This is a genomic window from Flavobacterium frigidum, from assembly GCF_048286795.2.
In genome coordinates this window covers 1-57671 of the sequence record NZ_JBLVPT020000011.1, presented here as the reverse complement: position 1 = coordinate 57671, position 57671 = coordinate 1, and the positions used below count along the sequence as shown (strand labels likewise).

The 57671-nt window shown below is 34.0% G+C and carries 51 protein-coding genes, 1 tRNA gene and 1 rRNA gene (1 of these 53 running past the window's edge); 33 read left to right on the top strand and 20 right to left on the bottom strand.

The annotated features are described in order from the left end of the window. The 4 genes in view from ACNQGB_RS11585 to ACNQGB_RS11570 are tightly spaced (each overlapping or abutting the next) and all read left to right on the top strand, a layout consistent with a single transcriptional unit that may run on beyond the window. Nucleotides 1-141, top strand: partial view of a YqjF family protein gene (locus tag ACNQGB_RS11585; protein ID WP_417943976.1) — the final stretch only. 570 nt of this gene lie to the left of the window's left edge; the window shows 141 of its 711 coding nt (coding positions 571-711); the start codon falls outside the window, past its left edge; the stop codon is at nucleotides 139-141. Further along, on the top strand, nucleotides 138-962 hold the full coding sequence (locus ACNQGB_RS11580) for a DCC1-like thiol-disulfide oxidoreductase family protein (RefSeq protein WP_417943975.1): 825 nt from the start codon (nucleotides 138-140) through the stop codon (nucleotides 960-962). The genes ACNQGB_RS11585 and ACNQGB_RS11580 overlap by 4 nt, the downstream gene beginning before the upstream one ends. Further along, the gene (locus ACNQGB_RS11575; RefSeq protein WP_417943974.1) at nucleotides 962-1873 is read left to right on the top strand and encodes a TIGR01777 family oxidoreductase; all 912 of its coding nucleotides are present in this window, start codon (nucleotides 962-964) and stop codon (nucleotides 1871-1873) included. The genes ACNQGB_RS11580 and ACNQGB_RS11575 overlap by 1 nt, the downstream gene beginning before the upstream one ends. Continuing rightward, complete coding sequence (locus tag ACNQGB_RS11570) at nucleotides 1870-2328, top strand: SRPBCC family protein (RefSeq protein WP_417943973.1); 459 nt, start codon at nucleotides 1870-1872, stop codon at nucleotides 2326-2328. The genes ACNQGB_RS11575 and ACNQGB_RS11570 overlap by 4 nt, the downstream gene beginning before the upstream one ends. On the opposite strand, the gene ACNQGB_RS11565 is transcribed toward ACNQGB_RS11570, so the two are convergent. Next, complete coding sequence (locus ACNQGB_RS11565) at nucleotides 2305-3120, bottom strand: UbiA prenyltransferase family protein (RefSeq protein WP_417943972.1); 816 nt, start codon at nucleotides 3118-3120, stop codon at nucleotides 2305-2307. The genes ACNQGB_RS11570 and ACNQGB_RS11565 overlap by 24 nt on opposite strands. A 146-nt stretch (nucleotides 3121-3266) precedes the next feature. Between ACNQGB_RS11565 and gcvP the strand changes: the two genes are divergently transcribed. The 6 genes from gcvP to ACNQGB_RS11535 all read left to right on the top strand — a co-directional run bounded on the left by gcvP (nucleotide 3267) and on the right by ACNQGB_RS11535 (nucleotide 10796). Beyond that, on the top strand, nucleotides 3267-6116 hold the full coding sequence (gcvP, locus tag ACNQGB_RS11560; RefSeq protein ID WP_417943971.1) for an aminomethyl-transferring glycine dehydrogenase: 2850 nt from the start codon (nucleotides 3267-3269) through the stop codon (nucleotides 6114-6116). 287 nt (nucleotides 6117-6403) lie between these two features. Next, nucleotides 6404-7462: a 3-oxoacyl-ACP synthase III family protein gene (locus ACNQGB_RS11555; RefSeq protein WP_417943970.1), complete on the top strand. Its 1059-nt coding sequence runs from the start codon at nucleotides 6404-6406 to the stop codon at nucleotides 7460-7462. A 290-nt stretch (nucleotides 7463-7752) separates the two neighbouring features. Continuing rightward, on the top strand, nucleotides 7753-8277 hold the full coding sequence (locus ACNQGB_RS11550) for a methyltransferase (RefSeq protein ID WP_417944015.1): 525 nt from the start codon (nucleotides 7753-7755) through the stop codon (nucleotides 8275-8277). A gap of 95 nt (nucleotides 8278-8372) precedes the next feature. After that, the gene (locus tag ACNQGB_RS11545; protein ID WP_417943969.1) at nucleotides 8373-9221 is read left to right on the top strand and encodes a glycosyltransferase family 2 protein; all 849 of its coding nucleotides are present in this window, start codon (nucleotides 8373-8375) and stop codon (nucleotides 9219-9221) included. Nucleotides 9222-9288: 67 nt separating this feature from the next. Then, nucleotides 9289-10038: an MlaE family ABC transporter permease gene (locus tag ACNQGB_RS11540; protein ID WP_417943968.1), complete on the top strand. Its 750-nt coding sequence runs from the start codon at nucleotides 9289-9291 to the stop codon at nucleotides 10036-10038. Then, complete coding sequence (locus ACNQGB_RS11535; protein ID WP_417943967.1) at nucleotides 10035-10796, top strand: ABC transporter ATP-binding protein; 762 nt, start codon at nucleotides 10035-10037, stop codon at nucleotides 10794-10796. The genes ACNQGB_RS11540 and ACNQGB_RS11535 overlap by 4 nt, the downstream gene beginning before the upstream one ends. Nucleotides 10797-10798: 2 nt before the next feature. Here the strand turns inward: ACNQGB_RS11535 and ACNQGB_RS11530 are convergent, their stop codons facing one another. Then, a complete protein-coding gene (locus ACNQGB_RS11530) occupies nucleotides 10799-11401 on the bottom strand; it encodes a SprT-like domain-containing protein (protein WP_417943966.1) in 603 nt (200 codons plus the stop codon). A 12-nt stretch (nucleotides 11402-11413) separates the two neighbouring features. Next, nucleotides 11414-12091: an SDR family NAD(P)-dependent oxidoreductase gene (locus ACNQGB_RS11525; RefSeq protein WP_417943965.1), complete on the bottom strand. Its 678-nt coding sequence runs from the start codon at nucleotides 12089-12091 to the stop codon at nucleotides 11414-11416. Nucleotides 12092-12221: 130 nt separating this feature from the next. On the opposite strand from ACNQGB_RS11525, the gene ACNQGB_RS11520 reads away from it, so the two are divergent. Next, nucleotides 12222-12791 (top strand): GNAT family acetyltransferase, encoded by a 570-nt coding sequence (locus tag ACNQGB_RS11520; protein ID WP_417943964.1) that lies wholly within the window; start codon nucleotides 12222-12224, stop codon nucleotides 12789-12791. Between the two features lie 206 nt (nucleotides 12792-12997). Here ACNQGB_RS11520 and ACNQGB_RS11515 read toward each other — a convergent pair whose 3' ends face one another. The 9 genes from ACNQGB_RS11515 to ACNQGB_RS11475 all read right to left on the bottom strand — a co-directional run bounded on the left by ACNQGB_RS11515 (nucleotide 12998) and on the right by ACNQGB_RS11475 (nucleotide 19329). After that, entirely contained in the window at nucleotides 12998-13651 is a 654-nt protein-coding gene (locus ACNQGB_RS11515; protein WP_417943963.1) for a hypothetical protein, read from the bottom strand. 4 nt (nucleotides 13652-13655) lie between these two features. Next, entirely contained in the window at nucleotides 13656-14690 is a 1035-nt protein-coding gene (locus ACNQGB_RS11510) for a D-alanine--D-alanine ligase (protein WP_417943962.1), read from the bottom strand. Nucleotides 14691-14700: 10 nt separating this feature from the next. Next, complete coding sequence (locus ACNQGB_RS11505; RefSeq protein WP_417943961.1) at nucleotides 14701-15411, bottom strand: NRDE family protein; 711 nt, start codon at nucleotides 15409-15411, stop codon at nucleotides 14701-14703. Beyond that, nucleotides 15399-15887, bottom strand: coding sequence for a DinB family protein (locus ACNQGB_RS11500; RefSeq protein ID WP_417943960.1), 489 nt, complete (start codon nucleotides 15885-15887; stop codon nucleotides 15399-15401). The genes ACNQGB_RS11505 and ACNQGB_RS11500 overlap by 13 nt, the downstream gene beginning before the upstream one ends. Nucleotides 15888-15896: 9 nt before the next feature. Beyond that, entirely contained in the window at nucleotides 15897-16277 is a 381-nt protein-coding gene (locus ACNQGB_RS11495; protein WP_417943958.1) for a DoxX family protein, read from the bottom strand. Between the two features lie 10 nt (nucleotides 16278-16287). Next, nucleotides 16288-16746 carry a YHS domain-containing (seleno)protein gene (locus ACNQGB_RS11490; protein WP_417943957.1) on the bottom strand — a complete coding sequence of 153 codons (459 nt, stop codon included), beginning with the start codon at nucleotides 16744-16746 and terminating at the stop codon, nucleotides 16288-16290. A 2-nt stretch (nucleotides 16747-16748) separates the two neighbouring features. After that, nucleotides 16749-17348 carry a peroxiredoxin-like family protein gene (locus ACNQGB_RS11485; protein WP_417943956.1) on the bottom strand — a complete coding sequence of 200 codons (600 nt, stop codon included), beginning with the start codon at nucleotides 17346-17348 and terminating at the stop codon, nucleotides 16749-16751. An 80-nt stretch (nucleotides 17349-17428) separates the two neighbouring features. Then, complete coding sequence (locus tag ACNQGB_RS11480; RefSeq protein ID WP_417943955.1) at nucleotides 17429-18106, bottom strand: Crp/Fnr family transcriptional regulator; 678 nt, start codon at nucleotides 18104-18106, stop codon at nucleotides 17429-17431. Nucleotides 18107-18189: 83 nt separating this feature from the next. Continuing rightward, entirely contained in the window at nucleotides 18190-19329 is a 1140-nt protein-coding gene (locus ACNQGB_RS11475) for an acyl-CoA dehydrogenase family protein (RefSeq protein ID WP_417943954.1), read from the bottom strand. Nucleotides 19330-19417: 88 nt separating this feature from the next. Between ACNQGB_RS11475 and ACNQGB_RS11470 the strand changes: the two genes are divergently transcribed. From ACNQGB_RS11470 to ACNQGB_RS11455, 4 genes are all read left to right on the top strand, one after another. Continuing rightward, nucleotides 19418-20500, top strand: a complete 1083-nt coding sequence (locus ACNQGB_RS11470) for an anhydro-N-acetylmuramic acid kinase (protein WP_417943953.1) — start codon at nucleotides 19418-19420, stop codon at nucleotides 20498-20500. Between the two features lie 129 nt (nucleotides 20501-20629). After that, entirely contained in the window at nucleotides 20630-21211 is a 582-nt protein-coding gene (locus tag ACNQGB_RS11465; protein WP_417943952.1) for a chalcone isomerase family protein, read from the top strand. 94 nt (nucleotides 21212-21305) lie between these two features. Continuing rightward, nucleotides 21306-22532, top strand: a complete 1227-nt coding sequence (locus ACNQGB_RS11460; RefSeq protein WP_417943951.1) for a Glu/Leu/Phe/Val dehydrogenase dimerization domain-containing protein — start codon at nucleotides 21306-21308, stop codon at nucleotides 22530-22532. Between the two features lie 193 nt (nucleotides 22533-22725). After that, a complete protein-coding gene (locus ACNQGB_RS11455) occupies nucleotides 22726-23625 on the top strand; it encodes an energy transducer TonB (RefSeq protein ID WP_417943950.1) in 900 nt (299 codons plus the stop codon). Between the two features lie 203 nt (nucleotides 23626-23828). Here ACNQGB_RS11455 and ACNQGB_RS11450 read toward each other — a convergent pair whose 3' ends face one another. Next, nucleotides 23829-24224: an ExbD/TolR family protein gene (locus tag ACNQGB_RS11450; protein WP_196853583.1), complete on the bottom strand. Its 396-nt coding sequence runs from the start codon at nucleotides 24222-24224 to the stop codon at nucleotides 23829-23831. 1 nt (nucleotide 24225) lies between these two features. After that, a complete protein-coding gene (locus ACNQGB_RS11445) occupies nucleotides 24226-24921 on the bottom strand; it encodes a MotA/TolQ/ExbB proton channel family protein (protein WP_417943949.1) in 696 nt (231 codons plus the stop codon). A gap of 128 nt (nucleotides 24922-25049) precedes the next feature. On the opposite strand from ACNQGB_RS11445, the gene ACNQGB_RS11440 reads away from it, so the two are divergent. Further along, nucleotides 25050-26270 (top strand): bifunctional folylpolyglutamate synthase/dihydrofolate synthase, encoded by a 1221-nt coding sequence (locus ACNQGB_RS11440; RefSeq protein ID WP_417943948.1) that lies wholly within the window; start codon nucleotides 25050-25052, stop codon nucleotides 26268-26270. Nucleotides 26271-26355: 85 nt separating this feature from the next. After that, nucleotides 26356-26430: transfer RNA gene (locus ACNQGB_RS11435), tRNA-Val, on the top strand. Nucleotides 26431-26624: 194 nt separating this feature from the next. Here ACNQGB_RS11435 and ACNQGB_RS11430 read toward each other — a convergent pair. Further along, nucleotides 26625-27809 carry a sensor histidine kinase gene (locus ACNQGB_RS11430; protein WP_472777116.1) on the bottom strand — a complete coding sequence of 395 codons (1185 nt, stop codon included), beginning with the start codon at nucleotides 27807-27809 and terminating at the stop codon, nucleotides 26625-26627. Nucleotides 27810-27960: 151 nt separating this feature from the next. After that, nucleotides 27961-29304, bottom strand: a complete 1344-nt coding sequence (locus ACNQGB_RS11425; RefSeq protein ID WP_417943945.1) for a sigma-54-dependent transcriptional regulator — start codon at nucleotides 29302-29304, stop codon at nucleotides 27961-27963. Between the two features lie 181 nt (nucleotides 29305-29485). On the opposite strand from ACNQGB_RS11425, the gene ACNQGB_RS11420 reads away from it, so the two are divergent. From ACNQGB_RS11420 to ACNQGB_RS11395, 6 genes are all read left to right on the top strand, one after another. Continuing rightward, entirely contained in the window at nucleotides 29486-30724 is a 1239-nt protein-coding gene (locus ACNQGB_RS11420; protein ID WP_472777115.1) for an efflux RND transporter periplasmic adaptor subunit, read from the top strand. Between the two features lie 57 nt (nucleotides 30725-30781). After that, a complete protein-coding gene (locus tag ACNQGB_RS11415) occupies nucleotides 30782-31483 on the top strand; it encodes an ABC transporter ATP-binding protein (protein ID WP_417943943.1) in 702 nt (233 codons plus the stop codon). Nucleotides 31484-31602: 119 nt separating this feature from the next. Continuing rightward, nucleotides 31603-34026, top strand: a complete 2424-nt coding sequence (locus tag ACNQGB_RS11410) for an ABC transporter permease (protein WP_417943942.1) — start codon at nucleotides 31603-31605, stop codon at nucleotides 34024-34026. A gap of 2 nt (nucleotides 34027-34028) precedes the next feature. Further along, nucleotides 34029-36470 carry an ABC transporter permease gene (locus tag ACNQGB_RS11405; RefSeq protein WP_417943941.1) on the top strand — a complete coding sequence of 814 codons (2442 nt, stop codon included), beginning with the start codon at nucleotides 34029-34031 and terminating at the stop codon, nucleotides 36468-36470. A gap of 45 nt (nucleotides 36471-36515) precedes the next feature. Beyond that, nucleotides 36516-38858 carry an ABC transporter permease gene (locus ACNQGB_RS11400; protein WP_417943940.1) on the top strand — a complete coding sequence of 781 codons (2343 nt, stop codon included), beginning with the start codon at nucleotides 36516-36518 and terminating at the stop codon, nucleotides 38856-38858. Between the two features lie 66 nt (nucleotides 38859-38924). Next, nucleotides 38925-40229, top strand: a complete 1305-nt coding sequence (locus tag ACNQGB_RS11395) for a TolC family protein (RefSeq protein WP_417943939.1) — start codon at nucleotides 38925-38927, stop codon at nucleotides 40227-40229. A gap of 127 nt (nucleotides 40230-40356) precedes the next feature. On the opposite strand, the gene ACNQGB_RS11390 is transcribed toward ACNQGB_RS11395, so the two are convergent. Then, on the bottom strand, nucleotides 40357-41646 hold the full coding sequence (locus tag ACNQGB_RS11390) for a UDP-N-acetylmuramoyl-tripeptide--D-alanyl-D-alanine ligase (protein ID WP_417943938.1): 1290 nt from the start codon (nucleotides 41644-41646) through the stop codon (nucleotides 40357-40359). A gap of 64 nt (nucleotides 41647-41710) precedes the next feature. Beyond that, complete coding sequence (gene gldJ, locus ACNQGB_RS11385) at nucleotides 41711-43396, bottom strand: gliding motility lipoprotein GldJ (protein ID WP_417943937.1); 1686 nt, start codon at nucleotides 43394-43396, stop codon at nucleotides 41711-41713. 209 nt (nucleotides 43397-43605) lie between these two features. Here gldJ and porU point away from each other — a divergent pair, with 209 nt between their 5' ends. The 6 genes from porU to ACNQGB_RS11355 all read left to right on the top strand — a co-directional run bounded on the left by porU (nucleotide 43606) and on the right by ACNQGB_RS11355 (nucleotide 52841). Further along, nucleotides 43606-47442: a type IX secretion system sortase PorU gene (porU, locus tag ACNQGB_RS11380; RefSeq protein ID WP_417943936.1), complete on the top strand. Its 3837-nt coding sequence runs from the start codon at nucleotides 43606-43608 to the stop codon at nucleotides 47440-47442. A gap of 39 nt (nucleotides 47443-47481) precedes the next feature. Continuing rightward, nucleotides 47482-48681 carry a type IX secretion system outer membrane channel protein PorV gene (gene porV / locus ACNQGB_RS11375; RefSeq protein WP_417943935.1) on the top strand — a complete coding sequence of 400 codons (1200 nt, stop codon included), beginning with the start codon at nucleotides 47482-47484 and terminating at the stop codon, nucleotides 48679-48681. An 83-nt stretch (nucleotides 48682-48764) separates the two neighbouring features. After that, a complete protein-coding gene (cdd, locus tag ACNQGB_RS11370) occupies nucleotides 48765-49247 on the top strand; it encodes a cytidine deaminase (RefSeq protein ID WP_417943934.1) in 483 nt (160 codons plus the stop codon). A gap of 156 nt (nucleotides 49248-49403) precedes the next feature. Further along, a complete protein-coding gene (gene pdhA, locus ACNQGB_RS11365) occupies nucleotides 49404-50402 on the top strand; it encodes a pyruvate dehydrogenase (acetyl-transferring) E1 component subunit alpha (RefSeq protein ID WP_417943933.1) in 999 nt (332 codons plus the stop codon). A 7-nt stretch (nucleotides 50403-50409) separates the two neighbouring features. Beyond that, a complete protein-coding gene (locus ACNQGB_RS11360; protein WP_417943932.1) occupies nucleotides 50410-52065 on the top strand; it encodes a pyruvate dehydrogenase complex dihydrolipoamide acetyltransferase in 1656 nt (551 codons plus the stop codon). A 404-nt stretch (nucleotides 52066-52469) separates the two neighbouring features. Next, on the top strand, nucleotides 52470-52841 hold the full coding sequence (locus ACNQGB_RS11355; RefSeq protein WP_417943931.1) for a RidA family protein: 372 nt from the start codon (nucleotides 52470-52472) through the stop codon (nucleotides 52839-52841). A gap of 51 nt (nucleotides 52842-52892) precedes the next feature. Here the strand turns inward: ACNQGB_RS11355 and ACNQGB_RS11350 are convergent, their stop codons facing one another. Beyond that, nucleotides 52893-54128 carry a glycosyltransferase gene (locus ACNQGB_RS11350; RefSeq protein ID WP_417943930.1) on the bottom strand — a complete coding sequence of 412 codons (1236 nt, stop codon included), beginning with the start codon at nucleotides 54126-54128 and terminating at the stop codon, nucleotides 52893-52895. Between the two features lie 315 nt (nucleotides 54129-54443). Between ACNQGB_RS11350 and ACNQGB_RS11345 the strand changes: the two genes are divergently transcribed. The 4 genes from ACNQGB_RS11345 (at nucleotide 54444) to ACNQGB_RS11330 (ending at nucleotide 57476) form a co-directional block, all read left to right on the top strand. Continuing rightward, nucleotides 54444-55025 carry a MiaE family protein gene (locus tag ACNQGB_RS11345; protein WP_417943929.1) on the top strand — a complete coding sequence of 194 codons (582 nt, stop codon included), beginning with the start codon at nucleotides 54444-54446 and terminating at the stop codon, nucleotides 55023-55025. Between the two features lie 480 nt (nucleotides 55026-55505). Next, nucleotides 55506-56039: a transposase gene (locus ACNQGB_RS11340; RefSeq protein WP_417944014.1), complete on the top strand. Its 534-nt coding sequence runs from the start codon at nucleotides 55506-55508 to the stop codon at nucleotides 56037-56039. 200 nt (nucleotides 56040-56239) lie between these two features. After that, on the top strand, nucleotides 56240-56509 hold the full coding sequence (locus tag ACNQGB_RS11335) for an ISAon1 family transposase N-terminal region protein (RefSeq protein WP_472777117.1): 270 nt from the start codon (nucleotides 56240-56242) through the stop codon (nucleotides 56507-56509). Then, nucleotides 56493-57476: an ISAon1 family transposase gene (locus ACNQGB_RS11330; protein ID WP_417944013.1), complete on the top strand. Its 984-nt coding sequence runs from the start codon at nucleotides 56493-56495 to the stop codon at nucleotides 57474-57476. The genes ACNQGB_RS11335 and ACNQGB_RS11330 overlap by 17 nt, the downstream gene beginning before the upstream one ends. 101 nt (nucleotides 57477-57577) lie before the next feature. Here the strand turns inward: ACNQGB_RS11330 and rrf are convergent. Further along, a 5S ribosomal RNA gene (gene rrf, locus ACNQGB_RS11325) occupies nucleotides 57578-57671 on the bottom strand; the annotation flags it as partial.

Here is a 57671-nt window from a genome sequence, read left to right as displayed (position 1 = left end):
GTAATTGAATCGAAAATTGACGTTGATTTTGAAAGTATTTACGGCAAGGATTTTAAGTTTTTACAAGATTTAAAACCTACCTCTGAATTTCTTGCTATTGGTTCAAAAATAGCGATTGAAGGTAAAAAAACGATACGATGAAAACCTTAATTAACCAAACCTTACTATATGACGAAGATTGTCCGCTTTGTCGCGTTTATACTTCTGGATTTATAAAAGTTGGAATGTTAGACGAAAATGGCAAGAAACCATACTGTCAATTATCCGATGAGGAACAAAACTTTATTGATGTCAATCGCGCCTCAAACGAAATTGCATTAGTTAATAACGAAAACAAAACTGTAATTTATGGAATTGACAGTTTGCTAAAAGTAATCGCATTTTCATTTCCGTGGATAGAGACAATCGGAAATCTAAAACCAATAAAGTTTTTTCTGAAAAAATTATACTCCTTCATTTCTTATAATCGCAAAGTAATCATTCCGAGTAAGATTAAAAAAGAAATCAAGTTGCAATGTATTCCTGATTTTAATTATCAGTATCGAATTTTGTACATTTTCTTTGCAACGACAATAACAACAATTGTTTTGTATAAATTTTCAGATTCTGTAAGTGTTTTGCCAAAATCTACTATTGCAAGAGAACTTATTCTTGCATTAGGTCAAATAGTTTTTCAAGGTTTATTTTTGATAAAATTGGACAAGAAAACAATTTTGAATTACATCGGAAACTTAATGACTGTTTCACTAGTAGGTTCTTTATTATTACTGTCGATATTGATATTAAATTTAGTTGATAATATCCCAGAATTCGTCACCTTAGGCTGGTTTGGAATAACAGTTTTACTAATGTTAGTAGAACATTCAAGAAGAATTAAACTATTAGAACTACCTTTCTACTTATCTATAACTTGGGTGATTTATCGAATAATTGCCTTGATAATCATCTTAAATTTAAACTAATGAAAAAGCTAATAATTGCAGCAGGAACAGGGTTTTTAGGTCAAGTTTTAGTAACACATTTTAAAGATAAATTTGATGAAATTGTAATTCTAACTCGAGGAAAATCTAAAAGTATTGATTCGGTAAAATATGTAAATTGGGATGCTAAAACGCTTTCTGGTTGGGAGAATGAACTAGAAAACGCTTCGGTTTTAATAAATCTTGCGGGAAAATCTGTCGATTGCAGATATACCGCAGCCAACAAAAAAGAGATTTACGATTCTAGAATTGACAGTACCAAAATATTAAATGAAGCGGTTTTAAATTGTAAAAATCCGCCAAAACACTGGCTTAATTCCTCAACATCTACAATTTATAGATTTTCATTGGATAAACAAATGGATGAAGTTACTGGTGAAACTGGCGATGATTTTTCCATGAATATCGCAAAAAGTTGGGAGAAAGTATTTTTTGAAACAGATACACCAAAAACTTTAAAAACTGCTTTGCGAACTTCGATAGTTTTAGGAAAAAATGGAGGTGCTTTTGTTCCTATAAAAACCCTTACTAAATTTGGACTTGGTGGAAAACAAGGAAAAGGAAATCAATTTATAAGTTGGATTCACGAAAAAGATTTTGCACGAGCAATTGAATTTGTAATAGAAAAAGAGCTGACAGAAGTTGTTAATATTGTTTCACCAAATCCAGTCCGAAATTATGATTTTATGAAAACTCTTCGTTGTATAATTGGCGTTCCATTTGGCATACCGACAAATAAACTATTGCTAGAAATTGGATCGTTTTTCATCAGAACGGAAACAGAATTGGTATTGAAAAGCCGCAATGTAATTCCGAAAAAGTTACAAGAAAACGGATTTGCATTTGAGTATGATACTTTAGAAAAAACATTTAAAAATTTAACATCTAAATGACAACCATACAATTATCCACTGCAATAAACGCCCCAATAGAAATCATTTTTGATCTATCAAGAAACATAGATGTTCATCAACAGTCCACTGCAAAATCAAATGAAACCGCAATTGATGGAATAACTTCGGGTTTGATAAATGTAAACGAAACCGTTACTTGGCGTGGCAAACATTTTGGTGTTTACTTAACACACAAAAGTATAATATCAGCAATGGTTATCCCAACGTACTTTGTAGATGAAATGCTCGAAGGAAAGTTTAAATCCTTCAAACACCAGCATATTTTTATTCAAAAAAATGGATTTGTAATCATGGAAGATAAAATTCAATACGAAACACCCTATGGTATTTTTGGAAAACTATTTGACCATTTTCTACTCAAAAAACACTTAACTACTTTCATTCTTGAAAGGAATTTGTTTATTAAAGCATTAGCTGAAAACCATCAAAAATAACCACCAAAAAACAGGAATACTTTCTACCCAAAAAGAAGCATAATATCTGGAACGGTTCTCATTTGCATACACTAAAAATAGGACTGCCGTGATTGCAAATCCCATTTTTAAAGCTAAAAATTCTATCCTAAAATCATTGGATAAAAATTCTAATAGTACAAATAAAACCATCAGAACCACTCCTACTCTCTTTGTCTGTGGAACTCCAATTTGTTGCGGAACAGTTTTTAAATGTGGGTCATCCCATTTTAAATCAACTATTTCAAAAATTAAAATCAAAACAAAAATCAGTATGTAACGTTGTATTGCAACTAAAAAAACAAAACTTGTTATTTCTGCATTACTGTTAACTATGGGTAAAAAAAGCGTCACACCTACCCAACATAAAGCCACTATATAAATTTTTATACCAGCCCAGTTTCTAGCATTTTTTTTATTCGGAAAGAAAGGCAACGTATACAGCAAAACGATGATTAGAAAAACAAGACCAATAATTTGTGTGACTCTTTCTAAATGAAAAAAATAATAGCTCGTGGCGATCAATGATAGAAAACTGAGCAAAGCAATCCATTGGAGCTGAACACTAAATTTGATTTTTTTAGTCCTAACCAAAGCATCGTACTTCACAAAATTATACCCCACTATTGTTCCAAAAAAAACAAAATACCCTAGAGCCGATTGATAAGAAATGTGGAAGAGTTGTTCAGTCATTCGCAGCAAGGCATAACATGACAAACCCACGTGAATACTGCTATTAATGTAAAAATCAAAAATTTGTTTTAAAACCCTCATTAGACAAAATTAATCAAAGTGTTAATAAGAACGCCTTTTAGTTGAAAAATTCACAGAAAATCAAGTTAAAAAAGACAATTTATAGCATATTAATATTTAATTTTACAGCCTTAAAAACAAGAAACACACAACCCATTTTATATACAATGAAAACAGACGCATTTGCATTAAGACACATTGGCCCAAGAGAAGATGATGTAGCACACATGTTAAAGACAATTGGCGCAGCGACGCTGGATCAATTAATTGACGAAACGATTCCAAGTGACATTCGATTAAAATCTGATTTGGATTTGGAACCAGCTATGACTGAATATGAATTTGCAAATCACATTCAAAAACTGGGAAATAAAAATAAAGTTTTCCAATCTTACATTGGTTTAGGATATAATGCAGCGATTATTCCAGCAGTAATTCAAAGAAATATTTTTGAAAACCCAGGATGGTACACCGCCTATACACCGTACCAAGCCGAAATTGCTCAAGGCCGCTTAGAAGCAATATTAAATTTCCAAACAATGGTTATTGAATTGACCGGAATGGAAATTGCAAATGCCTCCTTACTGGATGAAAGTACCGCTGCTGCTGAAGCAATGGCATTACTTTTTGATGTAAGAACTCGCGATCAAAAGAAAAACAACACCAATAAATTCTTCGTTTCAGAAGAAATATTGCCACAAACTTTATCTGTTTTGCAAACACGTTCCACACCAATTGGAGTTGAACTAGTAGTTGGAAATCATGAATCATTTGATTTTTCAGCAGAATATTTTGGAGCAATACTTCAATATCCTGGAAAGTTCGGACAAGTTCATGACTACGCAGAATTTATAGCTAAAGCTGCTGAAAACGAAATCAAAGTAGCAGTTGCTGCTGATATTTTGAGTTTGGTAAAACTAACTCCTCCAGGAGAAATGGGTGCAGCAGTTGTTCTTGGAACTACACAACGTTTTGGTATTCCTCTAGGATATGGTGGTCCGCACGCAGCTTTTTTCGCCACTAAAGAAGAGTATAAAAGAAGTATGCCAGGAAGAATCATTGGTGTAACTGTAGACACTGATGGAAACCGCGCCTTGCGTATGGCGTTGCAAACTCGTGAGCAACACATAAAACGTGATAAAGCAACTTCAAATATCTGTACCGCTCAGGTATTATTGTCAGTTATGGCAGGAATGTATTCTGTATATCATGGTCCTAAAGGCCTACAATATATCGCTAATAAAGTGCATGCCTCTGCAGCTACATTAGCAAATGCGTTGACACAATCGGGTTACGAGCAAACCAATACAGCTTACTTTGACACGATAGTAATAAAAGCAGATTCCAAAAAAGTAAAGGCAATAGCAGAAGAAAATGAAATTAATTTTTACTACATCGATGAAAATACTGTTTCAATTTCCTTAAATGAAACTACAAGTATTACCGACTTAAACAAGATAATAACTGTTTTTGCTGATGCAAAAGGGACTAAGGCAACAACTATTGAAAGTTTATCTACAACGAATCATTTTCCAGAAAATATACTTCGAACCTCAACGTTCTTGCAACACGATGTTTTCAATAAATACCATTCGGAAACCGCATTAATGCGTTACATCAAAATGCTAGAGAGAAAAGATCTAGCATTGAATCACTCTATGATTTCTCTAGGTTCTTGTACTATGAAATTGAATGCTGCTTCAGAGATGTTACCACTAAGCACCGCTCAATGGAACAACATTCACCCATTTGCACCTTTAGATCAAGCTCAAGGGTACCAAGAAATGTTGACTAAATTAGAACAACAATTAAATATAATTACTGGTTTTGCTGGAACTACTTTGCAACCAAATTCAGGTGCGCAAGGAGAATATGCTGGATTAATGGTAATTCGAGCATACCACCTTTCACGTGGAGATCACCACCGAAACATTGCCTTAATTCCATCGTCAGCACACGGAACAAATCCTGCGTCTGCTGCTATGGCTGGAATGAAAGTAGTAGTTACAAAAACATTAGAAAACGGTAATATCGATATTGACGATCTACGTGAAAAAGCACTTTTACACAAAGACAATCTTTCTTGCTTGATGGTTACTTATCCGTCTACTCACGGTGTTTTTGAAAGTGCTATCAAAGAAATCACTCAATTAATTCACGATAACGGTGGACAGGTTTATATGGATGGTGCCAATATGAATGCCCAAGTTGGATTGACAAATCCTGCTACAATTGGCGCTGATGTTTGCCATCTAAACTTGCATAAAACATTTGCTATTCCGCACGGAGGTGGTGGACCAGGTGTAGGCCCTATTTGTGTAGCACCACAGTTGGTTCCATTTTTACCCACAAATCCATTAATCCCAACTGGCGGCGATCAAGCCATTACAGCAATTTCTGCAGCACCTTGGGGTTCCGCACTAGTTTGCTTGATTTCATACGGTTACATCTGTATGCTTGGCGCCGAAGGTTTGAAACAATCAACTGAATATGCCATTCTGAATGCCAACTATATCAAAGAGAAATTAAACGGACACTACGATACGTTGTATTCTGGAGAAATGGGTCGCGCAGCACACGAAATGATTTTAGAGTGTCGTCCGTTTAAAGAAAAAGGAATTGAAGTAACTGATATTGCAAAACGTTTGATGGATTATGGTTTCCACGCTCCTACCGTTTCGTTCCCGGTTGCAGGAACCTTAATGATCGAACCTACTGAAAGTGAAAACTTAGAAGAATTGGATCGTTTTTGTGACGCCATGATTGCAATCCGAAAAGAAATTGAATCCGCTACTATCGAAAATCCAAATAACGTATTAAAAAATGCGCCGCATACTTTAATGATGGTTACCGCTAATGACTGGGTTTTTCCATACACCCGCGAAAAAGCAGCATTCCCACTAGAATATGTCTCTGAAAATAAATTTTGGCCTACCGTTCGTAGAGCAGATGAAGCATATGGTGACAGAAACTTAGTTTGTTCCTGTGCGCCAATTGAGGCCTATATGGAAAGTTAGTTTTGATCCCAATTATAAGACAAAAATGCCTCGAAAAATTTCGAGGCATTTTTTTATATAAAAATTTAGACCTATTATAAAATCTGTAAAGCTCCTCAAAATACTTATTTTAGTTATTGATCGTTAAAGAAAATAAATATCACAGCAATAGTAGAAAAACATAATAAAATTATCAATAATATTGCCAATAAATTAATATTTCATAATTATATGCACGCATAGTAAATTTTGTGAGTGTTATAATTTAATATTGATTAAATTAGCCTCAAATTTGGAAAATTAACGCAATGAAAATAAAAATAGCTGGAATAGGAAGCTATATTCCTAAGAAAAAAGTAAGCAATACTGACTTTGGCGAACATGTTTTTTTAAATGAAGATGGAACAGCTTTTGGCTATCCTAACGAAGTTGTAATTAAAAAATTTAAAAGCATTACTGGAATAGAACACAGACGCTATGCTGAAGATCATTTAACATCATCTGACTTGGCATTTTTTGCAGCTGAGAAAGCAATAGAAAATGCAGCAATCGATCCAGAGACTATTGACTACATCATCTTTGCCCATAATTTTGGCGATGTAAAATACGGTACTACTCAATCGGATATGATTCCGAGTTTAGCTACACGCGTCAAAAATAAACTTCAAATTAAAAATCCAAAATGTGTCGCATACGATATTCTTTTTGGTTGTCCGGGTTGGATTGAAGGTGTACTTCAAGCCAATGCTTTCATCAAATCAGGAATGGCAAAACGTTGCTTGGTAATTGGGTCCGAAACACTTTCAAGAGTAGTCGATGCACATGATAGAGATTCCATGATTTACTCCGATGGCGCAGGTGCTTCCATCATCGAAGCTTCAGAGGATGAAACTGGAATGTTATCCTACGAAAGTGCAACTTACGCTATCGACGAAGCACACTATTTGTTTTTTGGAAAATCCTATAATTCAGATTTAGATCCAGACACTCGTTACATCAAAATGTACGGCCGAAAAATATATGAGTTTGCCTTGAGCCAAGTTCCCGCAGCAATGAAAAGTTGCTTGGATGCCAGCGGAATTGGTATTGACGACGTGAAAAAAATCCTGATCCACCAAGCAAATGAAAAAATGGATGAGGCAATCATACACCGTTTTTACAAATTATACAACAGATCAGTTCCTAAAGACATTATGCCCATGAGCATCCACGAACTAGGAAATAGCAGTGTAGCAACGGTTCCTACCCTTTTTGACTTACTAATTCGGGGCGAAATAGAAAATCAGTCCATCAAAAAAGGAGATATTTTGCTCTTTGCATCCGTTGGCGCTGGAATGAACATCAACGCATTCGTTTACAGATATTAATAGGCTGCAGCAGGGTATTATCAGGAGCTAATCCGGCTATTCACTGCAATTCCTCACTACAAAACTTGTTTTTTTAAGGCGCAAGAAAGCTTCTTTTAGTCGCTTTTTGCGCCTTAAAAAACTATGTTTTTTACTTCCGGGATTTTCGTTGCTATCCGGGCTAAAAAACTATCTTCAAAAACACATTTATTACTATCTTTGTGGGCGCAAATGGAGGAAAACAACATTGTTGTCTCTATAAAAATAACCCCGAAAGTGAGCAAGAGATTGCTCCATTACTAGCAGTAATTATGTACGAAAAAACATTTCCTAATAAAAGATTCAAACATACTTTAGACTTTTTAAAAAAACACATTCCTACATCTGAAATACTATTTGATTTAGGAGTTCCAAATCCATTTTCAAAAATAATGGAAGAGAATGGCTATGTGGTAAAGAATACAAATGGAGAAGATTTAGACAATAATCAAACTGCACTTCAAACAGAAAGCTACACCGTATTTACCGCTTTTGAAATTTTTGAACATTTATTAAATCCTTATACTATTTTAGAAAACATAAAGTGCGACAAATTACTTATTTCTATTCCGCTCCGTTTGTGGTTTTCTCCAGCTTATCGCAGTAAAACAGATATGTGGGATCGGCATTACCACGAATTTGAAGATTGGCAATTGGATTGGTTATTAGAAAAAACCGGATGGAAAATTACCGTTCGGGAAAAATTTACACATCCTGTAAAAAAAATTGGTTTTAGACCCTTACTACGCTATTTCACACCAAGGTATTATATCGTTTACGCAGAAAGAATTTCATAGAACTTCCTTTTAGCTCTGAAATAACAAAGACAGCTTTACCAAAGTTTTAAACTTTCACAATACTCGTTAAGGCTTACAAGCAAAACATACAACTAATGGATTATTACATAGTTATACCCGCTCATAATGAAGAGCAATTTATTGCATTAACTTTGGATTCTTTGATATCTCAGACGCTTTTGCCTAAAAAAGTGGTGATTGTCAATGATAATTCTACAGATAAAACAGCCGAAATAGTTTTGGCTTATGCCAAAAATTATCCTTTTATCACTTTAGTTGAAAAAAAATCAAGCGCCATACATTTGCCAGGAAGCAAAGTCATTCAAGCTTTTAACACAGGACTTGAATCAGTAGATGCAAACTATGATATAATCATGAAGGCAGATGCCGATTTAATTTTCCCCCTAAATTATCTGGAAACTATCAACAAGCATTTTCAATCAGATGTTCGCATTGGTATGGCAGGTGGATTTTGTTATATCGAAAAAAATGGCGAGTGGATTCTTGAAAACTTAACCGACAAAGACCATATTCGTGGCGCCTTAAAAGCATACCGAAAAGAAACATTCCAACAAATAGGTGGCTTAAAAGCTCAAATGGGCTGGGATACCGTTGACGAACTACTCTGTAAATTCTATAATTGGAAAGTGGTAACCGATGCTACTTTGCAAGTAAAGCACTTGAAACCTACAGGAGCAAATTACAACAAAACAGCGCGTTACAAACAAGGCGAAGCGTTTTACACTTTGGGATACGGATTTATAATCACAGCTATTGCTTCGGCAAAATTAGCCTTAATGAAGAAAAAACCTTTGCTTTTTTTAGACTACATCAACGGTTTTTGGAAAGCGAAAGCCGCCAGAACTCCATTGTTGGTAACTGAAGAACAAGCTAAATTTATTCGAAATTACCGTCTGAAGAAAATGAAAGAAAAAATTTTCTAACTAAACTAATAACACAAGAAGCCTAACTCCTAACTAATTTTGTAAATTAGCCCATAATCACGACACTATGATGCTCATTCGATATATTACGCAAATAGGAAGATACTTCCTCATGCTAAAAGAAATTTTCAACAAACAGACCAAATGGTCCGTTATGAGAAATCTAATTTTTAAAGAAATTGATGATTTGGTGATTGGTTCCCTAGGTATTGTAGCCTTCATTTCGTTCTTTGTTGGCGGTGTTGTCGCCATACAAACTGCACTAAACTTGACCAATCCATTAATTCCGAAATACCTCATCGGTTTTGCTACAAGACAATCCGTGATCTTAGAATTTGCTCCTACTTTCATTTCAGTGATTATGGCTGGAAAAATGGGCTCTTTTATAACCTCTAGTATCGGTACAATGCGCGTTACAGAGCAAATTGATGCACTAGAAGTGATGGGTGTCAATTCTCTAAATTATCTTGTGTTTCCTAAAATAATAGCGCTATTGTTGTATCCGTTCCTAATTGGAATCGCAATGTTTCTAGGTGTTCTTGGTGGTTGGATGGCCGGTGTATATGGTGGATTTACCTCAAGTGAAGAATTTATAAATGGTGCACAACTAGATTTTATTCCCTTTCATATCGTTTATGCTTTTCTTAAAACATTGATTTTTGCCATGTTGCTAGCAACCATACCTTCATTTCATGGCTACTACATGAAAGGTGGCGCACTCGAAGTAGGTCGTGCCAGTACCGTCTCTTTTGTTTGGACCTCTGTTACCATCATACTTTTCAATTATATATTAACGCAATTGCTATTAGGATCATGATAGAAGTAAAAAATATAGAAAAATCATTTGGTGGCATTAAAATTCTGAAAGGAGTTTCTACTGTTTTTGAAACAGGCAAAACAAATTTGATTATTGGACAAAGTGGATCTGGAAAAACGGTGTTGCTAAAAAGTCTTTTGGGAATACATACTCCGGAATCAGGACAAATATGTTTTGATGGGCGCGTTTACTCTGAGCTAAATCCAGATGAAAAACGAGATTTACGAACTGAAATCGGCATGGTATTTCAAGGAAGTGCTTTGTTTGACTCCATGACAGTTGCTGAGAACGTGGGTTTTCCTTTAAAAATGTTTACCAAAGACAACAATTCAAAAATTCAAGAACGTGTTGACTTCGTATTAAAAAGAGTCAATTTGACAGATGCACATAAAAAATTACCTTCAGAAATTTCAGGAGGAATGCAAAAAAGGGTTGCGATTGCACGCGCGATTGTAAACAATCCAAAATACTTATTTTGTGATGAACCCAACTCGGGTTTAGATCCAAATACCGCTATATTAATTGATAATTTGATTAAAGAAATCACCGAAGAATATAACATCACAACGGTCATAAATACACATGATATGAACTCTGTGATGGAAATTGGAGAGAAAATTCTATTCTTAAAAGATGGCTTAAAAGCGTGGGAAGGAAACAAAGAAGAAATTTTCAGAACCGATAATGAAGCCGTTGTAGCCTTTGTTTATTCTTCCAATTTATTCAAAAAAGTACGAGAAGCGTATTTGAAAGAGTAACGCTAACTCGATTTCAACAACTCAACCTCAGCATTAGGATTGAATAAATAGGTTTTTCCAGAACTCATTTCCAGACATTCAAAACGTTTGGTTCTTACGGCTATTTTCTTGAAAATTTTTCCGTTTTTAATTCGGAAAACACTTCCATACGGAATTTCAAAAACATAATTTTTATCATTTTGATTATCGTACTGTTTCAGGGCCAATGCCAAAGTTGTATCGGTATCGCTGGTAGCACTTGGATTTCTAAAATGTCTTGCTAGCAAGGGTAATAAATGATTAGGATAAATTTCTGGCCGAATGTATGGTACCATCAATTGCTGAAAAGTATGTTTCCATTCATGACCATGCGGCTTAATATTGCGACCATATTTCTCAAAAGCTACTAGATGCGCAATTTCATGAATAAGAGTCATAAGGAACCTATATTTATTTAAGCTCCCATTAACTGTTATTTCATGTTTACCACTTAATCCTTTCCTATAATCGCCATGACGTGTAGCGCGTTCATTCACAATTTTTAAATGAACACCATGTGTCACAATCAACTCAAATGCAGGTTTGACAGCGTGATCAGGAAGAAATTTAGCAAGCGTTTCGATCAAAATAATTCAGAATTACGGATTTGTTGAAGAAACTTGCAACACTTTTCCATTAAAGTATTTGTTTCCAGTTAAAGTAAAATCATAAATATAATTTGCCATTTCATTCGCTGATATAGGCGCTTGATAGCCTGGAAAAGCTTCTTCCAGCATTTCGGTTTGCACGGAACCTAATGCCAAAACATTAAATGAAATGCCACGCTCTTTGTATTCCTCAGCTAATAATTCTGACAAGGTGATTACAGCTCCTTTACTCGAACTATATGCTGCTAATCCAGCAAACTTTAAACTTCCTTGAATGCCTCCCATAGAACTTATAGTCACAACATGACTCCCTTTTTGCAAGTTCGGCAAACAAACTCGTGTTAAATTAGCAACTCCAAAAACATTGACTTTGTAAATGCTTTCGAAATCCTCCTGAGTGGTTTCTAGAAAAGGTTTCAGCAATAAACTTCCCGCATTATGGATAACTGCATCAACTTGTTTCCAAGACTTGGCCAGAAATTCATTTACTTTATTCAACTCCGATTCATTTGATAAATCTACCGAAAGACAGCTAATGTTTTCATTACTTAATAAAGCTTGCGGAATATTTCTAGAAATGGCCAATACTTGATGACCAGCTTTCGCAAACTGCAACGCCAATTCAAACCCAATTCCTCTACTAGTTCCAGTAATAATAATATTTTTCATGACACAAAAATAAACAAAAACAACATAAAAAGTACTGCTTCGCATCAAGATTGTTGGACCTTAAATATTAAAAAAATCAAGTTAATTTTGCTATTTTTGATTTAGATATCATACTCTAAACTATTTCAAAATGACAGAAAACGTAACATTCGAAATTGCTCAAATCAACGACATTGACGGGTTATTGGCCTTGCAAGAATTATATCTTGTTGCAAATCTAACTGAGGTCGAAAAAACTGCTGGATTTGTAACCACGCCATTTACAATACCACAACTGCATGAAGTTATTCAAAAACAAGAATTGTTTGTTGCCAAGGACGCCAACAAAATCATTGGGTACATTTTTGCAGGAAGTTGGGATTTTTTTAAGCAGTGGCCCATTTTTGATTACATGAGTACATTACTTCCCGAATTAAAATTTCTAGAATTTAACATTACGTTGACTAATAGTTTTCAGTACGGACCGATTTGCATTCATAAAGAATATCGCGGAAATGGATTGATAACGCCACTTTTTGAATTCATGAGAATACATATGCTCGAAAAATATCCGCTAGCTGTGACTTTTATTAACAAAAGCAATATCCCTTCGACAAAAGCACATACCGAAAAACTAAACTGGACTATTATTAGTGACTTTCAATTCAATAATAATGACTATTTTATTCTAGCTTACGAAATGAAAAGTGCAGTTTCTTAAGCGCTATTTAAAGCAAAATGGTTTCTAGTGTTGATAACAACTTTTTCTGTGACTTTATTTGCAACTTCAATAGTTTTATCAACTCTCACTATCGTTTGAATAATTTACGATGTTAGCAGAAAACTAAAAAAATCAGGAAAAAAAATACAAATAATTTTTTTTAAGATAAATGAAGTTTGTATTTTGCAGAAGGGACAGCTAAACTTTTACACGATAGTTTTAGTTCGATAATATTTTTTATACACTTTAACCATCTGAATCAGACCTAAGGCTACAAAAAACAAAGGAATAACGACAGGTATGACATATTTAGAAAAGCTTGTGGTGTTTTGAGACAATTCGTTTAGAATCAAAACTAAACTTAGCATACCTGTAAATGTGCCTACCAAAGTTCCTACAATATAAAACAGTTTCAACTTACCTTCAATCGAAATATAATTCCCATTCATCAAATAGAGATTCCAACCAGTCCAGAATGGTACTTGTAAAAAATTAATTGCGCTTAAAAAAAAACCGATTAAAAACGGAGAATAGGAAGCATATTTTTCTAAAATTCCTTCTTCAGCCATTGTTTTATTGGAGCTAGCGAAAAAAGAATAGCCTATTATAAAGAGAAATAAAATAGCAAAAAAATCAATGATTTTCATTAGTTTTTTGTTGCTAACCAATTGTTTTGCGAAAATCAACGTGAAATAAATGACAAACATTTCTACAAATACAACACCCAATAAAAATAAAATCAAATTACTTACTCCTAGTTTTGAATATATTTCGAAACCAATTACATTTAAATAACCTAACGGTATAGAACCAATAAAGCTCACTAAAAAACCAATAAAAATGTTTTTTATAGCTTTCATAATTTTAGAAATTTACAATTTTATTGCTCTGCTCTAGGTGCATTCTATACACTTTCATTCCATCCTTATGCAATAAATAAGTAGCGCCATTCTTATGGTTGGCCACACTTATTTCATACATGTACGTAATGTGACGCGCAAGTTCTTTCCATGCAAAAAACAGTGAATGTTTAGGGTCATAAATATGTGTGGGTTCACTTGCAGCACCATTTAGCTCAACAATAGAAAAATTAATCCCTTGCTCTAATTCCTCGACAGTATTGTACATAACGTCTAATCTGCCGAAATAAAAACCTGAGATTTGCAAACACATTTCATTAATGGTTTGTGTCAATTTTGGAGTTATCCAATGACTCCCATCAATGAATTTTGCTCCTCGAGCATGATTCCCGTACGGCACTAAATTTAATTGTTCGCCTTTTGGGAGAATTTCAAACAACTTTGCACCATATTCTTGTTTCAAAACCTTTAATTGCATTTCGTATCGCGGATTTTCTTTGATTAACTCCTCTACGGTCGAAAATCCGTTTCCAGTAATAATCAGAAATTCTTTGGAAACAATCCCTGTAATTCTGCCTACTTTTTCATGAGGATACCGCACATAAAAAATCCCAACTTCATTCTTGTACGGAATTAAATCCTGCACTACATAATTGAAATTTGCTTTTTCAGCATATTCTTTTAAATCCTGAACAGTGTTAATTTTTTTGACTCCAGATCCTCGAAGTCCAATATCTGGTTTAGCTATCAAGGGGTATTTTATTTTTGATCCTTGAATCGTATTTAAAATTTCTTCCAGAGCAGTTCCTTCCTGTATTAACTCCGTTTTAGGATAATACTGTTGCGGTATCAAATCATAGATTTCTTTTTTGGACTCCATCATAAAACCTCCATTTTTTATAGTGGGATTAGAAGCATTAAAGAAAAAAATAGACTTTGCTTTGATCGAATAATAGGACCACAAAAAATAAATAGGAATATATACAATCTGGAAAGGCCAATATTCCCAGTGAGTAATTTTATGAAAAAATAGTTTCAAAATGTATTTTTTAAACTGTGATAAATGAAGTCGAAAAATCTTGTTGGGCAATCAAATCATAGTGCAAGATACTCACTTTGTTTTCCTTCATAACAGCTTGAGTGATACTTAAGGTTTTCATTTCGTTATTTCTATTGATGACTAAGCCATTTTCATCGTTCCCTTCTTCGGTATAGCGATGAAAATCATACATTTTCGACTCTGAAATTTCATAATTCTGATCCATAAAGGATTGGAACCAACTAGCACGTTTTTCCCGAATTGCTGCTGGATATAATGTCGCTGAAGACCAAATATGATTTTTATTTACATCCAAGACAACAGTCTCTTTCTCTTTTCCGTTCCAGCGCAATTGAAAAAGCGCCTTGTTTTGAAATAAAACTAAAGTAAAAGGTTCTATGTTTCCCAAATCAATTTCATTCCAGAAATCCTTTGGCGATAAGCTGCTGATCATTTCTAAAACAATCAAGCCACGGCTTTTTCGATACGGAAATTGTACTTCATGCTTTTCATCAGCACCATTTAAAAGCACCAAAATTACTCCGTCAGCATTAGCCACAAACCACGTTCCTCCTGCTTTTGGATCTTTGGGAAAAATAAGATTTTTTCCATTTACGGTGTAACTTCTTGGTGGTATTGCACTTGGTCTTAGTGTTTTTTCGTCCCGATTTGAAGTAATGATTATAGTATCATTCGATTGTACAAAACTTACTGTGCACATTGATTTCTATATTCTATGGTAGATCTGGCTACGCCAAAATTAGCATCGATTGTCACTGTTTCACATTGTAATATAGCAACCTTTATTAGCGCTTGATGATGTATACAATGTTCTAAATTATAAAGTAACTCTCTAAAATAGTTGCTTTCAATACGAATTTCCTCGCCATCAATAATTTGTAATAACTCGATATTTTTATTTTCTTTTTCTAAATTTTGTTGAATTGACACTATATTTTGAATTGCAAATTCAGTGTCAGTTTGAATCAGAACATTGCGTTTTCTTTTGTCATAATTAACAACACCTAAATCATATTGATTTTCAAGACATTGAAACATCTCAATAATATGTCTGGTATGCTCCCCAATTGTTGCATTACTTAATTCTGCACAAGAATTTGAATATTCATTTTGTGACAATTGATTCAGCAAATCAATTAATTCGTTTAAGCTATTATTAATAGAAGGTATTAGCATATTTAAGTTTTAATTCAACAAGTTCATTAGTTTAGTTTTATCCTTAACAACTAAAGTAACACAACAAAGAAACGTAATTAGTGCCAAAATAAAAAGTGTACCACCATCATTTTTTACATCAATACCAAGTATGAGTATATGAGTAAAAATTGCCCCAATCATAACACCACATCCCATTATTGCGCCTAATAATGAAGTTCTAGGTATTAAAATCAAAATCGCCGTAATCAACTCCGCAATTCCTGTACCAATTCTACCATAAGGTTCAATACCTAAAGCAGAAAAAATATATACTGATTCTTCGCTAGCCGTAAATTTGAAGTACAGCGTTTGTACTAAAATCACAGCCACAACGAGTCGTATTATCCATGAAAAAACAACTGATTTCATGATTTCTTTTTTATTTAACTATTTTATTCCAATTTGAATCGGCTTTCATCATCAATCCAGATTCATTTTTGTTCCAAATTTTCAATGTATTATTAAAGAAAGCATTGTAAAACAGATACAACTTCCCATTAATAATTTTATAAGTTTCGGGATTTACAGACACTTTTTCATTAGAATCGCCCATTGCAAAAGCACACCAACCTCCATACTGGGGCTCGAATTTTGAAGGATCCTTTAAGAAATATTCTTTATTACCTGGCATCGAAAAATAATAAACCACGCCTTCATACGTTGCAATTATTTCTTTCCTGCCTTTTAGGGCTTTTCCTTGTTTGAAATAAGCCACGGGATCATATCCTTGAATAGCCACATTTTTTTCTAGATTAAAATGAGTCATTCGTTTGCTGTCCTTTTGCGCAAAGCCAGAAAGTGCAAACAATACAAATACAACAAACAGTAACTTTTTCATGATTATTTATGTAAAGATTTTGCAACAGCAATCAACAAATCATTTGAAATTCTATTTTTGAAATTTGGTGCGATGTGTTCAAATTCAATTTCAGTATTTACATTTAAAAGAAACACTGCCGGTACGGGCAAAAAAGAATTATTCACGCCATCAGAACCTTTAGCAATTATAGCCTTATAATTTTCGGGAGCTTGAAAAGCAATACCCACGGATTTCGATAATTCGCCTGTACTGTCTGACAATAACAAATAATTTAGTTTTTCTTTATCATTCGTAACCTTCAAGCTTGCTGGAGCATCAGGACTTATTGCAATAATTTGATATCCCAATTCTAGTAATTCTTTTTCGGCTTCAGCCAAAGCTGCTAAATGAGCATTACAGTAAGGGCACCAACCACCACGGTAAAAAACTAAAACTGTTTTTTTCTTACTGATTAGTTCCGTTAAATCAACATCTGTATTTTCTACAGATTTCAAAGTGACATTAGGGATTTTTTCACCAATAAGTAACGGAGCGATTTCTGTTGCTAGTTTCGGTAAATTATTTTGGGCATGAGCAGATAATCCAATTGCCATTAATGCCAGACAAATTATTTTTTTCATAGAGTTACATTTTGAAGTTGTAAAACTACAGTGCTATTTCGAAATGATTTGTCGGCTATGTTACAGTTCTAGTAAAATAATTACAATTTATTTATGTCCGTTATTATTATTTCTTTCCTACTGTAAATAATAGTGCCATTCGTTTCCATTTCATTCAGCAAATGGGTAGCGGTCTGTCTCGAAGTGCATATGATTTGTGCAATGTCGTTTTGGGTCAGGTAATTTTCAATAACAACTTTATTCCCTACTCTTTCGCCCTCTTTTTCAGCCCAATCTTTTAGGAACTGAAACAATCTGGTTTTGGCATCTTTAGAAATCAGATTAGCATAACTGTTCTTAATGCGTTTCATCTTGAGACCTACAAACTTTGTGTAGGACAATGCCAGACTTGGATTTCTAAGTAATAAATCTTCAAAATCCGACATTAGAAAACTACAAATAGCAACATCATCGGAAAGCACTTTTGCATATTCATTGACTTGGCTGTCTGCCTCCAGAGTCAATTCTCCAAATAAATCTCCTTTTTGAATAATATCCTTTATAGTTTCGTTTCCGTCTTCATCAATAGCAACAATCTTTATATTTCCTTTTTTCAACAAAAAAATTCTTGGTATATCCGATGACGAAAAATAAATAATTTCGCCTTTCTGCGCTTTTTTAAAACCAGTAATAATACACAATTGTCTAATTTGTCCAAAACTCAACGTTCTAAACAATTTGTGATCGCGCAAATACCAATATTTTAAATCTTCGTACATAAAAATTTATTTTAGTAAATGTATTAAAAAAAAGCCCTTTCTAACCGAAATTAGAAAGGGCTTAAACAGCTATTTTATTCTTTTTACGAAACCAAACCTCTTGAAATCACGATACGTTGAATCTCTGAAGTTCCTTCATATATCTGTGTAATCTTAGAATCACGCATCATACGTTCAACATGATATTCAGCAACATAACCGTTACCTCCATGAATTTGAACCGCTTCATTAGCTACCTCAAGAGCAATTTCTGAAGCATATAATTTTGCCATTGCACCAGAATGTGCAATATCTTTACCTTCATCTTTTTCACAAGCAGCTTTCATTACTAATAATTTTGCAGCTGTAACTTTTACATACATATCCGCTAATTTAAAGGCAATAGCTTGATGATTGAAAATCTCTTTTCCAAATGCTTTTCTTTCTTTTGAATATTTCAAAGCTATTTCATAAGCTCCTGTTGCGATTCCTAATGCCTGAGATGCAATTCCGATTCTACCGCCGTTTAATACGTTCATGGCAAAAGCAAACCCAAAACCATCCTCACCTATTCTGTTTTCTTTCGGAACCTTTACATCAGTAAACATTAGTGAATGTGTATCACTACCACGAATTCCCATTTTCTTTTCTTTTGGTCCAATATCAAAACCAGCCCAACCTTTTTCAACTATAAAAGCATTAATACCCTTATGTCCTTTTTCAACATCTGTTTGCGCTATTACTAAATAGGTTGATGCAGTACTTCCATTTGTAATCCAGTTTTTAGTACCGTTTAACAAATAATGATCGCCTTTATCAATTGCTGTCGTTTTTTGAGAAGTTGCATCACTTCCTGCTTCTGGCTCAGACAAACAAAACGCTCCTATTACTTCACCTTTAGCCAGAGGCACAAGGTATTTCATTTTTTGTTCTTCTGAACAATATTTCTCCATCCCAGCACAAACTAGAGAGTTGTTTACAGACATAATCACTGCCGCAGACGCATCAATTTTAGCAATTTCGGTCATTGCAAGCACGTAAGAAATACTGTCTAGACCTGACCCACCGTATCTAGGATCTACCATCATTCCCATAAAGCCTAAATCAGCCATCATTTTTACTTGCTCTGTAGGAAATTTTGAATGTTCATCACGTTCAATAACGCCCGGTAATAATTCTGCTACAGCAAAATCTTTAGCGGCTTGCTGAATCATTAAATGCTCTTCAGTTAGATTAAAATCCATATTTTTGTTCTAGATTAATTGTTCTTAAATTCGTCCACAAAAGTAATTATTAAATATCAGATTTCAAACGTTTTCGTAATTTTAGCCTATGTTTAAAGAAAAGTATAAAGTAATAGGAGTTATGTCTGGAACTTCGCTTGACGGAGTTGATTTGGCACACATTGATTTTACCATACAAAATAATAAATGGGGATTTGAAATTTTGCACTCTGAAACCGTACCCTACACTTCTGATTGGTTAAACAAATTGAAAATAGCAGTATCTCTCAAGAATGCAGCTCTCGAAAAACTGAACCAAGACTACACGCAATATTTAGGTTCGATTATTTCTAATTTTATCAAAAAACACAACATAAAAAACCTTGATGCAGTTTGCTCTCACGGACACACTGTTTTACACCAACCTCAAAAAGGTCTTACCCTGCAAATTGGTAACTTGGCAGAAATATCTACTGAAATAGATCAAACAGTAGTTTGTGATTTTCGAGTTCAAGATGTTCAACTTGGTGGCCAGGGTGCGCCTTTGGTGCCTATTGGTGATCAAATGTTATTTCCACAATACGACTATTGCATGAATTTAGGTGGCTTTTCTAATGTTTCCTTTGAGAAGAATGGCAACCGAATAGCTTTTGATATTTCGCCAGTGAATACCGTTTTAAATTTTTATGCCAATCAATTGGATTTGGATTATGATGATAAGGGCGCACTTGCAAGAACAGGAACCTGCAATCACTCCTTGCTAAATGAATTAAACAGAGTCAAGTTTTACCAAAGAAAACATCCAAAATCACTTGGATTCGAATTTGTAAAGGAAACCATCTTTCCTATTATGAATAGCTATTCTTTACCTATTGTAGACTTTTTAAATACATTCGCAGAACATGTAGCCATGCAGATTGCAATGGCTTTACCTACCAAAAACGCAACTCTTTTTATTACAGGAGGTGGCGCTTACAATGATTTTCTTATCGAAAGAATTCAATTTCACTTACCTGAAATGGAAATCACAATTCCGCCTGCAGAAATTTTAGAATTCAAGGAAGCGCTGATTTTTGCATTACTTGGTGTGTTGAAATTAAGACAAGAAATAAATATTCTGAGCAGTGTAACAGGAGCTTCAAAGGACCACAGCTCTGGTTTTATTTATCAAAATAGATATATTTCTTACTAAATTTGAGTATTTGATCAATTGAAACATAAATTTCATGGCTTATTTATGAAATCCCTATTTTTATTACTACAACTGATTTAAAATTGTTCAGTACCTTTGGTACATAATTAACCCCTAAAATATCTTTTTATGAAAAACCTACTATCAGTAATCATCCTTGTATTACTATTACAATTCAGCAACGCTACTGCACAACAAAACTTTGTAGTTAACGGTGTACAAGTTCCAAGAACATTAGAGTTTAAAGGAAAAACGTTGGCATTGAACGGCTTAGGAGAGCGCTCAAAATTTTTTACAGATCTTTATGTTCAAGCTTTATACTTGACGAAATATTCGTCAGATGCAAAGCAAATTTTAGACAGTGAAACCGAAATGGCAATCACATTGCATATTACTTCCTCTTTAATTAGCTCTAAAAAGCTATCAAAAGCTTTAGTGAAAGGCATGGAAAAATCCGTAGGTGCTGAGGGAATGTTAAAATTTAACAAAGAAATCACTGAACTTGAAGCATTATTAAGTGTTGAGAACACTAAAATTGGGGACATATATGAATTAACTTTCAATTCTCTTGATGAATCACTTTGGATTACAAAAAACAAAATCTACAAAGGGAATATTAAAGGCATTGAATTTAAAAAGGCTTTTTTCGGAATTTGGTTGTCAGACAATCCAGTTGATAAGGATTTAAAAGATGCTTTATTAGGCAAATAATTAGGAAAACAATCTTCTTATAAATTTTTAAAACAATAAACATTTCACACAATTCCTTTTTTTATATTTGCCAAAAATAAACATATCGCAACAAATGAAAGATTTATTAAATAAATTCGAAAATAAAGAGCCTGAAATAGTTTTCCATTGGAAAGATGCCGAAACAGAAGCCGAAGGTTGGACTGTGATTAATTCACTGCGAGGTGGTGCAGCTGGCGGTGGAACTCGAATGAGAAAAGGGTTGGATATGAATGAAGTTTTGTCATTGGCAAAGACCATGGAAGTCAAATTTTCTGTTTCTGGCCCCGCAATTGGTGGTGCTAAATCTGGAATTAATTTTGACCCAAATGATCCAAGAAAAAAAGGTGTTTTGCAACGTTGGTACAAAGCCGTTTCTCCATTATTAAAAAGTTATTATGGAACTGGTGGTGATTTAAATGTTGATGAAATCCACGAGGTTATTCCGATGACTGAAGAATGTGGTGTATGGCATCCTCAAGAAGGTGTATTTAACGGACACTTCAAACCTACAGAAGCTGATAAAATAAATAGAATTGGACAATTGCGTCAAGGTGTAGTAAAAGTGATTGAAAATCCAAAATTCTCTCCTGATGTTGCAAAAAAGTATACAGTAGCCGATATGATTACTGGTTATGGCGTTGCCGAAGCAGTTCGTAATTATTATGCTATTTATGGCGGTGATGTAAAAGGAAAAAAGGCAATCGTACAAGGTTTTGGTAACGTAGGATCTGCTGCTGCTTTTTACTTAGCCGAAATGGGTGCACAGGTAATTGGCATCATCGATCGTGATGGTGGTTTGATTAATGAAAATGGATTCTCATTTGAAGAAATAAGAGCTTTGTTTCTAGCAAAAGACGGAAACAAATTAGTTGCCGAGAACATGATTCCGTTTGAAGAAATCAATCAAAGAATATGGTCTATTGGCGCTGAAATATTTACGCCTTGCGCTGCTTCTAGATTAGTAACACAATCCCAAATAGACAGTTTAATTGCCAACGGACTTGAAGTTATTTCTTGTGGCGCCAATGTTCCGTTCGCTGATAAAGAAATTTTCTTTGGACCAATAATGGAAGACGTAGATCACAAAGTGAGTTTAATTCCTGACTTTATATCAAACTGTGGTATGGCGCGCGTTTTTGCCTACTTCATGGAAAAGAAAGTACAAATGACTGATGAGGCTATTTTCTTAGACACCTCTGAAATTATCAAAAAAGCAATCGAAAGAGCGTATCAATTAAATCCAAGTAAAACAAACATTAGCGCAACTGCTTTTGAAATTGCACTGAAGCAATTGACTTAATTTAAAAATTACTCTTAATAAGAACCGCATAAGGGATTTAGCAGATGTAACAATCTTCTAGATCCCTTTCTTATTTTTGATAGTTTCTCAAGCCCTTCTTTTTTATAATCCCAATGTCGCTTTTTACTCTAAACAATTTTTAGTACTTTTCAACGTTTTTTAGTAATAGACTTTTTTAAAATTTAAAATACAAATGAGTTCCACCATTTCATCAGACCAAAAGAAATCATTAGTCTTTACCATTCTTTTGTATGCGACAATGTTGTTAATTTTATTTTTCATACGATTTTGGCCACCCGCAAACATCGATCAACTTGCTGGCGGAGGTGGCGGAGGTGGTGTTACAGTAAACTTTGGAGATAGTGACTTGGGTTCGGGTGCGAATTACAAAAGCGAAGTGTTAGAGGTAAAGAACCAAACTAAGCAAATTCCAACAAAATCAATTCCCGAAGAAGCTATTTTATCACAAGAAAACAGTACCGAAGAAAGCGTTGTAATTCCGATTAAAGAAAAAACCAAAAAACCTACCGTTGTCATCAAACCAGAAACTAAACCGGTTGTGGTAAAACCTAAAGTTTCGAGTAATACCAATGATGCTTTATCCAGTATCTTAAAAGGCTCTAATAAAGGTGGCGATGGCGATGACAAAGCAGCAGGAAACAAAGGAAAAGCTAACGGAAGCTTGAGTTCCAATGGCTATTATGGAACAGGTGGTTCTGGGGGCGGAACTGGTGGCGGAAACGGCACTGGAACCGGAATAGGAACCGGTAGCGGATATGGATCTGGAAGTGGTGGCGGTTCAGGAAGTGGTTCAGGAGGAGGAATAGGTTATTCACTAGGAAACCGAAAAGCAGTATCTAAACCAGCCCCAAAATACACTTGTAACGAACAAGGAAAAGTAGTAGTAGAAGTTTCAGTAGATCGTACCGGGAGAACTACTAGTGCGATAGCAGGAATAAAAGGAACTACTAATACTGCTAGTTGCTTGCTAGAACAAGCAAAAATAGCAGCGATGAACACAAGATGGGATGCTAGCAGCGATGCTCCTGAAAAACAAGTTGGCAAAATTGTTTATAATTTCAATTTGAATTAATGTATTAACACCTATTTACAGGTAATAATGACACTTTTCAACACCTACGTGAATTTGCGTGAGGGATAGAAGCAAGTACCGAAGTACTGCGAATAGCTCGACTAGAATAAAAAAAGGGGCCAATCACTATAAAGTTGATTAGCCCCTTTTATTTATTGTGGTCACGCCCAAAAATAGAAAGCTTTAAAAACTTATAATCTCATTTATTTGGGACTCGTAGCAATCACAAACTTAAGATTGTTCTTCACTCCTATTTGTAGTACATCTACCAGATCTTGTACTTGCAAATTAAATGGAATTCTCACAATAACTGTTTGATCCTTTGCTGAATCCATTTTTGACATTAGTGTAGTCTCGAGTTCTTCGAATGAAACAGGTTGTTTATCGATATAAAATTTTTTGTCCTCTGTAACGGATAAACTGATGTATTGCTTGTTTGTTTTTTCATTTGATTGCGCTTTAGGCAGCGTCATCTTGATCACATTTGGATTGGCCAAAGTTGAAATGATTAAGAAAAACAATAACAAGAAAAACATAATGTCACTTAATGAAGAAGTCGCGACCTCGGCATGAAATCTTCTTTTTCTTTTTATAGACATATTATGATCTTTGAATAATATTTACAAATTCTAATACTTGCTTTTGAATTTTTAGAGCAAAGTTATCAATTTTACCGTTCAACAAGTGATACCCGCTGTAAGCAATAATACCAACAATTAATCCAGCACCACTACTAATCATTTTTTCATATAGTCCTCCAGAAATATTACCAATGCTGATATTCTCTGTTACTGAAATACTATAAAATATTTTGATAACTCCTGATATGGTTCCAATAAATCCAAGTGTAGGTGCAATTCCAGCAATAAGACCAAGGTGCCCTAAATGCTTTTCCATTTCACCAATCTCAATATCGGCTGCACGATCCATATTAGACTCAATTTCGACAATTGGTCGTCCAATAACTAGAATTCCTTCCTTAACGATATTACCCGAAGCTGAATTATTTCTTTCAGCAATAGAACGCGCTAAATCTAGATTACCAGAATTGAGATTGTCACGAATATCAAGCATCAACAAAGAGTCTATCTTAGAGGCTTTACTGATATACAAATACCGTTCAATAATGACATAAAAAGTATAGAACAATAGAATACCAATTGGAATAAGCCAAATACCTCCTTTTAGAAGGAATCCCAAAGTGGAAATTTCGGTATTTATAGCAATTTTTTCGATAACTACATTTGAAGCAGCGTTAGCAATGGTGTCGGCTTGTAATTGTATAAAACTAAACATATAATATTATTGTATTTTAATCATTAATTCTAAAAAATATTTCAATTTTGCACTAAAGATACTTTTCGATGTACTATTAAACTAAAAAAATCAAAAAATATTTTAAACAACTACTATTTTATTCTCAAATGAACTATCAAGAAACAATAACCTGGATGTTTAATCAGCTCCCAATGTACCAGCTTCAAGGAGCCTCGGCCTATAAGAAAGATATGACTAACGCCTACCTCCTATCCAATCACCTTAAAAATCCTGAAAAAAAAATTAAGTGTATTCACGTTGCTGGAACAAACGGAAAAGGGTCTACATCACATATGCTTGCCTCTATTTTGCATGAAGCAGGTTATAAAGTTGGACTGTACACTTCTCCCCATTTAAAGGATTTTAGAGAACGTATCAAAATTAATGGCCAAGATATTACTGAAGATTTTGTAACTGATTTTATCAACGAGCATAAGACTTTTTTTGAATCCAATGACATGAGTTTTTTTGAAATGACAGTTGGACTTGCATTTGAATACTTTGAAAAAGAAAAAGTAGACATCGCGATTATTGAAGTGGGAATGGGCGGACGATTAGATGCTACCAATATTATCACTCCATTAATTTCGGTTATTACCAATATAGGATTAGATCACACCCAATTTCTAGGAAATACTCTTGATGCCATCGCTTTCGAAAAAGCAGGAATCATCAAGCCTAATGTACCAGTAGTCATAGGAGAATACACGCCAGAAACAAGACCAGTGTTTTATGATAAAGCAAAAGAATGCCATTCGGAGATCCATTTTGCCTCTGATTTAATATCAGAAAACTACCCCTCAGACTTAATAGGTGTCTATCAATTTCATAATAAAAAAACAGTCTTACAAACCATTTGTGTCTTGAATGACCAAAAAGAATTTGTGATTACACCTGAAAACACAAAATCAGGCTTATTACAGGTCGTTAAAAACACAGGCCTTCAAGGCAGGTGGCAACAATTGAATACTTCTCCAAAAGTTATTTGCGATACTGCACACAACAAAAATGGACTTGAGATTGTTATAAAACAAATTGAAAAAGAAGAATTTGAAGTTTTACATGTTGTCTTGGGTGTTGTAAACGACAAAGATTTAAACGAAATCTTGCCTTTGTTCCCCAAAAAAGCACATTATTATTTTTGCAAACCAAATATTCCTCGTGGACTCGAAGCTCTCCAACTGCAGCAAAAAGCTTCAACATTCGACCTAAAAGGCGAAGTATATAATTCTGTTTCAGAAGCTTATAACCAAGCCACTAAAAGCGCCTCAAAATCCGACTTCATTTACGTTGGCGGAAGCACCTTTGTAGTAGCAGAAATTTTATAATTTTTTTGTTTTTTACTTGCAAATCTAGAAAAGTGATGTATATTTGCACACGCAATCAAGGAAACGAAAGTGACTTAATTGATTCGGGCGATTAGCTCAGCTGGTTCAGAGCACCTCGTTTACACCGAGGGGGTCGGGGGTTCGAACCCCTCATCGCCCACAATAATTTAAAAACCTCCAAATTCATTTGATTTTGGAGGTTTTTTTTTATTCAAAAATTGACTGATAATTTATAAAATTTCCCAACAAGTTACATTACTAACAATAGTACGTTTCCATTGCGTAAGGTTTAAGATATAATACAATATCAATACTAGGTTTTTTACTGCTCCACATTTATTTGTCTTTTTTGGATTAATTATCAATCAAACAAATTACAAAAGTAGTTATTCCTTCATCATTTCTATGTGCTAAGTAGCCACCATGAGCCTCTACAATGCTTTTGGACAAGGTTAAACCAATTCCGGCTCCTTCTTTACGTGTGGTGAAAAAGGGTAAGAATATTTTAGTTTCTATTTCTTTTTCAATTCCTTGCCCCATATCAGTAATCATGATAAAAATTCTGTTTTCTTTGACTTCTGCCGATATGATAATTTGTTTTGTTTCTGAATTAGATAACGCGTAAATACAATTCGTTAAAAGATTGATAAATACTTGCTCCATCTGCTGTGGGTCAATATTAAGTCTACGGTCAAAAGCGATAGTATTTATGACTTCTATATGTTCCTTTTTAAACAATGGCTTCATGATTTGACAACTGTTGTCAATCAATTTTGACAGTTCCGTTATTTGTTTTTTGGGAGATGGCAGCATGGCAAGTTTTCGGTAACTTTCTACAAATTGCTGCAAGTGGTCACTTCGTCTCAACATTGTGGTAACACTACTTTTCATATCGTCTAAATCTTCTGCTGAAATGGTTTCCTGCTGCACCAAGTCTTGTAAATTCTGAGAAAGCGACCGAATGGGAGTTATCGAATTCAAGAGTTCATGCGAGATGACTTTCATTAAATTGACCCAAGCTTCTTTCTCTTTTTTTTCGATTACATTTTGAATTGAATCCAACAAGACAATAAAATAATCCCGATGGTAAATTTCGCTTCTAGATGACTGCATCACAAATGTTTGCGTGTCTTGCCGATTGACACGTATCTCTAAAGATGTTTTAATTTCCTGAAAATCCTGTTTTTCGATAATTTCACATAAAGCAGGCAAATGATTTTTTAGATACTTCCATTTGGAGACTTTTGGAACATCAAAATGTTTAGCAAAAAAATCATTCATTAAAAAAACGTTCCAGTCACTTCCTTCCTTTTGCAAGATGATAATTCCTGTTTCGATAGTATTTAAAATAGAACGATAGACAATATCTTTTGAAACCTGCTCGTTTTCTTTGTTTTTTAGTGTTTCGTACAGCTTGAATAAATTGGAATAATTTTGATATGATTTATGTTTCGAAAAATCCGATGTAAAATCATTTTGCAGAATCGAAATTATTGTTCTGTCGTAAAGCTGAAACGTATTTTTAATGTAAAAATACATTTCTACGAAGAGAATGAAAAGTACGAGTAGTCCAAATAGTGCTGTAAAGATCAATCCTTTTTGAAAAATAAATAGTGAAATTGCAGAAAGGCAAAAAATAAAAATTAATCTAAGAAAAAGGAGTTGGTATATTTTTAAAGATTTAAACATATTAGTTGATATTATATTTTTCTAAACGTCGGTATAATGCACCTCTGGATAATCCTAGTTCCTCGGCAGTTTTACTAATATTGTTGTTGTTTTTCAACAAAATTTTCTCAATAGCCGTTTTTTCTACTGCTGAAAGTTGAATGTCAGCTTGATTGTCTTCGTACATTGTGATTTGCTCTAAATCTAAATCCGAAACGGTAATGTAATTGTTCTCACAAAGAATCACGGCACGTTCTACCCGGTTTTCCATTTCACGGATATTTCCATTCCATGCGTGATTTGCTATTTGTTCCAATGCTTTTTCGTCAAAAGTAATTTCGTCCCGTCCGTATTTTGTCATCATTTTTTGCAAGAGGTAATTCGCCAGAGGAATTTTATCTTCAATTCGCTCGCGTAGTGGAGGCAGCACGATTTCCATAGTATTGATGCGATAATACAAATCTTCACGGAAATTTTTATCTGTAACTTCTTGTTTTAGATTCAGGTTGGTAGCTGTAATAATGCGAACATTCAGCGGCCTAGCTTTTGATTCTCCTAATCGGGTTACCATTTTAGTTTGAATTATCTGCAAGAGTTTAGATTGTAAATGCAATGGGACGTTTCCTATTTCATCCAAAAAAATAGTTCCGTTTTGAGCCATTTCAAAACGTCCTGGCGTATCAACTTTCGCATCTGTAAAAGCACCCTTAGCATAGCCAAATAATTCGCTCTCAAAAATATTAGAATTTAAAGAACCCAAATCAACGTGAATAAAAGGATTATTTTTCCGCTCTGATTCCAGATGAATATGATGTGACAACACAAATTTACCAGTTCCGTTCTCGCCAAGTATTAAAACATTGGCATCTGTTTTGGCCACTTTATCAGCAAGAGAATAAGCTTTTTTTATAACATCTGAACTACCAACAAAAAATTCGTCTACAATCTCGGTATTATTTGATTTCTTTTGCTCTTTCCGGCTTTTGTCAACTCCCTGTTTTACAATGCTAAGTAATTTTTGATTTTCCCAAGGTTTCAAAATATAATCAAAAGCACCTGCTTTTAAACCTTCTACAGCCGTTTCTACTTTACCAAAAGCGGTCATCAAAATAACGACCGTTTTTGGCGAAAGCGTTTTTATTTCTTTTAATAAATACAAACCTTCTCTGCCGTCTTCAAACCCTATTCTGTAATTCATATCCAGCAAAACGACATCAATGTTGTTTTGTGATAATAGTTCCACAACATTTTTCGGGTTATTGAGCGTATAAATATTTTCAAAATGCTTTTTAAGTAGCATTTTGGAAGCAAAAAGAATGTCTTCTTGGTCGTCTATGACTAATATGGATGCGTTGGTTTTTTTCATTCTAGCGTAATATCTGCATTTTTTTATTCAGAAAATGAAATCGTTGTTCGGTATCGGACAAATAGTGTTCAATTATGGACACCGTGTAAATATTATTAAAATTAAAAGCCTAATAATAAATTAATTACAGTTTTTATTTTTCTGGTACGATTATCCTATTAGACTACATAAATAATAAACAATGGACACCAAAATCGTACGTAAAACTAACAAAAAAAAGTATCTTTTAATGGCTTTGCCGATTATCTTACTCTTCGGATATTTTGTCTTTTCATCTGTTACTAAAAAAAGAAGTTTGAACGTAAAAAAAGTTGAAATTACGATTAAGACCGTAGAAAATAATTTTTTCGAAGATTTTATGTCTTTTCAGGCAAAAGCAGTTCCTTTAAATTCGATGCTAGTGAATATTATAGAAGGCGGAGCCATTCAGGAAATATTTGTTGAAAACGGAGATATGGTTGTAAAAGGACAACCGTTAGCACGCTTATATAATCCTAATGCAGAACTGGCGTACATGCAGCAAGAAACTGCTATTATCGAACAAATTAATAATTTGAATAAGGGCAAACTCGATTTAAGAAATCAGGAATTGAATTTAGAAAAAGACTTGATCGGAATAGAACACGATTATCTTGATGCTAAAAACTTATTTGAATTGAACCAAAAACTTTTTGACAAAGAAATACTTTCAAAAAATGAATGGGAAAAGACCCAAGAAAATTATCGTTTTCAAAAAGAGCGCATAAACATCATCAAAAAAAGTGTCAAAAAAGAAAAATTAGCAAATCAAGTCCAGATTGGACAATTGAATCAATCCATTGGTTTCATGAATAAAAGTTTGGATATTTTGAGAATGAATAAAAAGAATTTCCTTATAACAGCACCAATTTCTGGTAGACTTTCTTCCTTTGAACCTCTACTCGGGAAAACCTATGTGCAAAATACAAGTATTGGTTCTATTGACGACAGGAAAGGCTATAAATTGATTGCTGACATCGATGAATTTTATTTGGATAAAATTGCAGAGCAACAAAAAGGAACAGTAGATTTTGAAAATAAATCCATCGAAGTTCTAATAACCAAAGTGATTCCTGAAATAAAAAATGGACGGTTTCAAGTAGAATTGGATTTTGTTTCATCTGAAAAATTAGATTTAAAACAAGGATTGAGTTTTGGCGTAAAATTAAACCTATCAGAAAAAACCAAGACGGTAGTAGTTTCCAAAGGAAGCTTTAACGAAGAAACTAGTGGAAAATGGATTTTTGTAGTCAATGGCAACAAAGCAGAGAGAAGAACAATCAAACTTGGAAGAGAGAATCCATTATATTATGAAATACTCGGCGGATTGAAAGCAGGTGAAAAAGTAATTACTTCATCGTATAAAGACTATAAAGACGTCGAAGTTTTGAATTTAGAATAAAAAAAATAGTACATAATTAATTTAGATAAAAATAGCATCAATCAAAAAACGAATAGTATGATCACAATTAAAAATCTTTCAAAAGTATTTAGAACAGAAGAAGTAGAAACTATGGCATTGAGTGAAGTTTCATTAACCATTAATCAAGGTGATTTTGTTTCGATTATGGGACCATCGGGAAGCGGAAAGTCTACTTTATTGAATATTGTTGGGTTGTTAGATAGTGCCTCGAGTGGGAGTTATCAGTTACTCAATCAGGAAATGTTTGGTCTGAAAGAGAAAGAAAAATCGAAAGCAAGAAAAGAAAATATTGGCTTTATTTTTCAGAATTTCAACCTGATAGACGAATTATCGGTTTATGACAATATCGAATTGCCGTTGATTTACAATAAAATTCCATCCTCTGACCGAAAGAAAAAAGTAGAAGCAATAGCTGATAAACTAGGAATTTCACACCGATTGAAACATTTTCCGCAGCAACTTTCCGGAGGACAGCAACAACGTGTAGCGGTAGCAAGAGCCTTGATTAACGACCCAAAGATTATTCTTGCCGATGAGCCAACAGGAAATCTAGACAGCAAGAACGGAAATGAAGTAATGGAATTATTGACTGATTTGCATGCTAACGGTGCCACAATCCTGATGGTGACGCACTCAAATTATGATGCTTCTTTCTCGCAGAAAACCATTCTAATGAAAGATGGTGTAGTCCTTTCAGAAAAAATAAATAGTCGCAATGTGGATGTTTTTAAAGTATAAAAATGATAAACATCCTTTTATCGATCACCACAATCATCCTTGAGTTGCTTTGCAAAACACTTTTGTAAACAGCTTTAATTTCTCATCAATCAAATCAAAATTTAATCAATTAAAAAGTCATGATTCTCAACTGGATAAAAATATTTCTTTACCACTTAAAGCAAAACAAACTGTTTTCTTTTCTCAATATTTTGGGTTTAAGCATTGGTATTGCAGGATTGATTTTCGCCATTTTATACTGGAATGACGAACAAAGTTATAATGCTTGGAATCCTAATAAAGAAAAAGTGTTTTTGGTCGCTAATCAAATGAGTGAAAATACATTTTGGGCATCGAGTTCAGCTCCAATAGGGGCTGCAATAAAGGAGAAAAGTTCAGAAGTAGCATCGTATTGTTATTTAAGTGGAAATTATGAAAGCGATCTAATTCGGTTTAAAAATAAGAAAGTGCAATCGAGCAAAATCGTATTAGCACAAAAGAATTTTTTTGAATTTTTCCCTTTTGAATTTGTTGAAGGAAACCAAAAATCAGCATTACCTGATGAAAATAGTATTAGTTTATCTCAAGATTTAGCTTTGCAGCTTTTTGGAAAAGAGACTGCTTTAGGAAAAGAAGTTCTTTTTCAGAATAAAAAACTCACTGTAAGAGGGGTATATAAAATGGATAAAAAATCCTCTTATAATCCTTCTGCTGTGGTTAATTTCATTGATTTAAGAATTAGAAAATCTACTGCTCAATGGGGAAATTTTCAATTTGTATTATTTCTTAAAGTTAAAGATCCTAGTAAAGTTTCGCTTATCGAAAATGATTTGCAAAAACTTTATTACGATAACATGACAGTTCGCTATGCCAAAGAAAACGGAATTACTCCAGAGCAGTATATTGAAAAGTATGGGAATACCAAACCCTCTTTAGAACCTTTGTATTCTATTAGGTTACATACTAAAACTAGTGGTTTAATTGAGGAAAATGGTAATTTTCTGTTTTTGATGATTATGGTAGGATTATCTGTTTTAATTCTGCTACTTTCGATTGTAAATTACATCAATTATGCAACTGCAAATGCTATAAAACGCGCCAAAGAAGTTGGCATAAGAAAAGTTATAGGTTCTTCAAAAATTAATATAATTCAGCAATTTGTTTTTGAAACAGCAATACTATCGTTGTTCTCAATTTTAATTGCTCTTGTACTTGTGGAACTGTCGTTACCTTATTATAATGATTTTTTAGGTATAACCATCGTTGTACAAGGCAGTCAATTTTATTTACAACTTATCATCATATTTATTATTACGGTTTGTCTAGCAGGAGTTTTTCCAGCAATATATGTTTCTAATTTTGAAACATTAAAGGTATTGAAAGGCAATTTTGGAAGAAGTAAAAGTGGCGTCTGGTTACGAAATGGAATGTTGATTTTTCAATTTGCTGTTGCAACTTTTTTTATCATCGGATCCTATATTGTTTATCAGCAAATAGACTATATGAACAAAAAGGATTTAGGTTTCAAGGCAAATCAAATTTTAAGTATTTCTTATCGTAATGTATATGGAGAGGAAATAACAGACAATTTTAGATTTGATCGCTACTTAACAATCAAAAATGAATTATTGCGCATTGCCGGTGTAAAACAAGTTGCAGCAGGTGGCTTTGCTTTTGGAGGATCTGCAAAATCAACAATAACGCTTCAATATAAAGATTTAAGTGTGGATGGAGACAATATTCCAATTGATTTTGGAATGTTAGAAATGATGCAAATAAAAATTGTAAAAGGGAGATACTTGAATCCAAAATTTGCTCAAGATACTATTAATACGATGCTCATAAATGAAACTGCAGCGCGACTATTAAAAGAGAAAAACCCAATTGGAAAAAAGGTAAATTGGAATGGTAAAGAGATAATTATCGTTGGAGTTGTAAAAGATTTCAACATAGGTAATCCAGCCGAAGCTATTCCTCCGATGTCTTTGTTCCATTTTAAAGCAAATTCCTGGTTAACATTTGCTTTAAACAATATTTACATCGATGCAGATGCAAAAACTATGGATCAAACTTTGGCTGATTTGGAAAATTTTTGGCTGAAAAAAGTAGATCCTGATTATCCGTTTGCATACGATTTTGTAGATAAAGAATACAAAAGATCCTATAGCAGTTATGTGAAGCAAAAAAACCTGTTCACAATACTCAATTTTGTGGTGATCCTAATTGCACTTTTTGGTTTATTCTGCCTCGCCTCCTTTTCTATCGAAAGACGCATGAAAGAAATTGCTATTAGAAAAACACTCGGCGCAGAAACGAATGTTTTACTAAAAGAATTATCTAAGCAATACATTGTTTATTGTGTTGTAGGATTCTTGATTGCGGTATTTCCAACTTACTATTTACTTAATAAGTGGTTAGAAAATTTCGCTTATAGAATTGACATTTCAATCTATCCATTTATTATTGGCTTTATCGTCTTATTGTCATTGACCTTACTTATCGTTCTTTTAAGAGCGTTTCAAGCTACAAGAGTAGATGTTTTACAATACTTAAAATACGAGTAATCATGTTGAAAAATTGGATAAAAATATTTATTTACCACTTAATGCAAAACAAACTGTTTTCTTTTCTCAACGTTTTGGGTTTGAGCATTGGTATTGCAGGATTGATTTTCGCCACACTTTATTGGAATGACGAACATAGTTATGACGAGTGGAATCCTGAAAAGGATAACGTTTACATGGTTATAAACACTTTGAACAATAATAAATGGCCTTATACAGTTGCTCCGATAGGACAATATCTAAAAGATGATCCTAATGTAGACAGTTTCAACTACAGCTATAATTGGTATGATTCAGATTTGTTTAGCTATAATGGGAAAAAACAAAAAATAGCGAAGGCATTTAATACTCAAAACAAATTTTTCGATTATTTCCCCTTTCCTTTTATTTTCGGAAGTGCTAAAAATGCTTTAAAAGATGATTCTTCAATTGCTATTTCTGAGAAAATTTATAAGACTTTTTTTGACAAAGAAAACCCAATAGGTAAGCAAATAAAATTTGGAGAAAACTTTTATACCGTTAGTGGTGTTTATAAAAATGAAATGAAAAGTTCTATTGCTCCTGATGTTGTGATGACAGATAACTTTAAAAAAGTTATAACACAGAGTTTAGACCAATGGGAGTCTTTTAATTTTTGTTTGCTTATGAAACTTAAGGATAACTCTAAAAAAGAGTTAGTTGAGCGAAAAATTGAGCAACTTTTTATTGACAATGTTATTAAACCCGAAGCTAAAGAAGCCAATATTAGTTTAGATCAGCAAATAAAAGAACATGGGATTGTTGCTATAAATTTAGAACCACTTAAAGATGCTAGGCTTAATTCCGTATTAGTAGGAGGTTGGGGATATCCAGAAGGAGTCGGTAATTATCAATATTTAGTCATAATGGCAGGATTGTCTATTTTAATAATGATTCTTTCCATTATTAACTATATCAATTTAGCTACTGCTAGTGCTATCAAAAGAGCGAAAGAGGTAGGAGTGCGCAAAGTATTGGGTGCAAGCAAAAGGAATATCACATTTCAATTTATCTCAGAAACACTAGTAATTGTTCTCCTTTCTATTCTTTTCGCATTAGTAATTGTCGAGATTTCGTTGCCTTATTATAATGAACTTTTGGACAAGGATTTAAAAATTTATGCTAGTCAATTCTATTTACAATTGTTACTTATTTTCGGAATAGTGGTTTTATTAGGGGGATTTTTCCCAGCGCTATATATTTCAAGTTTTGAAGCACAAAAAGTCTTAAAAGGGAATTTTAATAGAAGTAAGACTGGAATTTGGTTACGCAATAGTATGTTGGTTTTTCAATTTTCGATCGCTGTTTTTTTTATTATAGGCACAACGATTGTCTACCAACAGGTAAATTACTTAACCAATAAAAATCTTGGCTTTAAGGGTGATCAAGTTATTGAAATTGATTTTCTGAAAAAATTTGACAAACAATCTGAGGCAAGTTATGAGAACGATTTTTTTAAGAATTATTTGGCAACAAAAGATAGATTGAGCAGAATGAAAGGCGTTAATCAAGTGGCTACTGCAAATTTCTCTTTTGGAAATGGTGCACGTTCTTCAAGCGATTATACTTTCCAAAACGCTCGCATTCAGGGGCTGAACATGACTGTTGATTTTGGAATGATGGAAATGATGAATATCAAATTATTAGAAGGAAGGTATTTTAATTCTCAATATGCTTCAGACACTATTAATAATGTAATGGTAAATGAAACAGCTGTAAAAATATTAGGAATCAAACAGCCAGTAGGTAAAGAAATTGTTTCTGGTGATGGTGAGAAATTCAAAATAATCAGCGTTGTAAAAGACTTCAATTTAAGAGGGCCTCAAGAAAAAAACTCACCAATGGTGTTTACGCATCTAAAGACAATACCATTGATGTTGCAAGGTGTAAATTCAATTTTTGTAAAAGTAAAGGGAGAAAATATTGAAGAAACGATGAGCACTATTGAGCAATTTTGGAAGACTAAAGTCGATGCCGAATATCCGTTCTCGTATGAGTTTGTAGATAAAAAATACGCACGATCCTTTAAGGAATATGTAAAACAAAAAAATCTATTCTCAATTCTGAATGTGGTGGTCGTTCTTATTGCCATTTTCGGGCTTTTCGCTTTGGCTTCTTTCTCTATGGAGCGAAGATTACGAGAAATCGCTATTCGAAAAACATTGGGTGCCGAAACCAATGTTTTACTAAAAGAATTATCAAAGCAATATATATTTTTTTGTGCAGCAGGTTTTGTCATTGGCGTTGTTCCAGCCTACTTATTATTAGAAAAATGGCTCGAAAATTTTGCATACCGAATTACAATTAAAATTCTTCCTTTTGCAATTGCTTTTCTGTCTTTACTGTTTTTAACATTAATAATTGTTTTGGCAAAAGCTTTTCAAGTAACCAGAATGGATGTTTTAAAATATTTAAAATACGAATAATCAAAAAAAACTAGACCCTTTTTATAACTAACCAAAACCCAAATAATGTTATCAAACTATATAAAAATATTCCTCTATCATTTAAAACAAAACAAACTATTTTCATTTCTCAATGTTTTCGGACTAGCCATAGGAATTGCAGGATTGATTTTCGCTTTACTATATTGGAACGACGAACAAAGTTATGATGAGTGGAATCCTGAGAAGGACAACGTATATCAGGTCTTGATACAATTGAGTGATATGCCTATTTGGTCTGAATGTTCTCTGTTTTTAAAACCTTTATTAGCCAAAGACCCAAATGTTGAAAGTATATTGTATGCTGATAGTTGGTATCAGAAGGATAAAATCATCTACAATGGAAAGAAAATAGTTGAAACTAAAATCATTAATGTTGAAAACAATTTCTTTTCGTTTTTCCCTTTCAAAATAATTAGCGGAGATGCTATTTCAGGATTAAAAGATGATTCTAGTGTCGCTATATCAGACCTTATTGCTAAACGCGTTTTTGGGGACGAAAATCCAATTGGAAAACAAATAAAATGTTTAAATCACATGTTTGTAGTTCGTGCGGTATATCAAATTCCTGGGAATTCATCAATTGCTCCAAATGTTATAGTAAACAAAATGAAGGAATTGACAACAACAAATGTAACAGCTCCTTTTTTATTAAAATTAGTAGTAAAAGTCAAAGACCCATCAAAAATTGAACTTACAAGAAAGAGTCTTGAAAAAGAGTACAATACAAGCTTTGTTGGAAGAATAGCTAAACTTGAAGGCTTTACTCAAGAAGAAATGGCTAAAAAAATAGGATACTTTAATGTTGTTATGGAGCCACTTTCAAAAGCAAGATTACATTCTATTACAGATGGCTATCCAGAAGGCAGAGGGAATTATCAATTTTTAGTAATTATGGCTGGATTGTCCGTTTTAATTCTCATTTTATCTCTTGTAAATTATATCAATTTGGCTACTGCCAATGCTGTAAATCGTGCCAAAGAAGTAGGTGTACGTAAAGTTGTGGGTGCTTCAAAAGGTACTATTGTAATTCAGTTTATTTTTGAAAGTGTACTACTATGTTTGTTTGCTATTTTATTGGCTTTAATGATTGTGGAGTTGTCGTTACCTTATTACAATGATTTTTTAAGCAAGAATTTAAAGATTATTGGGAGTCAATTTTATCTTCAATTAGTACTCATTTTTATTATTTCCGTTTTGTTAGCAGGAATATTTCCAGCGGTTTATGTCGCTAATTTTGAAACTTTAAAGGTGTTAAAAGGAAATTTTGGCAGAAGTAAAAGTGGAATTTGGCTGCGCAATGGAATGCTAATTTTTCAATATGCAGTTGCCACTTTTTTTATTGTAGGTTCTTATATTGTCTATCAACAAATCAACTATTTAACTCATAAAGATTTAGGTTTTAAAGGTGACCAAGTGATTACTATACCATTAAATTTTTCTAACTCTGACTATGAAGTACAAAATCCTGGACAACACATTTATAACAAATACAGTACAATCAAACAAGAATTATCCAAAATAAATGGAGTCAATGCAATATCTACTGGTCTTATTTCATTTGACGGCTCAAATAATGCTATAGTTCCTGTTATATATAATGACGAACTTTTCAAGGAGCGAGGTATTCCTGTAGATTTTGGGATTTTTGAAATGCTAAATGTTAAGGTAACAAACGGAAGAAATTTTGATTTAAAAATTGCTTCAGACACAATTAATTCAGTTGTACTTAACGAAACTGCTGTGCAATTAATGAAGTTAAAAAAACCAATTGGTGAGAGTGTCAGAATCAATAATCAAATTTTAAGAATTATAGGAGTTGTTAAGGATTTTAATATTTTAAGTCCTGAAGAAAAAGTACCTCCTATCGTTTTTTATCATCTTAAAACAACTGGTAGTGCTCAATACATAGATAAAGTATATATAAAACTAAAAGCAGATAACATTGAAAATACGATTGCCGATATTGAAAAATTATGGAATAAAGTCGATACCGAATATCCGTTTAAATACGATTTTGTAGATAAACAATACGCTAGAACCTATGAAAAATATGTAAAGCAAAAGAATCTTTTTTCATTGTTAAATGTTGTTGTAATTAGTATTGCGCTTTTTGGATTATTTGGCTTGGCTTCGTATTCAATACAAAGACGACTGAAAGAAATTGCCATCCGAAAAACTTTGGGTGCAGAAACCAATATTTTGTTATTAGAATTATCCAAACAGTATATTTTGTATTGCACAATCGGGTATTTAATCGCTTTGTTTCCTGTGTATTATTTATTGAACAAATGGCTCGAAAATTTTGCCTTTAGGATTCACATGAGAGTATTTCCATTGTATTTGGGTTTATTATTTTGTTATTTCTAACACTTTTGATAGTGCTTTCAAAGGCCTTTCAAGCAACTAAAACGGATGTTTTAAAATATTTAAAATATGAATAAGAATTTAATTTTTACGTTAGTCTTTTTTTTAATTTTTGCTTTAGTAAGTGCTCAGGAAAATTCTTGGACGCTTACTAAATGCATGGATATGGCTTTGCATAATAATGTCGAAATAAAAATTCGGCAGCTGGAAATAAAAAGAACACAGCAATCTCAAAACTCTGTTTTAAACCGAATGTTGCCTGTTGTTAATTTGTACGGACAACAAAGCTATAATTTTGGTTCCACTATTGACCCTGCTTCAAACGGAAGGGTAAGTTCAAATATTCAAAATGATGATTTTTATCTCAACGCCAAAACAAATCTTATTGATTTTGGTGCTTTTGCAAATGCGAAAAAAGATAAAATCAACATTGAATTGGCCAAAGCTGATAAGGAAGTTATAGAAAACGAATATAAATTGCAGCTTTTGGAAAGCTATTATCAAGCACTTTATGCTCAGGAATTATTAAAAATTCAAAAAGAGCAAATGAAACAAGCGTATTTTAATTTGGATAGAGTAACCAAAGAAGTTGCCATTGGGAGTAAACCTCAAAGCGATTTGTATGATATGCAATTGAGTTTTTCGGAGGAGGATAACCGCAATTTGGAAACAGAACAATTGTATGCCATGAAAAAAGCACAATTATTCCAATTGATGAATGTTACAGATGTTGTAACTGATGAAGTGGTTTTAGAAACTTATATGAACGAAAGAACAGCGGTAAATTTTGAAAGTGAATCGAATAATCCGAAAATAAAACGAGCCGAACTTCAGTATAAAAATAGTTTGGAATCGATAGGTTTAGAAAGAGCCAACAATTTACCGGTCTTGTCAGCCTTTTATGGTTTCTCTACTTTTTATTATAAAACATTAAGCCAAACAAACACAAACACGGATTCTTTTTTTGATCAATTACAACTCAACAAAAGCCAACAAGTTGGTATGCAGTTGAATGTTCCTATTTTTAATGGATTTAGAAATAACAAAAAAATAGACGCATCAAAAATAGAAAGTGAAAAGACAAAACTGGCCATTGAACAGCAAAAACAAGAATTGGACAAACAAGTTGGTTTGGAACAAAAAAACAAAAAGAATTATTTGCAGCTGCAGTATAAATTGATCGAGAAACAAAAATATGCCAAAGCTTCTCTTGCTACTACACAAGCTAAATTTATAAGTGGAAAAGTAGAAGCTATTCTATATTCTGCAGTGAAAAACCAAATGCTGACTGCGGAATATGAGGTGCTGAAAAATAACCTTCAACTGCAATATATTGATTTGAGAATAAATTTGTTGAAAAGGAATGAGTTATAAAAATAACAACTAAAATTTAAAATCATTTACAATCTAGTAGCGACAACTTCTTCAAATAATGCAAAAAATAATTAATCTGTTTTCACAGTACCTCTTATTTTTCTAAAGTACCGTGAAAAACAAAAAATTATCCGGGTATAAAATCTAGAGTTCGCTCTAGCGCCATTCCTCTCGATCCTTTGATGAGAATAGTATTGTCTATAAGCGCATTAGTAGCTAAATCAATTGTGAAGTCTTCAAATGTTTTGTAAAACTTAAAATTACTTTTTTCAAGTTTATTATTATAAAACGCCGATCCAATAAAATAACATTTGACTTCATTTTCATTCAGAAGCATTTCTACTAAAGATTTATGCTCTTGATTACTTGCTTCTCCCAGCTCAAACATATCGCCTAATACTAGTATTTTACTGCTGCTTTCCAGTTGTAAAAAATTATCAATTGCTACTGCCATACTACTAGGATTGGCATTGTAAGCGTCTAATATAATTTGATTGGATCCTTTCCTTACTATTTGCGATCTATTGTTTTCTGGCACAAAACTCTCTAGAGCCTCTTTAATAGCATCATTTTCAACTTCAAAATACTTCCCTATGGCTAATGCAGCGCTAATATTATTAGCGTTATACAAACCAATTAATTGAGATTGAATAGTAATCCCTGAATAGACTACAGCAACGAATGGGTTCGCTTGCACTGCTGTAATATTTACATCGGCATCTATTTTATTAACACCAAAAGTATATGTTTTTAATGATCCTGATTTTTCAACTTGAATGGGATCTTCTAAATTTATGAAAGTAAGTTTCTTGTTGAAAGAAAGATATTTATACATTTCACTTTTTCCAGCAATTACTCCTTCAACACCACCGAAACCCTCTAAATGAGCTTTTCCGAAATTAGTTATATAACCATAATCGGGCTGTGCTAATTCGCATAAAAACTCAATTTCTTTTTGGTGATTTGCACCCATTTCAACAATCCCAATTTCAGTTTCAGAATGGAATGAAAGTAATGTCAGTGGAACTCCAATATGATTGTTTAAATTCCCAACTGTTGCTTTTGTATTGAATTTTTTAGAAAGAACAACTTGAATAAGTTCTTTGGTTGTTGTTTTTCCGTTACTTCCTGTGAGAGCGATTATTGGTATATTTAAATATTTTCGGTGGAATTTAGCCAAGTTTTGCAATGCAATTAAACCGTCATCAACTAGAAATGTTCTTTCATCAATATAATAAGTGGCATTGTCGATTATAACGTAAGAAGCACCTTTATCTAAAGCTTCTTGGGCAAAAGTATTAGCATCAAAACGCTCTCCTTTTATAGCAATAAATAGCGAGTTTAATTCAATCTTTCGGGTATCTATAACAACCGATTTACATTTTAAAAATAAACTATGAATGTAACTAATATCCATTTGAAACGATTTAAAAAAATAAAAGCCCTAATCAAAGGGCTTTTATTTTTATGATATAAAAAAATTAATTTCGAGGTGATTTTTTTCTGTCTGCTTTAGGTCCTACTCTAGACATTGCGCATCTAAAACCAATATAATCAGTTGCCATATCTTGAGGAAAATACCTTCTTTGTGCAGGATCTAACCAATACGCTCTATCTCTCCAAGAACCCCCTTTGTATACTCTAACTTCATCATTGATTAAAGTTGTTCTTTTGCTTGATTTATCATATTTTCGAACCATTTTACCTAAACTATCTGTTGTTACATTATGCTTAGGAGAATTGTACATGGTTTTTTCATCTTTTTGTTTTTCAGTATCATCTTCCGAAGAACCAAAATTATAATATCTGGTAGATTGTTTATCACCGTCTCTGTAATCTCTATTATCGCTTTTATCGAAATTTTGTCTCAAATATGTTTCTTGTTCATCAACTAGAACTTGAGCAATTTGACCTGGGAATCTTCTCGCTACAATTCTACCATTACTTAATGTATCGAATTTCATGTTGGCTGCAGTAACAATTTCAATTTTACCATCGGCACCAATTTTATTTTTGGTATACTGATTTCCTCTGAAATAATTAAAATCATTTGCTTCGTTATCAATAATCGGTCTGTAAACATCTTGAACCCATTCAGCAACATTACCTGCCATGTCATACAATCCAAAATCATTTGCAGGGTATTTTTTTACTTCATTTGTGATATCTGCACCATCATCTGACCAACCAGCAATTCCACCATAATCTCCATTACCTTGTTTAAAGTTGGCTAACTGATCTCCTTTAGTTTGTCTTTTACCCGAACGTGTATATCCACCAGACCAAGGGTATTTTTTTTGCCCTTTGTAAATGTTATACTCTCTTTGTCCTACATCTGCAGCAGCAGCATATTCCCATTCAGCTTCTGTTGGTAATCTATATTCAGGAAGTAAAACTCCAGAAGAACGCTGTGCATACACATTTTTTGCTTCCACAACCTTACCATCTTTACCTGGTTTGGGTGCTTTTTTTCCTCCTTTTTTTCCTTTAAGGACGATTTCTTCATTTCCACCGTAAGTAGAAGTAGGAGAACTTAAATACGTTTCGGTATCAAAATTTGCATCAGCTGTTACATCTAGGGTCTTTGCATTCTTTTTTAAATATCCATTTTTTTCTAAAAGCGCTTCATTTACACGTTGTGTTCTCCAGTTACTAAACTCAACTGCTTGAATCCAATTTACTCCAACAACAGGATACTCAGCATAAGATGGGTGTCTTAAATAATTGTTTGTCATTGTTTCATTGTAGCCCAATCTATTTCTCCAAACTAACGTATCAGGCGAGGCACCTTCGTATATGTTTTTATAATTTTCTTCAGTGGGTGGGTATACACTTTTCAACCAATCTAGGTAATCTAAATACATAGAGTTAGTAACTTCTGTCTCATCCATGTAAAAAGACTGCACGTGCTGCTGCGTAGGAGCATTATTCCAATCATGCATCACATCATCTTCTACTTTACCCATGGTAAATGTACCGCCTTCAACAAAAACCAAACCTGGTCCCGCTTGTTGCTTTTTGTTTGCACCAGCTTTTTTGCTGTCCATATTCCATCCGGTTGCTCGTGAGGTATTTTTAGAGCTGGACTTTTTACTACAACTGGAAAAACCAATTACTAATAGGATCGATACCATCAATCGTAAGCCCATAATTTTGTTTGCTTTCATACTCTTTTAGTAGGTAATAATTTTAAGTGATGCAATATAATAATTAACCATTAATCAACACAATACTTCTTGAAAATTTTTGTTGATTTAACTTTAACAATAAATTGTATATCATAACGCAAATTTATAATATTTATTATTTAAATCCCATCAAATGATTTATTTTTACTGATTAATAATAACAGACTACTAATCACGTTAAAAAAACGATGAGAAAAATACTTTTGGCGTATTTAAGCCTGATTCCTTTTGCTTCTTTAGCTCAAATTAAAGGTAATGCTGTCATTGAATGGACGGATAAAAAAGAAATGTCTTTTGGAGACTCAAAAGTAGTTATCCCTTATTTCTCGGGAAACAGTTTTCATTATGATACCGATCAGAAAGCTTTATTTTACATCTTAAAAATAAACGAAACGATCAATTTTACAGAGGGTACCGTTACAATCACAAATTCAACATACGAGACTATTACAACCGCGCAACTGGGCGACTTAGCTCCTGAAAACATTCCTAAAACACCAAATGCAATTTTAAAAATTAACATTTCAAGAGACATTAACGAAGCTTTTGTTTATTTATCACCAATAATTAAAGACGAATTTGGATTCAAACGAATCAAATCATTTTCCTATGAAATTGAGAGTAATAATTCCAAACTCTCAAAATCAAATAATAACACCAGTACAAATAGTGTTATTAACTCTGTTCTAGCAAACGGCAATTGGTTCCAATTTTATATAGAAAAATCAGGCGTTTATAAAATCACAAAAGGTTTCTTACAACAATTAGGCATTGATGTCAATACATTAGATCCTCGGAAGTTAAAAATATATGGAAATGGAGGACGAATGCTTCCTTTATCTAATGCTATTCCTTATCCAAATGACCCAACCGAGAACGCCATTCAAATCAGTGGCGAAGCTGATGGAATTTTTAATAATGAGGATTTTATTCTTTTTTATGCTCAAGGTGTTGATGTTTATAATCAGGAAAGTTTGACAAACATTAATTTGTACGATACCAAATCCTATTATTATATCACAGTTCAGGGTACCGATGGAAAAAGAATTGCTCCAATGACTCAACCTTCGGCAGGAAGTACTTTAAATGTGACCGATTTTGACGACCATCAATTTCACGAAGTCGACCTTACTAATATCGCACGATTGGGTCGCCAGTGGTTTGGCGAATCGTTCGAAGTTAAAGAGGAACAAGAATTCGATTTTAACTTCCCTAACATCGACACAACTTCGCCTGTAAAACTTAAGTTGACTGCCGCTTCAGCAGCATTTACACCCACAAGTATGAATGTAGCTGCAAATGGAAACGCAGTAGGCACCATTTCATTTCCTTCTTTGAATCCAAATTCTGAAACAGCCTTTTATGTAGGATCACTCCCTAATAATACAAGTTTTAACGGTGCAGAAAATATAAAAATAAAACTGAAATACAACAACAACGGTGTTCCTGGCTCCAAAGGATACCTTGACAACATCCAGGTAATTGCCAAGCGAAAATTGCAAGGCTACGGGAAACAATTTCATTTTCAATATGATCAATCGCCTTCTAGTACTGGCATTGCATCATACAGTATTTCTAACGCTATTAATATCACACAAGTTTGGGATGTAACTGACATTTTCAATGCATCCAAAATTGAAAATTCTAATCAAAATTCATTAATTTTTAAAGCAAACTTGGGAGAACTGCGGAAATATATTGCTTTAGATCCTTCCGATTATTATACACCACTTCAAGTTCCCAGACCAAAAATTTCAAATCAAAACCTAAAAGGAACCTTGTTTAAAAACGGACAAGGCCAATTTCAAGATATCGATTATGCGATCATTGCACCTGCTATTTTAGTTAATCAAGCCGAAAAATTAGCCACTTTTCATCGAACGAAATCTAATTTAAATGTAAAAGTCATTCCGTTAGAACTAATCTACCAGGAATTCTCATCAGGAAAACAAGATGTGGCAGCAATTCGAAATTGTATAAAATACATATATGAAAACGCTTCTGTTCCCGAAAAAAGATTAAAGTACATCAATCTTTTTGGTGACGCTTCCTATGATTTCAAAAATAGAATCTCAGGAAATACTAATATTGTACCTATTTATCATGCCTTAAACAGTAACTCATCTGGCGAATCGTCTTTTGCATCCGATGATTTTTTTGGACTAATGGATTCCTCCGAAGGAAACATAGTGTCTTTTTTTGGAGGAATCGACATCGCTGTTGGTAGGATGCTGGTTAATGATGCTAGACAGGCCGAAGAAATGGTGAATAAAGTTTTCGAATATTATGATCTAAAATCCTACGGAAGCTGGAGAAATAATTTTGCGTTAATTTCAGACGATTCCGATATTAGTGTTGACGCTAGTTTACAAAACAGACAAAACGCACTTGCTAATACTATTGCTACCCAAAAACCATTTCTAAATGTGAACAAAATTCTGCTAGATTCTTACGTTCAAGAGGCATCTGCTGGAGGTTCACGATATCCAAAAGCGCGAACCGACTTTTTTAATGCTTTTGAAAAAGGAGCTTTAGTTTTTAATTATTTAGGTCATGGTGGCGAGGATGGTTTATCGAGTGAGCGCATTTGGGAAAAATCAGACGGGCAAAATTTGAGCAATCAGTATAAATACCCTTTGTTTATAACAATCACTTGTGAATTTTCGCGTTTCGATAATCCTTTTAGGCCAACCGCTGGTGAATATACGTATTGGAACCCAAAAGGAGGAGCGATAGCAATGATAACAACCATTCGTTCCATTGGACAATTTAGTGCCGAAAACTTCAATGATACCTTTACAAAAAACCTACTGTCGTATAATTCTAATCAATATACATCTATTGCAGAGGCCCTTAGAATATCTAAAAATAGCAATCCAAACTCAGCAACCAATGTTGTTTTTTATATAGGTGATCCGGCATTGATGCTTGCCATCCCAAAACCTAAAATCAGATTGACAAAAGTAAATGATGTTCCAGTTACCCAAACTATTGATGACTTTAAATCATTGGCAAAAATGAAACTCACAGGCGAGGTAACAGACGAAAACAATAATCTACTCCCTAATTACAACGGAGAAGTTGCCGTAACTATATTTGACAAAACAGTTTCAAGAACGACCTATAATAACGATGGCAACAGTCCGCCCATCACTTTCAATGTTTTAGGAGAAGCAATATTTCGAGGAAACGCATCCGTAACCAACAGCCAGTTTGAATTTAGTTTTGTAGTCCCTAGAGACATTAGAATTCCGGTAGCCAATGGCAGAATAAGTTTTTATTCTAAAAAAAATCAGGTCTTGCAGAACGAAACAGGATATGACAGTGCAATAAAAGTAGGTGGAATTAATGAAAATGCAATTGCAGACAATATAAGTCCAAGAGTGAAGTTATACATGAATGATGAAACTTTTGTTTCTGGTGGCATTACAAATGAGTCCCCGTTTTTTGTTGCGCTACTCGAAGATGAAAACGGGATCAATACAGCAAGCGGTATTGGTCATGATATTGTTGCCATTCTGGATGGAGACGTTAATAATCCATTTGTATTAAATGATTATTACCAAACAAAATTAGACGACTTTACAAACGGAACACTTCGATTTCCTTTAAGAAACTTAGCTCCCGGACTGCATACAATAACATTCAAAGCATGGGACGTCTACAACAATCCAATTAGTGCAGAGATTCAATTTATTGTTGTAGGCGATGATGCCATAACATTGACTCATGTATTGAATTATCCAAATCCGTTTGTAAATTATACTGAATTTTGGTTTACTCACAACAGACCCTTCGAACCTTTAGAGGTTCAAGTTCAAGTAATGACAATAACTGGAAAGGTAGTTTGGACTAAAAATCAAATCATCACAACAGAAGGTTTTTTGTCTAAAGAAATTACTTGGGATGGGAAAGATGATTTTGGAGATAAAATAGGAAAAGGCGTTTATGTGTACAAACTCACTGTTAAATCGACTTTGACGAACAAAAAAATTGAAAAATTTGAAAAACTTGTAATACTTTAATAAAATACTATATTTGTTTACTAAAAACCACCGCTGATAATGAAAAAATTAACGTTACTTTTTATCTTTTTATTTGTAACTTGTCTTACAAAAGCTCAAGATAGAGTCATAAATCCTGGTGTTCCCTTTTTATTAGTTGCCGCCGATGCTAGAGCTGCAGGTATGGCTGATATTGGGATTGCAACTTCGGCAGATGCTTTTTCTCAACAATGGAATCCAGCCAAATATGCTTTTGCTACTGATGCAAAGGGTTTTTCCGTAAGCTACACCCCTTACTTAACCGACTTGGTTAATGATATATCATTAGGACAAGTGACTTACTACCAAAAATTGAATGAAAGAAGTGCCTTTGCCGGTAGTCTCCGTTACTTTGGTTTAGGTGAAATTGAATTACGTGAAAATGCTACTGACGAAGCGAGAATAGTCTCTCCTAACGAATTTGCTATTGACGGATCCTATTCCTTAAAATTGAGCGAGAAATTCTCGATGGCTATTGCAGGAAGATTCATTAATTCTAATTTAAAAGTAGCATCCGATAGCAATGACGCTTCGTCTGCAAGTACCTTCGCAGTTGATGTGGCAGGTTTTTACCAGTCTGAAGAAATAGCGTATAACGAATTTAACGGAAGATGGAGAGCGGGATTTAACATTCAAAATTTAGGTCCAAAGATTAGTTATGACAATGATGATTTCAACAATAACTTCATTCCTGCAAATTTAAAAATAGGAACTGGTTTTGATTTTATTTTAGACGATTTTAATAAGGTAGCCTTGAATGTTGAATTTAATAAATTATTAGTTCCAACACCTCAAATTCCTGTCCCTCAGCCAGCAACTGATTTAAATGGAGATGGGGATACCCTCGATCCTGGAGAACCTGCTAATGATGGAACTGCTAAAGCAAATAATGATTACCGAGGTATTGGATGGACTTCAGGAGTTTTCAAATCATTTGGCGATGCACCCGATGGATTCAGCGAAGAGCTAAAAGAAGTTACCTATGCTGTGGGAGCCGAATATTTATATCAAGATTCCTTTGCAATGCGTTTGGGTTACTTTCACGAAAGTCCTGTGAAAGGTGCTCGACAATTTTTCTCCCTTGGAGCAGGTTTCAAATACAACGTAGTCAAAGTAGATGTTTCGTATTTATTTTCAGCGTCTAAAGTAAAAAATCCATTAGAAAACACCCTTCGTTTTTCGTTGACCTTCAACTTTGGAGATAAATATAACGAATATTAAACTAAAGTAAATCACCAATAACAATCCAAATTTCAAACTCAATTATTCGAGATGAAATTTGGATTTTTTTTCCAAAAAAAATAATGAAAGAATTATCAATTATCACGCAATTCAAAGCATTCGATGCGATACCAGATTTACCAACTGACATTCAAGAGTTAATGTTGCAAGCCGTTGCAGTCAGAAAAAATGCCTATGCTCCGTACTCTAAATTTAGAGTTGGAGTTGCAATCCTTTTAGATAATGGTGAAATTGTTTTGGGTTCGAACCAAGAAAACGCAGCTTATCCTTCAGGACTTTGCGCAGAACGCGTTGCAATTTTTCATGCAGGTGCCATTTATCCAACAGCAAAAATTTTGAAAATGGCAATCACAGCAGCTTCGGATACCAACCAAACTACTACTCCTATTCCGCCATGTGGTTCTTGCAGACAATCTATTGCAGAGTATGAAATCAAGCAAGAAACACCTATTGAGATTTATTTTATGGGAGAAATTGGAAATATTTATAAATCTGATTCCATAAAAAATTTATTGCCTTTTATGTTCGATAAAAAATTCTTGTAAAAAGTCCAAAAATCACCTTTTATATTTCAGTTCTTACTTGGAATATCTTATTTTTGCAACCCGACGCTTCGGGGCGCAAACTTGTGGGAGGAAACTATTTTGCGTTATAGGTACAAATTGATAATACAATAACACTTTAGCAAAAGAAAAATTCAGATGAAAGAAGTTACAAAAGAAGTATATTTAAAGTGGTATGAGGACATGTTGCTTTGGAGAAAGTTTGAGGACAAACTTGCGGCATTATACATCCAACAAAAAGTTAGAGGATTTTTACATTTATACAATGGTCAAGAAGCGGTACTAGCGGGTGCTTTACACGCCATGGACTTGACAAAGGATAAAATGATTACTGCATATAGAAATCACGTTCAACCTATAGGAATGGGCGTTGATCCTAGACGAGTAATGGCAGAACTTTTAGGAAAAGTTACCGGAACTTCAAAAGGTATGGGTGGTTCTATGCATATTTTTTCTAAAGAGCATCGTTTTTACGGCGGTCACGGAATTGTAGGAGGACAAATTCCAGTGGGTGCAGGATTAGCTTTTGCCGATAAATATTTTGAAACTGGTGGTGTGACTATGACTTATTTTGGTGATGGCGCAGCACGTCAAGGTTCTTTACACGAAGCTTTTAATATGGCTATGTTATGGAAACTTCCGGTTGTTTTTATAGTGGAGAACAATGGTTACGCGATGGGAACATCAGTAGAAAGAACGGCTAACCATACCGATATCTGGAAACTAGGTTTAGGCTACGAGATGCCTTGCGGACCTGTTGACGGCATGAATCCTGTAAAAGTTGCTGAAGCAATGACAGAAGCAATAGATAGAGCACGTCGTGGTGATGGACCAACTTTCCTAGAAATGAAAACGTACCGCTATAGAGGACACTCTATGTCAGATGCGCAACTGTATCGATCGAAAGAAGAAGTAGAAGAATACAAAAAAATAGATCCAATTACACAAGTTTTAGATGTAATTATGGATAACAAATATGCTACAGAAGAGGAAATTGAGACGATTGATCAACGAGTTAAAGACTTAGTGGAAGAATGTGTAACATTTGCTGAGGAATCAGAATATCCACCTATTCAACAATTGTATGACGTAGTATACGAGCAAGAAAACTATCCATTTATTCCTCATAAATTATAAATCAATTATGGCAACAATAATTACAATGCCTCGTTTGAGCGATACGATGACGGAAGGAACGGTAGCAACTTGGCTCAAAAAAGTAGGCGATAAAGTAAGCGAAGGAGACATTCTTGCAGAAATTGAAACCGATAAAGCAACAATGGAATTTGAATCTTTCAATGAAGGTACACTTTTACATATAGGAATTCCAGCTGGTGAAACGGCTCCTGTCGACTCATTACTAGCAATTATAGGAAAAGAAGGAGAGGATATTTCGGCATTACTTTCAGGAAAACCAACAGAGTCAACTCCAGCTGTAGACACAGCAAAACCTACGTCAGAGGCAGTAGCTGTTCCAGAAACTACCAAAGAGTCAACTTCAGCGACTACTTCTTTACCAAAAGGAGTAGTGGTAATAACGATGCCTCGTTTAAGCGACACGATGACCGAAGGAACCGTTGCAACCTGGTTGAAAAAAGTAGGAGACGCAGTTGCCGAAGGTGATATTCTCGCTGAAATTGAAACTGATAAAGCAACAATGGAGTTTGAGTCTTTCAATGCAGGAACATTATTATATGTAGGTATTGAAGAAGGAAATACTGCTCCTGTTGATAGTCTTTTAGCAATTATTGGTCCCGCAGGAACTGATGTTGCTGGAATTGCTACAAATTATAAAGCAGACGGAGCAACGTCAACTGCTCCTGCTGAAGAAGTTAAAGAAGAAGTTGCAACAACAGCCGCGATTGAGCCAATTGCTCAAGAAACTGTAGCTGACGGACAACGTATTTTGGCTTCGCCATTAGCAAAGAAAATTGCAAGTGATAAAGGAATCCAGTTGAATCAAGTTAAGGGTACTGGTGAAAATGGTAGAATCGTAAAAAGCGATATCGAAAACTTTACACCAGCTGTTGCTCAGCCAACTGCTGATGCACCAGTAGTTGCTAAAACAGAAACTGTAGTTGCACCTGCTGCACCAAAAGTGTTCGTACCAAACGGAGAGGTGTTCACGGAAGAAATTAAGAATTCCCAAATGCGCAAGATCATTGCAAAACGTTTGGCTGAATCATTGTTCACCGCACCGCATTACAACTTAGTGATCGAAGTAACTATGGATGACGCCATGGCTGCGAGAGCTGTTATTAACAACGTACCTGATACAAAAGTATCTTTTAACGATATGGTTATTAAGGCCTGTGCAATGGCTTTGAAAAAACATCCAAAAATCAATTCACAATGGAAAGAAGATGCTATTACCATCAACCATCACGTCAATATTGGTGTTGCTGTGGCTGTTGAAGATGGTTTAGTAGTTCCAGTATTAAAATTCACGGATGCGATGAGTTTGTCTCAAATTGGCGGCAGCGTTCGAGATCTTGCCGGAAGAGCAAAAAACAAAAAACTACTGCCTACAGAAATGGAAGGTAGTACGTTTACCGTTTCTAATTTAGGAATGTTTGGTATAGTAGAGTTCAATTCGATTATTAACCAACCTAATTCTGCAATCCTATCTGTAGGTGCGATTGTCGAGAAACCAATCGTTAAAAATGGCCAAATCGTAGTAGGAAATACCATGATGTTATCTCTTGCTTGCGACCACCGTACTATCGATGGAGCAACTGGAGCTCAATTTTTACAAACATTGAAACAATTTATAGAAAACCCAGTTACCATGCTTGCGTAATAGCCCGGTTATCATAATACAATCCCGTCTTGTTAATAAACTTGACGGGATTTTTATTGGTGCATGTCCCCACTTCCACTAGCGTTGCAGTGCGGTCAGGCTATTCGCTATATCTTTTATTCCATTACATTTCATAAAAGGATGCCGCTACTATCCCTCATGCAAAAAAGTACCATGCACTTTAACATAAATGAAATACAATCAATTATTGAATAGCTTCTAGAAGTATTTTCAAGAAAATTTGTTTTCTGCTTGATGATTTCACTTCGCTATTAAAAAATTAAAAAGCGCTTTCGCCCAGATAAACACTAACTTGGAGCAATAGAAAGCAATAATAATGTAAAAACTAATTGCACGCTATCAGTTATAATAACGATTTCATTAACGATTTAATAGACTTAAAGATGATTGAAAAACAATATCTAGAACCAAATGAAGGTTTTTCGCAAGCTGTTGTTGTAAGAACCGGTACTTGTAAAACAATTTATATTTCAGGCCAAATTGGGGACGGAAAAAACCTAGAAGCACAAACAATCGCTTGCTTTAAAAACATAGAAAAACAACTTTCTAATTGTAACGCCACTTTTAAAGATGTGGTAAAAATGAATACGTACATCGTAAATTTTAATCCGGAAATCGATTTACCTATTTTTAGAAAAATAAGAACCAAATTTCTTGGAGATTGTGATTTCCCAGCAAGCACCTTAGTAGGTGTAATCATACTGGGAAATAAAAATTGGCTAATTGAGATTGAAGCAATAGCTATTATAGCATAAAATAATCTAGAAAAATTAAAACAATTTGCCCTATTTCGAAATTGCTGAACGCTAGCTCTTATTTTTTTCCTCAATCCATTTGGACATGTATTTGGTACTTTTTAATGTATGATGTTGCAATACCGCACCCATAAAGTTATTCAACCGATGTTGTTGAAAATTCGATTGTAGATAATCAATTATTAATTTAAATTCAGTTTCAAACAGTGAAACTAGATACCGTTGTTCGATAATAGCTAAACCGTTTTTTTGCGCCTGAAGCCAACACGATTTATCCTGATATAATTGAACAGCTTTCTTAGCGAAAACATCGGGATCATCCGCAATAAATCCATTCCAAGGTAAATAGCCTTGCATCGATTCTGCACCAATACCTGTAGTAATACTTGGTGTTCCACATTGCATAGCTTCGAGCAATTTGCCTTTTATTCCGGCACCAAAACGCAAAGGGGCCAGTACAACTCGAGATTTTTTGACAACTTCCTGTGCATTAATGGCACGGCCCTGTATCAAGAAACATTCTTTGGCATTATGTAACTGCAATACTTTTTGGGATGGATACGCACCATAAATAGAACAAACAGCAGCTGGAATTTGTTTTTTAATCAATGGCCAAATAGTTTCTTTGAGGTATTGTACAGCATTCCAATTGGGTTCATGAAGAAAATTTCCAATAAAAATAAAGTCTTGTCGTTCTTCAAACGAAGGTAACTTAACCAAAACAGGTATAGCATCTGAGTCTACTAAAAGTGGTACATAATGCAATAAGGAATTGTCTAATTTGAATGTTTTGGTCAACAATTCAATTTCATATTCGGAAATCATTAATGACAAATCACAGCGTAAAATACTAGCGATTTCTCTTTTTGCAACCTCTTCATGTAATAAATCTACAGTTTTAAATTCTCGTTTTTCTTTGTATGCTTTTTGTCGTGCAAGACGCAAACAGTGTAAATCCTCAGTGTCTAAAATGCGAACTGCATTTGGACAATTTTCGGCAACGCGCCAACCAAATTGTTCTTCAATCATAAAACGATCAAATAAGACTATTGAAGGCTGAAGCTGTTTTACAAATACATCAAAACTAGAACTATTTAAAGCTATTGTTTCTTTCTTGACCTTATACAAACTTAAATCGGCCATAAAATCACTGTCTTGTGCAGGAGAAGCAAATGTGATTGTAAATCCTTGTTTTTGAAACAATGAAATCAATTGCATCATTCTGCCACCCGCAGCAGACGAGTTGGGTTCAGGCCAAACAAAGCCAATAATTAATACTGATTTCACTTTTGTGGGTGTTGAAAATTAGTATTGCAAAGTACTTATTTAAAATGAAATTGTAACTGTTTGGAATTGCAAATGCAACTGAAAAAAGTAGCTGTATTTTACACTAGTTTGCGTGAAGGATAGCAGTGAAAAGCCCACAATTGCAATGCAGCGCAGCGAAAGTGCAATGAGGACTAGCAACGAATAGCCTGACAGCAAAAAATGGCTGCATAAAAAGTTGCTTTTGCCATTTTTTTGGTGACACGCCCCACTTATTTTTGATAGTGAATTTTAAGAAGAAAACACTAATTTTGTGCTCAGATAAATTTCATTAAAATGTTAGGATTAAAATTAGCTACCGATCCAAGATGGGTCAACATAGTAGAATCGAATATTGAAGAAATATTGACTGACCATGCGTGGTGTGAACAAAAAGCTGCTTCGAATGCCATAAGTTTGATTACGCAAAATTCAGAAAAAGAGGAATTAGTGACCGAATTAATGGTTATTGCAAGAGAGGAATTAGAACATTTGCAAATGGTACACGACTTGATAAAAACCAAAGGACTTGCCTTAGGGCGGGAACGGAAAGATCATTATGTGAATGAATTATTTAAATTCATGAAAAAGGATGGGAGTAGAAACGACGCTTTATGTGAACGCTTGCTGTTTTCAGCGATGATTGAAGCCAGAAGTTGCGAACGATTTAAAGTATTATCTGAAAATATTACAGATGAAACGTTAGCGAAGTTTTATCGTGATTTGATGATTAGTGAAGCGGGACATTACACCACTTTTTTAGGTTTTGCACGAAAATATGCTGATAATGTAGATGTGGATAAACGCTGGAAAGAGTGGATTGATTTTGAAACCTCGATTATCACAAATTATGGCAAACAAGAATCTATACACGGATAATTGAGACTATATTATACGTTATCAAAAACACGGTACTTAAAAGTGTCTGATCTTGAAAAAGGATGATTCCAATTATATTTTAAAATTACAGTACTTATTAGCCTCAGAAGTGAAAATTTTCGAGGTTTTTTTTACACCATTTCTTTTAAGGATCAGGAACGAAACCTGCGGTGGAATTATATAAAAAATAAGAAGAACTTTGCGAAATAAATAAACAGAAATAACTTCTATAGATTTATTAAAATTTAAACTACCTGATTTTCTTGTAGATTACTTTGAAATAGTCACTGCTGTTAATACCGAAGAACACCTTCGCTTGTATTTCGAAGGGAATGAACGACCTCCAATGCACTATGATGCTGTAGCATTCATATCTTAAGGCTTATTAGATGAAATAACAATATAGGATTTTCCTCTTCAGGGTGAATAGATCTATTAGCATATTAAACGTCTTCGTTGGACCAATAAAACTTCTGCAGAATAATCAAAAAAGATAGGGAATTAGTAGCAGACGGAACTCGTGTAACACAGGAGTTCGCGTCTTTTTTAAAGAGATCAATAGATTCCAAGCCTAATGATTGTACTGCGATTGCTTCTTTTTATGGCGTTAGCGGCAAAAACCTACAACATCAATACAAAGATTTCTTAAGTGATTTCAAAACGTGGGATCAACTATCACACGCCAAACAATGGCTTATTTTTCCAAAAAACTTAGGCAAACGTTTATCGATTGATGAAACTTCATTCTCGAATGGAGAACTCTATACTATCTTAACCAACAAAGCAGGCCAAGGAAAGAAAGGAACTGTCGTAGCTATAATTGCCGGAACTAAAGCTGATACTGTAACTGCTATAATTGAAAAAACCCCTCTCAAAGCGCGCAATCAAGTCACAGAGATCACTCTAGACATGGGAGCAAATATGGGATTAATTGCTAAAAAATGTTTTCCAAATGCTACGCGGGTTACTTATCGATTTACTCCTGAATTTTCATTGAAATTTTGGAATTCGTGATACCACTTCGCTAAATTCATGTTCAAAAACTAGCCTTGGAAGGGATCAAGTCTAAAACCTGTGGGGAAATATTAAATTTCGATATTTGTATTTTAAAAATAGATACAAATGCAAGATTCTTTTAGTGAGCTAATCAAATTATTATTACCTGAAATTGTTGTGGATTATTTTGAATTGACTTCTTATAAAAAGCAGAAGAAATACTTCATCTTCACTTTAAGGAAATTAATTCGATTCCAAAAGAATACCGACAGAACAAATTAAGCTCTAAAGGATTCTTTGAAGAGATAACAGTTCAAGACTTTCCAATTCGAGGTCATCAAGTATATCTGCATATTATACGCAGAAGATGGCTGAACGAAGATACTGGGCAAGTAGTTTTTAGAGATTGGACTTTAGTAGCAGACGGAACTCGTGTAACACAGGAGTTCGCGTTTTTTTTAAAAGAGATCAATAGATTCCAAGGCTAATGATTGTAATGCGATTGCTTCTTTTTATGGCGTTAGCGGCAAAAACCTACAAAATCAATACAAAGATTTCTTAAGTAATTTCAAAGCGTGGGATCAACTATCACACGCCAAACAATGGCTTATTTTTCCAAAAAACTTAGGCAAACGTTTATCGATTGATGAAACTTCATTCTCGAATGGAGAACTCTATACTATCTTAACCAACAAAGCAGGCAAAGGAAAGAAAGGAAGTATCGTAGCTATGATTGCCGGAACTAAAGCTGATACTGTAACTGCTATAATTGAAAAAATCCCTCTCAAAGCGCGCAATCAAGTCACGGAGATTACCCTAGACATGGCTGCAAATATGGGACTCGTTGCTAAAAAATGTTTTCCAAATGCTACACGGGTTACCGACAGATTCCATGTTCAAAAACTAGCCTTGGAAGCTTTACAAGAAATCAGAATCAAATACCGTTGGCAATCAATAGATCAGGAAAATGAAGCAATGGAAAAAGCTAAAAAAGGAAATAAAAAGTTTGAATTGGAAGTGCTATCTAATGGAGATACACTTAAACAATTACTAGCCCGTAGCCGCTATCTTCTATATAAAAACAAATCTAAATGGTCCGAAAACCAAGTAGAACGAGCCTCTATATTATTTGAATTATATCCAGATATTGAAAAAGCGTACAATTTAGCACAAGATTTGAGAAATATTTTTGAAAAAACAACTGATAAAATTATTGGACTTTCAAGGCTAGCCAGATGGCATGAAAAAGTAAATCAATCAGGGTTTAAATCTTTCAATACAATCTCAAGATCCATAATAAATCACTACCAAACCATATTAAACTATTTTGATAACAGAAGTACCAATGCTTCAGCAGAGTCATTCAATGCTAAAATAAAAGCGTTTAGATCTCAATTCAGAGGGGTTAGAAATATAGAATTTTTCCTTTTTAGACTAACTAATATTTATGCTTAATTTTTACGTCCCCACAGGTTTTAGGATTGATCCCTAAGCTACCATACTTATAAAAAGTAAATTATACAAAAAAGCCTATCATTACTGATAGGCTTTTCAAAGAAAGGCGACGACATACTCTCCCACATAACTGCAGTACCATCTGCGCAGGCGGGCTTAACTACTCTGTTCGGTATGGGAAGAGGTGAGCCCCGC

Coding starts and splice junctions, on each gene's coding strand:
- ACNQGB_RS11575 (WP_417943974.1), top strand. CDS start 962: ATGAAAAAGCTAATAATTGCAGCAGGAACAGGGTTTTTAGGTCAAGTT.
- ACNQGB_RS11390 (WP_417943938.1), bottom strand. CDS start 41,646: ATGGATATTAGTTACATTCATAGTTTATTTTTAAAATGTAAATCGGTT.
- ACNQGB_RS11345 (WP_417943929.1), top strand. CDS start 54,444: ATGTTAGGATTAAAATTAGCTACCGATCCAAGATGGGTCAACATAGTA.
- pdhA (WP_417943933.1), top strand. CDS start 49,404: ATGAAAGAAGTTACAAAAGAAGTATATTTAAAGTGGTATGAGGACATG.
- ACNQGB_RS11570 (WP_417943973.1), top strand. CDS start 1,870: ATGACAACCATACAATTATCCACTGCAATAAACGCCCCAATAGAAATC.
- cdd (WP_417943934.1), top strand. CDS start 48,765: ATGAAAGAATTATCAATTATCACGCAATTCAAAGCATTCGATGCGATA.
- ACNQGB_RS11430 (WP_472777116.1), bottom strand. CDS start 27,809: ATGTATTTTTACATTAAAAATACGTTTCAGCTTTACGACAGAACAATA.
- ACNQGB_RS11495 (WP_417943958.1), bottom strand. CDS start 16,277: ATGAAATCAGTTGTTTTTTCATGGATAATACGACTCGTTGTGGCTGTG.
- porV (WP_417943935.1), top strand. CDS start 47,482: ATGAAAAAATTAACGTTACTTTTTATCTTTTTATTTGTAACTTGTCTT.
- ACNQGB_RS11405 (WP_417943941.1), top strand. CDS start 34,029: ATGTTGAAAAATTGGATAAAAATATTTATTTACCACTTAATGCAAAAC.
- ACNQGB_RS11440 (WP_417943948.1), top strand. CDS start 25,050: ATGAACTATCAAGAAACAATAACCTGGATGTTTAATCAGCTCCCAATG.
- ACNQGB_RS11445 (WP_417943949.1), bottom strand. CDS start 24,921: ATGTTTAGTTTTATACAATTACAAGCCGACACCATTGCTAACGCTGCT.
- gldJ (WP_417943937.1), bottom strand. CDS start 43,396: ATGAAAGCAAACAAAATTATGGGCTTACGATTGATGGTATCGATCCTA.
- ACNQGB_RS11420 (WP_472777115.1), top strand. CDS start 29,486: ATGGACACCAAAATCGTACGTAAAACTAACAAAAAAAAGTATCTTTTA.
- ACNQGB_RS11490 (WP_417943957.1), bottom strand. CDS start 16,746: ATGAAAAAGTTACTGTTTGTTGTATTTGTATTGTTTGCACTTTCTGGC.
- ACNQGB_RS11550 (WP_417944015.1), top strand. CDS start 7,753: ATGTACGAAAAAACATTTCCTAATAAAAGATTCAAACATACTTTAGAC.
- ACNQGB_RS11540 (WP_417943968.1), top strand. CDS start 9,289: ATGATGCTCATTCGATATATTACGCAAATAGGAAGATACTTCCTCATG.
- ACNQGB_RS11410 (WP_417943942.1), top strand. CDS start 31,603: ATGATTCTCAACTGGATAAAAATATTTCTTTACCACTTAAAGCAAAAC.
- gcvP (WP_417943971.1), top strand. CDS start 3,267: ATGAAAACAGACGCATTTGCATTAAGACACATTGGCCCAAGAGAAGAT.
- ACNQGB_RS11505 (WP_417943961.1), bottom strand. CDS start 15,411: ATGTGCACAGTAAGTTTTGTACAATCGAATGATACTATAATCATTACT.
- ACNQGB_RS11535 (WP_417943967.1), top strand. CDS start 10,035: ATGATAGAAGTAAAAAATATAGAAAAATCATTTGGTGGCATTAAAATT.
- ACNQGB_RS11580 (WP_417943975.1), top strand. CDS start 138: ATGAAAACCTTAATTAACCAAACCTTACTATATGACGAAGATTGTCCG.
- ACNQGB_RS11400 (WP_417943940.1), top strand. CDS start 36,516: ATGTTATCAAACTATATAAAAATATTCCTCTATCATTTAAAACAAAAC.
- porU (WP_417943936.1), top strand. CDS start 43,606: ATGAGAAAAATACTTTTGGCGTATTTAAGCCTGATTCCTTTTGCTTCT.
- ACNQGB_RS11460 (WP_417943951.1), top strand. CDS start 21,306: ATGAAAGATTTATTAAATAAATTCGAAAATAAAGAGCCTGAAATAGTT.
- ACNQGB_RS11480 (WP_417943955.1), bottom strand. CDS start 18,106: ATGTACGAAGATTTAAAATATTGGTATTTGCGCGATCACAAATTGTTT.
- ACNQGB_RS11475 (WP_417943954.1), bottom strand. CDS start 19,329: ATGGATTTTAATCTAACTGAAGAGCATTTAATGATTCAGCAAGCCGCT.
- ACNQGB_RS11485 (WP_417943956.1), bottom strand. CDS start 17,348: ATGAAAAAAATAATTTGTCTGGCATTAATGGCAATTGGATTATCTGCT.
- ACNQGB_RS11465 (WP_417943952.1), top strand. CDS start 20,630: ATGAAAAACCTACTATCAGTAATCATCCTTGTATTACTATTACAATTC.
- ACNQGB_RS11520 (WP_417943964.1), top strand. CDS start 12,222: ATGACAGAAAACGTAACATTCGAAATTGCTCAAATCAACGACATTGAC.
- ACNQGB_RS11545 (WP_417943969.1), top strand. CDS start 8,373: ATGGATTATTACATAGTTATACCCGCTCATAATGAAGAGCAATTTATT.
- ACNQGB_RS11355 (WP_417943931.1), top strand. CDS start 52,470: ATGATTGAAAAACAATATCTAGAACCAAATGAAGGTTTTTCGCAAGCT.
- ACNQGB_RS11455 (WP_417943950.1), top strand. CDS start 22,726: ATGAGTTCCACCATTTCATCAGACCAAAAGAAATCATTAGTCTTTACC.
- ACNQGB_RS11415 (WP_417943943.1), top strand. CDS start 30,782: ATGATCACAATTAAAAATCTTTCAAAAGTATTTAGAACAGAAGAAGTA.
- ACNQGB_RS11395 (WP_417943939.1), top strand. CDS start 38,925: ATGAATAAGAATTTAATTTTTACGTTAGTCTTTTTTTTAATTTTTGCT.
- ACNQGB_RS11525 (WP_417943965.1), bottom strand. CDS start 12,091: ATGAAAAATATTATTATTACTGGAACTAGTAGAGGAATTGGGTTTGAA.
- ACNQGB_RS11450 (WP_196853583.1), bottom strand. CDS start 24,224: ATGTCTATAAAAAGAAAAAGAAGATTTCATGCCGAGGTCGCGACTTCT.
- ACNQGB_RS11360 (WP_417943932.1), top strand. CDS start 50,410: ATGGCAACAATAATTACAATGCCTCGTTTGAGCGATACGATGACGGAA.
- ACNQGB_RS11565 (WP_417943972.1), bottom strand. CDS start 3,120: ATGAGGGTTTTAAAACAAATTTTTGATTTTTACATTAATAGCAGTATT.
- ACNQGB_RS11555 (WP_417943970.1), top strand. CDS start 6,404: ATGAAAATAAAAATAGCTGGAATAGGAAGCTATATTCCTAAGAAAAAA.
- ACNQGB_RS11515 (WP_417943963.1), bottom strand. CDS start 13,651: ATGAAAGCTATAAAAAACATTTTTATTGGTTTTTTAGTGAGCTTTATT.
- ACNQGB_RS11500 (WP_417943960.1), bottom strand. CDS start 15,887: ATGCTAATACCTTCTATTAATAATAGCTTAAACGAATTAATTGATTTG.
- ACNQGB_RS11470 (WP_417943953.1), top strand. CDS start 19,418: ATGTTTAAAGAAAAGTATAAAGTAATAGGAGTTATGTCTGGAACTTCG.
- ACNQGB_RS11425 (WP_417943945.1), bottom strand. CDS start 29,304: ATGAAAAAAACCAACGCATCCATATTAGTCATAGACGACCAAGAAGAC.